Raw genomic sequence first — 45,018 nt, 5'->3', positions numbered from 1 at the left:
TTTTAAAATATTAGAAAAGAATTTAAATAAACTGACTGACATGAAGTTTATTTTCGAACAAGCAGATATTTTGCAAAAAAGAGAATTTGTTAATATAGTGTTCGACAGTAATTTATACTACGAAAATGGTTTTTATCGAACACCTACAATGATGGATTTATTTTCTGTTAACCATTTGAAAATGAAGGAAGAAAGCTTACTTATTTATACAAAAAAAGAGATTCTAAATAATAGAATCCCTTTCAGCGGAGAGTGAGGGATTATTTCATATTCCCTAGAAAAGAAAGTAATTCTAAGAAAACTCTAGATACTTCGCATCTATTATTTTTTGTTTTTCCTTTCAGTTTTATGAAAATGAAAGGAAAACAACTTCAGAAAAACAAAAAACCCAACAGATTACTCTATTGGGTTTTCTTAGCGGAGAGTGAGGGATTCGAACCCCCGGAGGTGTGACCCTCAACAGTTTTCAAGACTGCCGCATTCGACCACTCTGCCAACTCTCCAATAACGCAGTCTACTGCGGTATTGCGAGTGCAAATATAGAACGCTTTTTCGTTTTTCCAAATTCTAAAAACAATTATTTTTAAAATAATTTTTAACAAAATGATTCTCAATAGAATATTTTTATTGTTTTTTTTGAAAAGAGTCGTTTATATCTTTGTTGTAATTAATTTTAGTCATGATTAGAAGAATTGAAGAAGTAGATTTTCCGAGATTGAGAGATATTTGGGTAAGTTCGGTTAGTAACACACACCATTTTTTAGCAAAAGAAGATTTTGAATATTATAAAGAAAATTTACCTAATTATTTTCCGCATGTAGCCTTATTTGGTTACGAAATCGGAAATCAATTGGTAGGATTTGTAGGTGTTGCAGAGCAAAATCTTGAAATGTTATTTATTCACAATGATTTTCGAAGAAAGGGAGTAGGGAAGACTTTGTTGGATTTTTCTATTCAAGAATTGAATGTGAAATCGGTTGATGTGAATGAACAAAATCAGCAAGCGATTGATTTTTATTTAAGCCAAGGTTTTAAGGTTACTTCTCGTTCTGAAAAAGATAACGAGGGAAAAGCTTATCCTATTTTGCATTTGAGTTTATAATTTCAGGAGAGTAGCTTAACTTTGTCGCATATTTTTTAGCCATGCTTTCATCAACAGAATTATCATCAACTCAAAAAAATCGCATTCGATTCGCTGTTTCGCTCTTCTTTTTTTCGCAAGGTTTAGCTTTTTCGTCTTGGGCAAGTCGTATTCCGACGATTAAATCAGATTTAGGAATTTCTGAAGGACAATTGGGAACATTATTGTTGTTAATGCCGATTGGACAGTTGTGTACAATGGCGCTTTCAGGAAAATTAGTCGCGAAATATGGAAGTAAAAATGTCTTACGAATTGTCGTTTTAATTTATCCTTTAATTCTTTGTTGTATAGGTTTGGCTCAAAATTTTTATCAATTAGGTGCTGTTTTATTTTTCTTTGGAGTAATAGGAAACATGTGCAATATTTCGGTGAATACGCAAGGAGTTGAGGTAGAGAAAATATATGGAAAATCGATTATGTCCTCTTTTCATGGTGCGTGGAGTATCGCTGGTTTTACAGGTGCTTTGATTGGTTTATTGATGATGAATTTGCATGTGAATACATTTTATCATTTTGTGATTATTTATGGCTTAATTATTTTGAGCTGGTTCATTAATAAAAAATATTTAGTCGATTCTACACCAGCTCCAGCGAAGGAAAAGAAATCTATTTTTTCAAAACCAGATACTGTTTTGGTTCAACTAGGAATTATAGGTTTTTTGAGCATGGCAACAGAAGGTGCGATGTTCGATTGGAGTGGTGTTTATTTCCAAGATATTGTAAAAGCGCCACAGAATTTAGTTGTCGTTGGTTATGCTTCGTTTATGGTGATGATGGCAACAGGACGTTTCGTTGGTGATTATTTTATCAGTAAATATGGAAAAAAACGCGTGATGCAAATTAGTGGAATTTTGATGTTTTCTGGTTTGATGCTTTCAGTATTTTTTCCTCAATTTATTGTGTGTACAATTGCATTTATGATGGTTGGATTGGGTGTTGCGTGTAATGTGCCAACGGTTTATAGTGTAGCAGGAAAAAACAAAAATGTAAATCCAGGCGTTGCATTAGCAATGGTTTCAAGTATCTCTTTTTTAGGATTTTTGATGGGACCACCACTGATTGGTTATATTGCTGAAGCTTTTGATTTGAGATATTCTTATGCGTTATTTGCTTGTTTTGGATTGATTATGGTTATTATGGTTGGTAGAATGAAAATTTTTAAAACAGAGTAAAAAAATAATGAAAAACTTGTAAAAAGTAAACATAATTATAAATTTGTTTTTTATTAAATGAAGTAAAACTATGTTTCGATTTTTAGTCAATAACAAGTTTTTTAATGTAATCCTTTCAATATCGTACACATTAGCTATTATAGCATTATTGGTAATGTTTGGATTTGGATTTCCTGTTGAGTATAAACTTTATATAAACATTTTTTTTATCATTCTACTATCTGTCGGAATTTTAAGAACAATACTTAAATATGTTTATTTTAAAGAAAAAATTATTCCGCGAGTCATCATTTTTGATATAGTAAGTATACTATTTATTCTTTATTGTATTAAAATTCAAGTCACTGATTATAGTTGGTTTTTTGTTAGTAAATATTTGCAATTTGCGATTGTACTAAAATTAATTCGAGAAATTGCTACGCCTAATTTTACATTCAAACGATCAGTTATTACGCCGCCGCAACTATTTATTTTCAGTTTTTTCATTTTAGTTTTTGGCGGAGCGTGTTTATTGATGTTGCCAAAAGCAACTTATCATTCAATTTCTTTTTTAGATGCATTGTTTACGTCTACAAGCGCCGTTTGTGTAACGGGGTTAACGTCTGTTGATACCTATGTCACGTACACGCCTGTTGGTCATTTTATTTTAATGTTATTAATACAAGCAGGAGGTTTAGGTATTTTGACATTTGCTGGATATATTGCTTATTTTTTCAAAGGAAATAGTTCTTATGAGAATCAAATAGCATTAGGAAGTATTGCAAACAACGATTCTTTGAGTGAAGTTTTTTCTTTTGTAAAAAGGATTATCTATTTAACTTTTGGTATCGAATTCGTAGGAGCTGTATTAATTTATATTTCAATTGCACCTTATAATATTAGTATTGTTGACAAATTATTTTTTAGTATTTTTCATTCAGTTTCGGCTTTTTGTAATGCAGGTTTTTCTACATTGCCAAATGGATTAATGAACAAAGGTTTTGTTCACAATTATGGATTTCAATCTGTTCTAATCACATTGATATTCTTAGGAGGAATAGGTTTTCCTATCTTGATTAATATTCTACGTTATACAGATTATTTAATCAGAAAATTAATTTCAAAAATTCTCCATAATAAAAATAATCGTAAGAATTGGGTTTTTACATTAAGTTCTAAAGTTAATTTAATCACCTCATTAACAATACTAATTATTTCTACAATCATATTATTCTTCGAAGAATATTATTCTACATTAGGACAACATCAAGGTTTCGGAAAGTTTATTTCAGCTTTATTTATCGCCATAACGCCTCGTACAGCAGGTTTTAATAATATAGATTTTTCTCACTTACAATTCTCTTCCATACTTTTGGTTATTTTGTTAATGTGGATTGGTGCTTCACCAGCATCAACAGGAGGAGGAATTAAAACGAGTACTTTTGCAATTGCAATTCTTAATTTTATTAATATTGCACGCGGAAAAAATAAAATCGAAATTTACAAAAGAGAATTAAGCCCTATCAATGTACAAAAAGCTTTTGCTACAATGACCTTATCTTTTTTAGTCATTGGAATAGGAATATTTTTAATAACAAAATTTGATAATCATTTACATCTTATTGATGTTGCATTCGAAGCTTTTTCAGCTTATTCTACTGTTGGTTTATCATTAAATTTAACACCTACATTATCAGATCCAAGTAAAATTGTTGTCATTACAATGATGTTTATTGGTCGTGTTTCAATGATTACAATTTTGATGGCTTTTTTTAAGAAAACTGTTTCATCTAATTATCGTTATCCATCAGATGATATTTTAATTTAAAAGAAAATTATGAAAATAATAATTATAGGTTTAGGAAATTTCGGCGCGGCGCTTGGTAAGAAAATGGTAAAGCTTGGTCACGAAATTATCGGTGTTGACAATAATATTCAACGTGTTGAAGCTTTGAAAGATAAGTTATCCTATACCATTTGTTTAGATGCAACAGATGAATTATCAATTAATAAATTACCACTAAATAATACAGATATTGTAATTGTAAGTATTGGGGAAAATGAAGGTGCCAATATTATGGCTACTGCTATTTTTAAAAATAAAAATGTAAAACGTTTGATTAGTCGTTCTATCAATTCTTTACACGAAAATGTTTTGCAAGCAATTGGAGTTACAGAAATTATTCGACCCGAAGCTGAATCTGCAGAACGTTGGACAAAAAAACTAAATGTGAAAGGAGTTGTAGATTCTTTTGAATTAAACAAAGAGTTTAGCATTATAGAGGTTGTAACACCAAATGAATTGGTTGGAAAGACGTTTGATGAAATACAATTCAAAAAGCAACATAATATTTTGGTGATGACGATTATTAAAAATAAAGAAGAAGCAAGTTTCTTGGGACAATATAAAATTGTGCCAGAAGTACAAGGTTTTCCGTCATCTAATACGGTAATTACCAAAGATGATGTGTTGGTGATTTATGGTGCAAATCAAGAGATTTATAAGTTTTTGAAGAAATTTAATATTCAATAATCTTATGCTCATTTTTTAAGAGATAAGGCTTATGAATTTTTAAATAAAAAATAATTCCGATAAAATAGCAGACAACATCCAATATATCTGCTGTGTAATTTGAAGAAAATTTTGGCATAAGAAATTCTAACAAAAAACTGAGAACAAACGCCGTAATGACCAAATAACTTGTTGGATAAACGTACAATTGATTGTTGTATTTTACTTTCGAAATGATATAACTTCCCAAATGTGTCATTGCAGGAACGGCAAAAATATCTGTCAGATAATGATTGAGATACTCAATTTCTATGGAATAAATTCGTGTAAGTTTGATAAAAATCCAACTCAGAATATAGAAACTAAAATAAGTATCAAATAGTTTCATTTTTTAAACCACAACAAGAATTATTAACACACAAAAAGCTCCAAGAATCATCAAGAATAGGAAGAAAGCGTCGTCTATTAATTTTTGAGAGGTACTTCGTTTGTCTTTTTTTTCTTCCATTTTTTCATTCTTTCAAGCAAAAGTATTTAATTCATTTCGAATTGCATAAGACGAATGTCATTGTAAAGTTTTTAAAATTGGATAGATTGAATCTTTAAAATATTTTCATAACTTTAAAACAGTAAATGATTGATAATGAAAATACTTTTATTCTTTCTTTTTCCAATTGCTCTTTTTGCGCAAGAAGTTGCTCAGAATGATAATTTAAAAAATAAATTGTTGATGAATTTTGCTCAACAATCTGGCTATTTTGATTTTAAGTATTCGCAAGATTTATCGCTTGAAAAGAATAATGAATTGATGGAAGATTATTTTAAAAATTATTCAAATAAACAACAAGATGTTTCTCCTTTAAAGCCAGTTGAGAAAAGAATTCCTTATGAATATGATGATTCAAAAACATACGGACAAAACTTAATAAGAAGTGTTGTGCATGAGATATTTTTTAGTAAACCACTGAAATTAGGGAAATAAAAAAAGCCCAATCCTTGAATTGAGCTTTAAAATACTATAAAAATATATAAAAATTCTGAGCTTAGAATTTTATATCCTCTGTTGTTGCGATTAAATCTTGAATTGTTTCGCGACGACGAATTAAATAATCCTTATCGTCAATTAACAAGACTTCCGCAGGTTTGAAACGCGAATTGTAGTTCGAAGCCATCGAGAAACAATATGCTCCAGCATTGTGGAAACACAACACATCTCCTTCGCTAATTTCATTTATTTTACGATTCGATCCAAACGTATCTGTTTCACAAATGTATCCCACAACTGTGTAATAACGGCTACGACCTTCTGGATTCGAAATATTTTCAATTTCGTGATGAGCACTATAAAACATCGGACGAATTAAATGGTTGAAACCTGTATCAATTCCAGCAAAAACAGTAGAAGTTGTTTGTTTAACAACATTTACAGTCGCTAAGAAAGATCCTGCTTCCGAAACCATATATTTTCCTGGCTCGAACATTAATGTCAAAGGCTTTCCGTACGTTTTTTCAAACTCATTGAAACGAGCTGATAAACGCTCTCCTAAATATTCAATATCTGTTTCGTCTGCGCCTGGATAGTAAGGAACTTTAAATCCTGATCCAAAATCGATGTAAGATAAATTCTTGAATTCTGCTGCAACTTCAAATAAAATTTCAGCTCCTTGTAAGAAAACATCAATATCTAAAATATCAGAACCTGTATGCATGTGAACACCATCCAAATGTAAACCTGTATTTTCTACAACACGTTTGATATGTGGTAATTGGTGAATAGAAATTCCGAATTTTGAATCAATATGTCCAACCGAAATATTTGCATTTCCACCTGCCATAATATGTGGATTAATACGCACACAAACTGGATATTTAGGAAAATCTTGACCAAATGTTTCTAAAACAGAAAGGTTATCGATATTGATGCGAACACCTAAATCAATTGCTTTTTTAATTTCAGCATACGAAACACCATTTGGCGTATAAATGATTTCTTTAGGCTTGAAACCCGCCATTAATCCCAATTCTACTTCTTGAATAGAAACCGTATCCAATCCTGAACCAAGTGATTTGAAATACTTTAAAAGATTAAGATTTGTGTTCGCCTTACATGCATAATTTAACTTTAAACGTTTGACTGTAGAAAATGCATTTGTCATCTTTTCATATTGCGATCTAATTTTGTTCGCATCATATACATACAAGGGCGCACCATATTTTTGCACCAATTCCAATAGACGTTCTCTATTCAGTTCCATTTTGTTTATTTTTTTGTTTAAAGTTAAATTTCAGTTGCCAAAATTACGGAATACAAATGGTTTTCTGAAGATAATTCAGAATAAACTTATTATAAATCAATAATTTCGAATATTGTTTAAAGATTTAAAAAATATTTCGAATATTATTCGGGAATAAATGTTTTAATCCCTCCACCATTCTTTGAAGTTGAAGACAGAATCGTTCAAATTTAGTGGTTCACCAATCATAGGCGTCAAAATATCGAGCTTATTTTGCTTACCATTCTCTATAATTTTTTCCAAAGGTTCGTCCCAAGCATGTTTTGCCAAAGCAAATTTTGCAGCATGTACAGGAATAATATGTTTTGTTTTCAAATCGTTGATAATTACAGGCAAATCTGTTGGTAAAGCATGAATATATTTCCACGCATCATTATATTGACCATTTTCGAGAATTGCAAAATCAAACGGACCATATTTTTCTCCAATTTCTCTGAAATGCGTATCATAACCGCTGTCACCACCTAAAAATATTTTTTGCGTAGGTGTTTCCAATACATAAGAAGTCCAAAGTGTTGTATTTCGTTTAAATTTTCTACCAGAAAAATGACGAGCTGGTGTAAAAGTAATTTTTAAGTCATTTTTTAATAAAACGCTTGTGTTCCATTCTTCTTCGATTAATTGTTCTGGTAGATAATTCCACTTCTCGAAATGTGCGCCAACTCCAAGCGGAAGAATCACTTTCTCCACTTTTGGACGTAATTCTTTCACTGTTTCATAATCCAAGTGATCGTAATGATCGTGTGAAATAACCAAATAATCAATCTTTGGGAAATCTTTTGCGTGATACGTATTTGCTCCTTTAAATGCTTTATTGAAAATTGGTAAAGGCGAACCGTAATCACTAAAAACAGGATCGATTAGGAAATTAACACCATCCAATTGAATATAATAAGACGAATGTCCCAACCAAATAAATACATTTTCAGATTTATCAATAGATTTGATATCCGTCTGAATATGCGGAATAGAATCTTTCGGATTGAGTTTTGGATTTTTCGCACCAAAGAAAAAGTCCCACATTACTTTTTTAGTATCAAAACCTTCTGCAAATGCAGGTGTGTGATGAATATTTTGAAATTGTCCATTTTTATACAACTTCGATTGTTTCATTCGTTCCAATCGTTTTCCAGTTGCATCAGCACCAAAAGTATCCATTTGTAGAATAGCGAAAGTTGCAATTACAAGAATTACAATCAAACTTAATAGGAAGTAAAGCATTCGTTTAAAAACTTTTCGTTTATTGATTTTTTTCATTAATGATCAAATGTATAAAATTCTTGGATTGCTTTTGAAATAATATATCTTAAGTAAACTGTAACATTTGTAACTTTCATTTTAATTTTGATTTACCAACTTTGTACACGTTTTAGAAAAAATATAAAATGGAATTTATCTTACAACCTTGGCCATGGTATATTGGCGGACCAATAATCGCGATTGTAATGCTTTTATTGATTTATTTCGGAAAAAGTTTTGGATTTTCATCAAACTTCAGAACGATTTGTTCTGCTTTGGGAGGAGGAAAATCATGTGATTTTTTCTCGTTTGATTGGAAATCTCAAAAATGGAATTTATTATTCTTAGTTGGTGCAATAATAGGAGGTTTTGTTTCGGTACATTTTTTATCAGATAATCAAATTCCTGAAATTTCAGATGCTACAATTGCAAAATTGAATACAATGGGATTCGAAAGTGCAGGAAAAGCATATTCTCCAACCGAAATTTTCGAAACAATGTCTGTTAAAAATATTGCTTTATTATTTGTTGGTGGATTGTTAATTGGTTTTGGAACGCGCTACGCAGGAGGTTGTACATCTGGGCATGCGATTTTGGGTTTAAGTGATTTGCAGTTACCTTCATTAATTGCTGTTATCGGCTTTTTTATCGGTGGACTTTTGATGGTTCACGTTTTGTTTCCTTTAATTTTTTAATCTCATGAGAAGTTTAGTTTATATCATATTAGGTGTTATCTTTGGTGTAACCATGTACAAGGCAGAAACAGCCTCTTGGTTTCGTATTTTCGAAATGTTCAATTTTCAATCTTTCCACATGTACGGATTTATTGGTTCGGCTTTGGTTGTCGGTTTGATTGGAATACAATGGATGAAAAAGAAAGAAGCAAAAGATATTGATGGTGAAAAAATTGTGATTCAACCCAAAACAAAATCAATAGCTCGTTATTTGATCGGAGGAATTTTCTTCGGATTAGGTTGGGCATTGGTTGGTGCTTGTCCCGGACCAATATTTGTGTTATTAGGCGCAGGAGTTTATCCAATTTTAATTACAATTGTAGGTGCATTAATCGGTACTTTTCTTTACGGAAAAATTAGAAACAAAATCCCACATTAAACATGATAAAAGAGAAAATAGAAGCAACTTATCCATATCAATTTGAAGATGAATTATTGAATGAAATTGATGAATTAGGATCTTTGATCGAATTTAACGCAAATGATGTGATGATAGATTTGAACCAATTTATCAAAGGAATGCCAATTCTTTTGAGTGGTGCAATCAAGATTATGCGCGAAGATTTTGATGAAGGAGAACTGTTGTTGTATTTTCTTGAAAAAGGTGATACATGTGCGATGACGATGGCGTGTTGTTTGGGTGATAAACAAAGTAAAATACGCGCTGTAGCTGAAACTGATGGAGAATTGGTGATGATTCCGATTGTAAAAATGGACGAATGGTTGGCAAAATATCCATCGTGGAGACGTTTCATTTTTGATAGTTACAATAATAGAATGGAGGAAATGTTGGTAGCGATTGACAATTTAGCTTTTAATGATATGAACGAACGTTTGAAAAAATATCTGTTGGATGTCGCAAGTATCAACAAAGGTAAAGTTGTGGTAAAAACACATCAAGAAATTGCTTACGAGCTCAATACTTCTCGTGTTGTTATTTCTCGTTTGTTGAAAGCGTTAGAAAAAGAAGGTTTCCTTCAACTGAATAGAAACGAAATCACGATTAAGTAAGTAATTATTAAAAAATATAAAAGGAAGCGCATTGTTAAGCTTCCTTTTTTTTTGTTGAAACAATTTATAATAGAAAATTTTATAAAAATAATATCATTTGTAACAAATGTTACAATCTATTTTGATACGGTCAATTACTTTTGTTTTTGTATTTCATAAAACAGATGATTGCCCGTATAGTTTATTTTGGATTGTTGCTATTTACTTTTTTTCCTTTTGTAGAGTCGTCTGTGGCATTACTTTTAGGGATTGGTTATGGTTTAATTTTTCAGAATGAATTTGGGGAAATCTCAAAGAGATATTCAAAGAAATTATTGAATATAGCAATCATTGGTTTAGGATTAGGTTTGAATCTTCACGAGGCTATTTCGGTAAGTAAAGATGGATTTTTTCTCACTTTTATTTCTGTATTAAGTGTTTTTACATTAGGATTTGTATTCTACCGATTATTAAAAATCAACAAGAATACATCGCTGCTGATTACTTCGGGAACTGCTATTTGTGGAGGAAGTGCTATTGCTACAATTTCTTCGGTTTTACAACCAAAAGCGAATCAAATTACCATTGCCATGGCAGTTGTGTTTGTGTTGAATGCGATTGCGTTAATGGTTTTTCCATTTATTGGACATTATTTTCAGTTATCGCAATACCAATTTGGTTTGTGGTCGGCAATTGCAATTCACGATACAAGTTCTGTTGTCGGTGCTGCTAAACAATATGGTGAACAAGCTTTGGAAGTCGCAACAACTGTAAAATTGAGCCGAACATTATGGATTTTTCCATTGGCTTTATTAATTGGTTATTTCAACAAAAAAGAGAACTCTTCTTACAAATTTCCTTATTTTATAATTGGTTTTATAGCAACAATGCTTATCGCTACTTATTTTCCTCAAGGCGAAAAAGTTTATCATATTTTACAAGGAATTTCGAAACAATTAATGATTGTTGCTTTATTTATGATTGGCTCGTTGATTAACTTACAATCCATCAAACAAGCAGGTTTTAAAACCTTATCATACGGAATTTTACTTTGGATTTTTATCTCCATTTTATCTTTGGTTTTGGTTTTAAATTATTTTTAAAATCTTTATTCTCTCTATTTTAAGTCTGTAACATTGGTTACTGTCGATTGTTTTTTAGCAACTTAACTTTGCTTCAACAAATTAAAAAAGGTTAAACCATAAAAATATTATCATATGTTTTTTCAACACATTTTTGAAAAGTCATTGGCGCATTCAAGTTACCTTGTAGGTTGTCAAGCAAAAGGAGAAGCAATTGTAATCGATCCAAAAAGAGATATTGATACATACTTAAAAATAGCAGAAGAAAATAAGCTGAAAATTACGCATATTGCCGAAACACATATTCATGCTGATTATCTTTCTGGTAGCCAAGAGTTAGCTTATGTAACAGGTGCGAAGATGTATTTGTCTGATGAAGGCGGAGAAGATTGGCAATACGATTTTGAACATATCGGATTAAAAAATGGGGATAAAATAGAAGTTGGAAATCTAATTTTTGAGGTGATGCATACACCAGGTCACACGCCAGAAAGTATTAGTCTTTTGTTGACGGATAAACCTGCGACGAAAGAACCAGTTATGATTTTTACTGGAGATTTTGTTTTTGTAGGAGATATTGGTCGTCCAGATTTATTAGAAGAAGCTGCTGGATTAATTGGTACTAAAGAAGTAGGAGCAAAGCAGATGTTTAAATCGTTGAAAAAATTTCAAGCATTACCAGATTATCTACAAGTTTGGCCAGCACATGGAGCAGGTTCTGCTTGCGGAAAAGCTTTGGGAGCTGTAGCAAGTACGACGGTTGGTTATGAGAAAATCAGAAATTGGGCGTTGCAATTTGATTCGAATGAAAAAGCATTTGTTGATTATTTATTGGCAGATCAACCCGAAGCACCAGCTTATTTTACAATGATGAAAAAGTTGAATAAAACAAAACGTCCTTTGTTGATTGAAGTTCCGAAATGGGCTAAATTAACATATATCGAATTTGAAAAAGCGAAAGATTTTGGAATGAAAGTGATTGATGCGCGTATCAAAACAGATTTTTCTCAATTCCATTTACCAGGAACATTAAATATTCAAAACAATAAAACGTTCAATACATGGATGGGTTGGATGGTTAATTATCAAGAACCAATTGTGTTGATTGTAGAAGAGGATGAAGTAGAAGAAATGACGCGAAAATTGATGCGAATTGGTTTGGATAATGTCTATGGTTATATTACTCCAACAGATATGTTGAGTAATTTTAGTTACTTACAATCTTCTATTTTAATCGACGCAGAAACAATTGAAAATTACATTGGAAATGATGAGGTTCAGATTTTAGATGTTAGAGGAGAAGTAGAATTTAAAGAAGGTCATATTGAAGGAGCGAAGCATATTTTTGTCGGTTATTTACCAAAAAGATACAATGAATTAGATCCAACTAAAAAAATTGCTTTGCATTGTCAAGCTGGAGATCGAGCAACGATTGCACAAAGTTTTTTGGAATCGAAAGGTTTTGAAGTTGAAAATTATAGTGGAGGAATTGCTGACTGGAAATTGAATCAAAAACCATTCGTTAAATAATATGTTTTTCAAAAGGATTTTAAAAATGTTGACATCAAATTCGAATGTAGAGAACTATCTACAAGAAGGTGCTTTATTGTTGGATGTTCGTACAAAAGCGGAGTTTTTGGCGGGACATCATGCAGGTGCGGTGAATATTCCGTTGCAAGAATTAGAAGTAAGATTAAAGGAATTACCAAGCAAAAAAATTGTAACAGTTTGTAGAAGTGGAGCTCGTAGTGCGCAAGCAGCAACAATTTTAAATAAAAATGGATTTGAAGCAATAAACGGCGGTCCTTGGCAAACAATAAAATAAGTGTAATAATATCTAAATTTTAAAATGGATTTATTGGATAAAATACAAGGAAATAATTTTTATTTGATTGATTTTTATGCAAATTGGTGTGCTCCATGTCAGTTACAACTTCAGTTTTTAGAAAATTTGAAAGAAAAATTTTCTGATAATGTAGAAATTATAAAAATAGATGTAGATAAAGAGAAAGTAAGTACTATTCAATTTGATGCAATGTATCAAGTAAATGGTGTACCAACTTTGATGCTTTTTCATCAAGGAAAGCTACTTTGGAAACATTATGGAGTAAAGTTTGAAGATGATTTACAGGAAATTGTAAAACAATTTTTGATATAAAAAAAGACAGTAGCTGCTTAATGATTCTTCTTAGAATCAAGTGCAACTACTGTCAAATTATTTTCTTTCTCTTACTTTTTCTTCACGTATTTTTTTGGATTTTTTTTGAATTCAACTTTACAGCTTTTACTACAAAAACCATAAATTTTCTTTTGATAAATTGCGGTATCTGTTAAGAATTGTGCGGTATTCATTCCACAAATAGGATCTTTCTCGTTTACAACTTTTACTTTTAGTTTTTGTTGAGCAAAAATTGAAAAAGAGATGATGAAGAATGTTAATGTTAATATTTTTTTCATTGTTATTGATTTTTAGATTGAAATAAATTGTAATTAAAAAAGAAACCTATTCTGTTTTTTACTTCGATTTCTCCCGAATTTAAATCAGAAAGTATAGGTTGAAAATATTCTATACCAAAATTAAATTTTCGAGCAGCTGCTTCTAATCCTAATTTCGCAAATTGAGCTTTTCCTTTAGATTTTGGAAGCGTCTCCCCAAATTGTTCATTTTTATAATAAAGCTCGTTTTGAAAACCAACTTTTCCAAGTAATTTTAATTCATTGTTAATGAAAAGATGTTGTAATTGAATTAATTGATTCCATTGATCTCCAAATTTGTATTTCTTCTTATTCTCTCCTTTCAAGTTGTAGTCTGTTACTAATTGTAAAGTCGAATTCTTAAAAGCTAATTGGTAATTTATTGCAAACTGAGTATCCCAACTTCCTGTACCTAATTGAAAACTTGGATTGGTTGTTTCAGCATTTGCTTGATTAAATTTTGCGATTGGAATTTTTAAACCTATTGCAGCACTTAATCCATGTTTTAGCTCATTAGAACTTGTGTTTGATTTAATGACTTTAACTATTCCCATCATATTTAAATCTCCAATACCAGAAATAGAAGAAGAGTTTTTACCTTCTTTATTATGAAAATGGTAAGGAATACTAGCATTGATGTCAATTCTATTATTTATTGGAATTCTTGCCCATAATTGAATGGTATTGAACAGTTGCTTTTGTGTTCTTTTATTAGAAAAAGCATCTTCTTTAGCTTTATAAGATTGATGTAGATAACGAATACCAACGAAATTTGAATTTATAAGATTTTCAATTCCATTTGAGGTTGAAGTTGCAGAACAACCGCAAGCATCACAATCTAATTCTAAATCATATAAATGAGAGATTACAATAGAATCATTATCTGTATGTGCAAATAATGAAATGGGTGTAAATAATATAACGAAAAATAAATTGATATATAATTTCATTTTAATAGATTTAAAATTCTGCATAAACAGGGTTATTAATAAATGAGTAATCAGTTAATGTTTTTAGAAAAGAGATAATTGCCTTTTTTTCTTCTTCTGTCATAGGAATTCCAATTCGATTATTTTGTTTGAGTTGAGAATCCAAATTTTTATCATTTTGTACACCTTCTGAATAAAAATTCAAAACAGCTTCTAAACTATAGAATCGTCCATCGTGCATATAAGGTTTGGTCATTTCAATATTTCTTAAACTTGGAACTCTAAACTTCATAAAATCAGTCGAATCTAATGTGACACGATATAAACCTCCATCTTTGTATTGTTTATTATAATACATTCCTGTATTTCGAAAAGACTCATCTGTAAAAAGTGTTCCTTTATGACAACTTGAACATTTCTGTTGAAAAAGTTGTAAACCTTTTTTTTCGGTTTCGGTTAAATTTGTCTCTTTCCTTAAATATTGATCATATTTTGAATCTTTTGATACAACTGAAGCCATAAATTGTCCTAATGCGCTGAGAATACGATTTGCATCGATTTTATCATCTCCAAAAGCATTTTTAAACATTTTTCGATAAGAAGAATCTGATGATAATTTCTTAATGATTTCGGGAAAAGTAGTATCCATCTCTTCTTCAGCTGTAATAGGAGAAATTGGTTGTTGAGCTAAATCATGAATAACGCCATCCCACATAAATCGATTTAGAAATGCCAAATTTTGAATAGGAGGAGCATTTCGAATTCCTAATCGATCATCAATTCCATGACTAACAGGATGTCCGTGGTGAGTAAAGGCATTTTCTTGAATATGGCAAAAAGCACATGAAATAGTATTATTTCTAGATAATCGACCTTCATAAAATAGTTTTTTTCCTAACTCAACTCCATTTTTAGTTAACGGATATTTATCTGTATCAAATGTTATTTTAGGAAAATAAGAAGGAACTTCTAATTGATAAGGTTCATCAACGATTTGTCCATAATCAATATCATCATCGTTACAACTTAGCAAGATGAATAAACTGAAAATGATTGTTATTATTTTATTCATTGTTTGTAGAATTATGCGGTGTTTATAAAACACCGCTATAAACTTTATTGATTTTTTTCGTCGTTATGTACATGATCAACTCGAAACATATTTTGTATATTTTCTGTTACCAATTGTGCAAAGTTGGAAGATCCCATAATGTTATTGTTCGACTCATCTAATATCAATTTATGATCACCACTTAAATAAGTGTTCAAATTTGCCATAATATGAATAGATGGCTTAATCTTAGAAGTTACCCGTGCAGATGTAGGTAAATCTAATGTTACTTCTCTATATAAATCTTGAACATTATTTTTGTTAATATCTCCCATATTTCCAGTATGAGTTAAGAAGAAAGTGTCAGTAGTAGTTTTCCCATAAAAACCTTCTATTTTAAAGAAAACATAACCAGCAGCCCAAGACCAAGTCATTCCATTTTTCTTTGCTTTTTCCCAAAAAGTAGCTTGTCCAGTCTGGCCTAATAAATAAGCTTTCTGAGATACACCAAGTCCAAAACGTACTTTTGTATATTTATTTTGAGGAATATTATCCAAATTTAAATAAACGACATTAGCTATAGCAGAATCTTGATTAATAACAAAAGCGCCTTTGTCTGGATCGTTTTTATGATAATCAAATTCATTTCCTTTTTCGTCAATTAATGTGATGTTAGAAATGATATATTTTAATGTTGTTAATTTATGTTTTTGTCCGTTTGATGAGGTTTGTGTTGTTTGATCTAGAACAATTCCTCCCAAATTATCAAATCCATTTTCAAACTTTAATTGAATTTTACCTGTTTCGGTAGATTTAATTTCAGAGAAATCATCATCGTTGTTGCAGGAAGTAAATAAAGTAAGTAATGCGATAAATGATAAGTTTAAAAAATATTTGATTGTTTTCATTGTAATAATTGTTTAATTTTTTTGAATAAAAATGCTGTTGGAAAACAATAATTGTTCTCCAATACTGAATATTTGTTCTATTAATTAAACAATTGGAGGTTTTAGATATTTAAAAACCCAATCGATAGAATAGGATGATTGCCAAAAGAATCGATGTTTTATTTTTACAATAAAATCTTGAATAAATGGAATATCTAAACATTCGAAATGTATATAAATTTCTGCAAATCGAATATTCTTTACTAAAACCGAATCAGATTCTTGTTCCGTTTCTTTTAGTTGCTTCGATAAATAACATTTTCCATTACATTGCATTTCTGGTCGCTCTTTATTGATACAATATTCATCAATAATCTTCTCCTGAGTACTAATGAATACAGTAAAAGGAATTAATGATCGAAAACCAATTAAAAGCACGAACAATGCAATCAATAAACAATTGAAACTTTTGACAAATCTTATATGAAATGTCAACTTGATTAAATGTTAATGAGATAATAATTTGATAAACAAGAATTATTTATCAAATAGGAGGCTGAAGTTGTTGATCTAATTGATATTGAGTTTCGAAAGCTAACTCGATAGTCGAAATTTTTTCAATAGATTTTGTAAAGGTAGATGTGTTAATTTCGAAGGTAGGTTGATAAATAAAATAATCAATTGCACGCAAAGAAACTTGAATTTTATTATCATCATTTTGTTCATCATTAACAGTCTTGGAAATTTGTTCTTTCAGATAACAAACTCCATTACACAATAATTCTGGACGCTCTATATTAACACAATATTCTTTAGAAATCTTATCATAATTTACCAAATAGTCAATAACTGGTAGCAATGGTCTACAAGTTATTAGAACAACAGTTAGTATGAAAAGGTAAGATTTCAATTCCTTAAAATTTTTATAAAATTAGACAGTTTTTATTTATTTTGAAAATGAAGATTATCAGTTTTTTCAGAAATTGAATTCAAGTTCCTTTTTATTGAAATAATCTTAAAAGGTTTATATTTTTTAGATTGAGAAAGATATCGTAACTTTGAATTAATCATTTTAGGATTAATTTATGGCAAATTTTATCGACATCTATAGGAGAAACAACCAATCGTGGTTGTTTTTGTCGTTGGCATATTTGCATGATGATACTTTCTTAAGAAGCTCGAAAGAGTTTATCAACTAATCCCTGTTACGACTCGAGACAGGGAACCTTCTATTTTTTTTCAATTATCAATTATTTTCAATTTTCTGTAAGGAGATTTGTATCAAATTTTAGCGAATTTTATTTTCGGTCATTTGATATTTGAGTCTTAGAGAATCTTCTTCGAATGATTGAAAGTTTAACTAAGAATTTATCAAAATGACAACAAATATTATTTTAACAACAGGATTATACGATTTAATTAAAGACCATTTAAGAAGAAAAAAAGTAACAGCAGAACAAGAAAATATCTTGACAAAAGAATTGCGTCATGCAGAACAAATTTTGAGAAGAGATTTGGCAGATAATATTGTAACTGTAGGAAAAAAAGTAACAATAAAAGAATTAAATTCAAATCAAGAATATCAATTAAATTTTGTTAGTCCAGAAAAGGCAAAACCGAAAAAGAATCGCCATTCTATTTTAATGGACGAAGGTTTAGCAACAATTGGTTATAAAATTGGCGATGTAATTGAATGGCCAGCAAATGATGGTACAAAAAAATATGAAATTCTGAATGTAGAAGTAGTTTCATAATTTGTCCAAAAGCATAATAAAAAACCGAGCAGTTGCTCGGTTTTTTTATTTGTATTTTTCTGAAAAAATATTTTAAACATCTAAATGTGAAGCAGTAATTTTCTGACCATAAAAAATTGTCGTATTTGCTTCAAAACTTTTCGCATCATCTGTCGTATAAAATGTAAGATGTCCATTTTTTGAGCATTGTGTTTCTACTTCGGGATGGCGATGTAAATAGTCAGTTAATTTATTCGCGACCAATTCTCCTTGCGAAAGAATTGTTACATTTTCTGGTACATATTGCGAAATCACAGGAAGAAGAAGCGGATAATGTGTGCAAGCCAATACAATTGTATCGATTTCGGATGATTGATCAAATAAGCGTTGAATATCTTTTTCTACAATATCGTGCGCAGCTTTGCTATCAATTTCATTATTCTCAACCAAAGGAACCCAAAGTGGACAAGCTAATTGAAAAACATCAATTGTTGGATGAAATTTGTTCATCTCAATTTTATACGATTCGGACAAAACAGTTCCTTGCGTAGCTAAAATTCCGACTTTGTTATTCTTTGTGTATTCATTTATCGATTCTGTTGTTGGGCGAATAACACCCAAAACTCTTTTGCCTTCGGGTAAATCATTTTGCTGAATTGTTCGTAAAGCCTTTGCAGAAGCTGTATTGCAAGCAAGTATAACCAAGTTACATCCCAAATCAAACAATTTAAAAACGCATTCTTTGGTGTATTCATAAACTGTCTCAAACGAGCGAATTCCATAAGGGCAACGAGCATTATCACCTAAATAGATATAATCGTATTGCGGAAGTTTTTTCTGTATTTCTTTGAAAACGGTTAATCCTCCATAACCAGAGTCAAAAACACCAATTGGTCCTTGCATATTCGCTTATTTTTGAAGCACAAATTTACAAAATGTATTAAGATGTTAGCGTAATAATTTGGTTTGAAAATTTACATATAATTAATAGAAATAATAAATTTTATAATCTATTCAACAATTATTTGAATAAAATTATTTTCTTTTCTGCTTCCGTTTTTTATTTCGCCAAATTATAAAACCTGTAATAGGTAAACTTGCCACAATTATTGAAGAAGTAAAGGCTAATATTTTACCAAATAAACCTAATATTTGTCCTGTATGAATGTCGTACATTGAGTTTGCAAACTTTTTACCATTTGATAAATTCTCATTCATTAATTGAGAAACCTGAAATTGTTCCGAATCAAATTGATATTCGTCAACCGCATAATAACGCAAACTTTTATGATACGCTCTTATGGCCAAAGGATTTTTTTCGGGTACGGGTAAATAAATCCAATACATAGAAGCTGTTGGACTATTTTTTAAACTATAAGCATATGCAGAATCAACAATAGTGTAATTGTTTTCTAACATTTTTTTAGGTTGATAGACATATCCTTTTTCTTCATTTGGAAATGATTTTCCAAGATTAACGATTTGCATATATGAATTGCGAACAGGTTTGAAACTAAATGCAATACCTGATAAAGCGACAATAAATGCAATACTAAAAGCATAAAATCCCAGTACATTATGCAAATCATAATTGATACGTTTCCATTTTGCTTTGTATTTTATCGTTAACCCATTTTTAGCTTGTTTTCTCTTTTTGGGCCACCAAAGAATTAAACCGCTTATCATAATCATGATAAAAATAACAGTTGAAAAACCAATTATATTTTTTCCGATATCACCCAATAAAAGATTCATATGAATGTATTGTATCACCAAGAAAAAATCTTGTTTCATATTTTCTTGATGTAAAATTTTCCCTGAATATGGATTAATATACACAAAGTAAGATTCTTTTTTATCATCCATCGTCATCACAACCGTTGATCGATCTTTATCCATATACATCACTCGAAGCACAACATGTTTAGGATTTTTGTCTTGTACTTTATGGATAATTTTACTTGGTTTTATGAATGGTTGATGAACAATCTCGACTTTTCTATAATCAAAAAGAGTATCTTTTATTTCATCTTGAAAACAAAATATAGCTCCTGTTATTGCTACAATACAAACAATAATACCTGTAAATAACCCAAACCATTTGTGAAAGAAGAGAAAATATTTTTTCATTAATAAAGATTAATTTAGAATAAATAAAAATTATATTTGCAGCAAATATAATTTATTTAAAAACACACTATGAAAAAAAATATCATCTGTTTAACAATTTTATTGGGGAGTGCCTCGCTGTTATATGCCCAAACGAATGATAGTATATCCACAGATTTGAATGATGTTGTGGTAGTTGCTTCAAGAAAACCTACTAAAATATCTGATTTGGCAGGAACTGTTTGGGTGATCAATCAAGAACAAATTGCACAACAAGCTAAAAATGGTGTTCCATTAAAAGAAGCTTTAGCGATTATGATTCCAGGGATGGATGTTGGTTCGCAAGGAAGATCAAATTATGGTCAAAATATGCGTGGACGTTCAATGCTGGTGATGATAGATGGAGTTTCTTTAAACAGTATCCGTAACATAAGTCGTCAATTGGATGCAATAGATCCATTTAATATCGAAAGAGTTGAGGTTTTATCTGGTGCAAGCGCAATTTATGGCGGAAATGCGACAGGTGGTATTGTCAACATTGTGACGAAAAAAGCACTAAAAAATGGAATTAGTGGCGAAACAGAACTTGGTTTACGTACAGGTTTTTCAGGAAGTGATGATCATGATTGGCGCGTTGCTCAATCTATTGGTTACAAAAATGATAAATTTACGGGACGTTTGGCTGTTGCATTTCAACAAAATGGCGGAGCTTATGATGCAGATGGTGATCAAATATTTGCAGATATTTCGCAATTAGATTTACAATATAATCAATCTATTGATGTGTTGGCAACAGCAGGTTATAAATTCAATCCGAATCATCAAATCAATGGATCTGTGCAATATTATCGTTCCAAATATAGTGGAGATCGTAGTCTATATTTAGGTGAAAACATTAGTGTTTTAACCAAAGGAGATGCTTCTGTTTTGGAGATGCGTGATGGTTTTGATACGGATAAAAATCCAGGAACAGAGCGTATAATGGGAACATTGAGTTATAATGGAACTAATATTTTAGGAGGGCAAGATGTGTATGTTCAATTTGCTTCTCGTGTCGAGAAATTAGGATTTTATCCATTCCCAGGTAATTTAACGTTGCCTTCTGGGACAAGTCCTTATATGTCGGCTTCTCAACAGGATACGTATTATTCGGGTCTAAAAGCTGTTTTGGTCAAAGATTGGGGAAAATTGAAATTAACATACGGTGCAGATGTTGATTTTGAAAAGTTTGAAGGTCAACAAAATGTATTTGATTCTCAGAAGTCATTATCAAGTGGAGGAATGATTAATCACACTGTTTTAACGATTGATCGTTATCCAACTAATCATTCTACAAGTTTTGCTGGATATGCGCAAGCTGAGTATGATATTTTACCCCAATTGAAAGTTTCGGGAGGAATTCGTTACCAAGATATTTCAATTAAGTTGGATGATTTTATTGGTTCTACTCAACAATTGCAAATCGCTAATGGTTATGGAAACAGCGCCGATTATATTCCAGGCGGAAAAAGTAGCTATAATATGACGATGCTAAATGCTGGTTTGTTGTATAAAATTAATGAATTGAACCAAGTTTGGACAACTTATTCACAAGGAGTTTCGTTGGCTGATCCATCAAAATTTTATGGATATGGAAATTATAAATTTAATTCTGCAACCAATAATTGGGATTTAAGTTCGAGTGTCAATGTAAAAGATTCTCCTCTTTCTGGTGTGAAAACAGGACAATTTGAACTTGGTTATCGTTTCAGAACAAATAATGGATTTAAAGGACAAATCTCTGGATTTATCAGTAATTCCGATAAAAATATTGCTTTAAAACGTGATGGATTAAATCTTTGGGTAGAAGTGGTTGATCAGAAATTAAGAAATATGGGCGTAGAAGCAGAGGTTTCTTATACAAATGGAGGATTTTATGTTGGTGCAAATACATTGTTAATCAAATCTGAAGTGGAGAAAAATGGTGATTGGCAAAAACAAGATGTTTCTACTTCTGGACCTTCTAAATTTACAGCTTACGCAGGTTATGGATTTGATAATTGGAATTTTAGATTTCAAACTTTGCAAAGCTTTAAATACACAGATGGTTTGGAAAATGTGATTGATTCATACAATACATCAGATTTAATGATTGCTTACAAATTACCTTTTGGTAAAATTAATTTAGGTGTTCAGAATATTTTTAATACCGATTACCAAACAATTTGGAGCGCAAAATCACAAGTTTTGTATAGTGCATATAAAGTACCAGAATTGTTCTATTACGCTGGACGAGGAAGAACTTTTAATCTAAGTTTTACATACAATTTTTAATTTATAAAAAGCGAATCTTTTGATTCGCTTTTTTCTTGAAAATAATTTTTAGATAGGAAATATTGAAAACTGTACTAGAAAGTTTTGTGTATTTTATTTATAAAGAAAACTAAACAAGAAAATGTATTAAAACCTTTTCAAATATGGTTATTGGCTTAATGATTGCAATTGAATTTATAAATAAAGTTTCTCACAAAAAGAATGAATTATGAAGCAATTAAATAAAAAAATGATCTCAGGTTTAGCATTAGCAGGTTTGGGAGGATTGTCATACGCTTGGTTGAATTGTCGAAAAGTTAAAATCCCGGATTATGTTACAGCGGTCGAAAATTTTAATCCGCACCAATACATGGGAAAGTGGTATGAAGTTGCACGTTTAGATTTCAAATATGAAAAAAATATGAGTCATGTAACTGCGACTTATTTTTTGAATAAGAAAGGTATAATAGAAGTTCATAACAGAGGTTTTGATTATAAAGAAAATCAATGGAAAGAAGCTCATGGAAAAGCTAAGTTGAATGGAGAAGAAGGGAAAGGAGCTTTAAAAGTTAGTTTCTTTGGACCATTTTATTCAGGATATAATGTAGTGTTGATGAATCCCGATTATGAAACAGCTTTGGTTTTTGGTGAAAGTCATGATTATATGTGGATTTTATCACGACAAAAAACAATTTCGGAAGCAACAAAACAAAAGTTTCTTTTGTATGCAGAAGAAAAAGGATATGCGATAGAGGAACTTACTTGGACTGTACAAGAATAAGTTGATAAATATATTTTCATCTCAAAGGGCTAATTTCNNGAAATTAGCCCTTTGAGATGAATGATGAATAAATTATTCTGCTAATGGATTAATTTGATCTGCTGTCGGAAAATCTTGTCCTGTATTACCGATCGTTTTGTTTAAATCAAATTTTGCAGCATCAGACATATTAGCCCCACCCGCTAATTTTACTTTGTCTAATAAATCGAGTGCTAATTTTTCTTCTTCACGTTGTTCAGCAACCAACCATTGTAAGAAATTCGATGTTGCCCAATCTTCTTCCTCCATACTCATTTTTACAATTTTGTAGATGGATTCGGTATTTTCGATTTCTTGTTTTAAAACAGCTTGAAAACACTCTAATACATTTTTAGGTTCAGGTCCAGGTTTTTTAATTGCTTCAATTTTTACAATACCACCACGTTCTTGCACATATTCTATAATTTTAGCCATATGTACGCGTTCTTCCTGAGAGTGTTTCATCATAAAATTTTTGACTCCGTCCAATTGATTTTCATCTGCCCAACATGCAAGCATAAGATAAATTTGTGCAGAAAAAGCTTCTAATGTAATTTGATCATTTAGTGCTTTTTGTAATGTTTTAGAAATTCTTGTTGTATTCATTTTTAAGTAGAATTTATTTTGAAAATATTGAATGTAATTTTCGCGCCAAACCCTTTTTTTAATTGTTAATACTTTCTAAAATATTGATATTTAGATTTGTTTCAAATATTTTGATAACCTTAAACCTTACTTCTTATTATAAAAATCAATTTGTCGTTGAATTGTTTTTTCGGTTTGAATAATGTCTAATATTAGAATTTTGATGGTCTCTTTTTTGTTCTTTTCTGTTTCATAAAAGTTGGAGTATAAGAAATTCATGAAAAATTCTGTTTTGTTCTTCAATATTAGATAAAGAAGTGATTTTATCATAATTTATCAAGTCAATTTTGGAAGTAGAAACTGATTTCCAAGCGCTTGTTTTAATTTGAGGAATAAAAACACCTTTACATTTCATTGTGACATCCAAAATGTTAACACTTTCGTTATCAGCATAGTATTCCAGCGAATCGACATAAGAATTTTGCAATGGAATATTGTATTTTATTTCTTCTGTTGTTTCATTCAATTCACTTTTTATTGTTGAAAATACTTGATAAATATAAACTTTGTCTTTTCTATTTGTGTTCCAATTGTCAATAAACAGCGCAATCAAAATACCTACGGTAACAGGAATAATTTCTTTAATAAATTGAATAATTTTCTAATGCTTTCTTCATTAATTTTAGTTCTTGTTAATTTATATTGATGTGTTAAATCAAATAAATATCTCATATTCATCGGAATGCACTTTAACTATTTTCAAATTTTTTGATAAATAGTGGCGAAATTTAAAGGTTAACAGTTATGTTGATGTTTTTGAGATTTATATTAAGTTTAATTTGCTCTGTTTTGTTCCTCGAAATTCACTTTTTTGTTGTTTTCTTTCACTTTGTTATTTCCAAAATTGTATGTTAAACTAAGTTTAAAACCTCGGTAATCATTGTATTGATAAAACTCCGAACGATAATCGCTATTATACGAATACCCTTTGTTTTTAATCGTTTTGAATACATCATTTACCACAAAATTAGCTTGTAATTTTTTATCGAAAAACGAAGCTTTAATGCCTGGCGAAAATTCTAATTGATCTTGCAGTTTTATGTTGGCATAGGTGAATGAAAGCGAATGTCAGAAGTTCAGCATCAAATACCGCTTTTTATTATAATTTAGTGTAATAGTCTTGTAAAAGGTATATGACATCGAATAAACTTTCATTTTTTCCAATTCAGAAATTGTCGGTTTTGTGATTGTATAAGATGCATTTGCATTGATTGAGGTTTCCCAAATTTTGAAAATTGTGTTGTAATATACAATATTGAATCCCGTTCTGTTTTGGTCATAACTATTTTTATTACGTTGCTGTAAATTTCGTCCGAAAAACGTGTAATATTCGATGTGTTATTTTGGCTAAATTGATAGTATAGTCCAAATGTAAATTTTCCTTTGTAGATTAATTTAGTTCAATATTATCATTAAATGATGGTTGTAATTTAGGAATTCCTGTGTAATACATATACGGATTCGTGTACCAACGGAATGTATTTAAAGATTGAAAATTGGGACGATTTATTCTTTTGGAATAATCGATACTGAACGAATGATTTGTATTTGGTCTATAACTTATATAAGCTGTAGGAAAGAATTTTCCGTAGATCTTTTTCAGACTGCTGTTTTCGTCATTTGGTGTAAAACCTTCTAGCGAAGTGTATTCGTATCGTAAACCAGGTTTTGCTGACCATTTTTGATTGAAATCTTTTTGAAAACTCACATAAGCCGCGTAATTATTTTCTTTGTACTGAAAAACATTGCTGTTAGTAGGAATCAAAATAAAATCTACTCCATCAAATTCATAATATCCCACATTCGATTTGTTGTCGAGCAAAGTATATTTTAACCCCGTTTCTATATTCAACCATTTGTAAGGTAAAGTAAAATCAACTTGCATCGAAAAGATCGAATACTTCATTTTTCTATTGTTTTGGATTAAAGTTTCGTTATTATTCAACTCATTTTGTGTATTAAAATCATTGAATTTTTTGGGTGAATTATTTAGAAAATTCGCGGTAAAATTTAGCTTTTTTCCAATGCTATCTAATTTTGTCATAATAGGCATTCAAGGTATGTGTATGTGTTGACCAATGTTCTTTTTGATTGGTATACAAAGTAGAATCGATAATAGAATGTGTTTGATATCGGCTGATTCCTTTTGTATCCATATCATAATTCAACTTGCTATAACTGTAAATAAATCCTGTATTTTGATTTTTATTGATTTTGACATCTAAGTTATAATTAACGCTAAAAATCTTCGGGTTATCATGCCTTTCTTCGTTTGTATAAATTGCAGTTTCTTTCCCAATCAGGTTTCGACTATTGTGTAATTTATAATTAATATCACCTTGATTTATTTTTAATGAACTACTTATTTTATTCGATTGATAATTAAGCGTTCCGCCTGTTCTGAAACCATTGTATGAATTTCGTTGATATGAAGAATTTATACTCCCGCTCCAGCCAAGATTGGGATTTTTCTTTAAAATAATATTAATAATTCCGCTATTTCCTTGCGCTTCATATTTTGAAGGAGGAGTTGTAATGATTTCAATTTTCGCAATATCATCGGAGCGCAGCGATTGTAGATAATTAGTAAGTTCGCTTCCTGATAAATTAAGCATTCTATCATTTACCATTACAGCAACATTTCCTTTTCCGACAATAGAAATATTATCATTCAGTACACTCACCATCGGTGTGTTTCGTAAAGCGTCCAAAGCAGACATTCCTTGCGAAGCAATAGAATTTTCGATATTGTAAACAAGTCGATCAACTTTCTGTTCAATCAATTTCTTTTTTGCTGTAATCGTTTTGCCTTCTAAAGTTGTAGCATCTTGAATTTTGACAAGCCCTAAGTCTTTATCTTGCTTGATTTCTATTTCTTGAGAATAAAATTCTACGCCAAATTGTTCTATTTTAGGTAAATAAGTTCCAGCATCTATTTTCATAGAAAATAATCCCAGACTATCTGTATACGCTTGGTTGATAAGTAAACTATCATTTTCGAAAAGAAGAATATCAGCAAATTCAAGTGCTTTATCATGTTGATTGATCACTTTTCCTTTTATTGTGAATTGTTGCCCAAATGCTGATGAACAAAAGCTAAAGGCAATCAAATAGCAGCTAATCAAAATAAGATTTTTCATATGTTATATTAATTTATAACAAAGAAAAAGTATCGAAGAAAGATAAAATTGAAAAAATCGTGCAGCTTAATGTTGCGCATAAATCCAAGCCAATTGTTCTTGTTGAATGCTTGTTTTATTTCTTAATTGATTGGGCGATTGTCCCGTAATTTCTTTAAAATCGCGGATAAAATGAGATTGATCTGTATAATTATTTTGGTAAGCGATATGCGTAAGTTTTTCTTTTTCGAAATGAAGAACAGAATCTAGCGCTTTTCTAAATCGAACTGTTTTCAAAAAAGATTTCGGACTTTGCCCAATCTGATTCATAAACAAGCGATATAAAGTCGATTCGTTCATCGAAAGTTGTTTGGCTAAAGGACCAACTTTTAATTCATTCGTTTGTTGAATGAGATATAAGATTTCTTTGGTTTTAGTAGTTAAATAATCTTGATTCAAGCTTTTCAATAGTATATTTTCGAGCATTGAAATTCTTTTCAAAGAGTTCTTTTCCTCAAATAATTGTTCTGTAAAATCTGTTGCAAATTTTGGAAAAATCATTTCGAAAACTTCATCACTTTTAATTAATTCATCGTACGAAATATTTGTAAATAAACGTAACGCAGCTGGATGAAAAATAATACAAACTTCATCTAAAGTAGCATTAATGCTTACATTAAGATTAGATTCATGAAATCCTGATAAATAACTTTTGTATGTAGCATTTCCTTTTAGGGTAAAAAGATGTTTGCTGGTTTTATTTTGTTCGAGAACGATTTTATTCTGCTTGTAAATGGAAAGACAAAGATTAGTATTAGGAAAAGTTGAATAGTCAATCTTTTCATCCTTTTCAGATTTGAAAAGGATGAAATATTGAACAATATTTTTTAATTCAGGATGATGAGGTTGTATAATTTCGGTTTTCATAAACGTACATGTAATATAATCAATTTGCGCGAATAACACGTTGATAACGTGTTCTATTCTATAGACGTTTTTGTTTGATATATGTTACCTGTAAGTTTGAATTATTTTTAATCTTCCTCCACAAATTTAGGTTGAGAAGCTTTTATTCCAAAAAATGTTAGGATCATCATGCAGAACATTAAAAAGTATAATGAATAGCTCCAAGTAGAATCGATATCATATAATTTTCCGAAAATAGGAGGTCCAAATGCCGCAATTAAATAACCAACAGATTGTGCCATTCCCGAAATTTTGATGGTTCCAACCATTGTTTTTGTTCTCAATGAGAAGAATAAAATAGAAAGACTAAAGGCAAATCCTCCTGCAATTCCAATTAAAATAGCACTCAAATAGCTGAATTTCGCTTTGAAAATTAACAATGTTATGATTCCAATAAAATATAAAGCAGAAGTTATGTAAATCATAATTTTTGGATTTTTCATGCGCGAAGCTAAAACTGGACTAACTAACATGGCGGGTAACATGGCAAGTTGTAAAACCGAAAATACCCAACCTGCATTGGTTTTTGTCATGCCAAAATCGATTAATAATGTAGGTAATAATGCAACCAAACAATAATAAATCAACGATTGTAATCCCATAAAAATACTAATGTTCCATGCTTGTTTCGATTTGAAAATATTGAATTTTACATCCTCTGATTGAACAGTTTTTTGTTGAGTCACTGATTTATTTTTTAAGGAATCAATACAGACAATTATAAGCGCAGCTATAGCCGCTACAATCCAAACTCCAAGAGAACCTTTCCAACCTAAATTTGTCCAATTTCCAATTGAAATACTCAATCCAGAAGCTAATGCGGCGATTAAACTCATCGAAACCGAAAAAATACCTGTCATAATTCCAATTTTTGTTGGAAACGTATTTTTTATATACGCTGGTGTCAAAACATTTCCAATACAAATTCCCAATCCAATTAGTAACGAACCGATATATAACATCGAAATATTGCCGTAAATACGAACGTAAATCCCGATAGTTAGAATGATTAAGGAATAAATTAATCCATGTCGAATATTAATTTTTGCAGTGGCTTTACTCACCAAAATTGAACAAAATGCAAATACGAAAAGTGGAATAGAAGTCAATAAACTTGCTTGAAAATTATCTATTTTTAAGACAGATTTCATTTCATCTAAAATTGGACTAACAGCTGTAATTGGAGCTCTTAGGTTAGTTGAAACTAAAATGACAACTGCAATTCCAATCCAAATATTTTTATTTTTTTCCATTGACTTGATATTTCTAATTCGGTTACAAAATTAATCATGTCGTTTTTATTAATTTTGCCATATATTATATTTAAAACGACAAATAAAATTAACATTTTGTATATCTTGAATTAAAATTCGTCAGTTCGAGTGATTTTTAGAAATGAAATGAATAAAAATTGTATCGAGAATTAAGATGAATTTTATCTTCTAAAACCTTATTCTCGATATAAAATTCTTCCAGAATTTCACTCGAACTGACGGTTTTATTGCTATAATTAGCTAAATGTACAAAAGGAAAAATTAATTCATTTATGAAACAAATTATTGGAGAATATTCGGATCATATGACGACCAATACTTATGTTTGGTACGAGAAGAATCGCAAAAATGCGGATGAGGTTCATTCGCATGATTATTTCCAATTGAATTATGTTGAAGAAGGTTACCAATATTTTTATATCGAACAAAAGATTTATTTAGTTCCTCAAAATCAAGTGATTTGGATTCCTGCAAATAAGCTACATCGTACAACTTCCGAGGCGAAAACGGTCAATCCAATGTTGATTTTATTTAAAGAAGTTTTTAAGGAAGATTTTTACAACGATATCCATGTTTTTGTTGCACCGCCGATTCTAAAGGAAATGATGTTATACGCTTCAAAATGGAATAAATTTTTGGTTGAAGAGGAGGAGCAAAAGATTTTCTTAAATTCGATGTTGTATAGTTTGCCTCATTTTTGCGATGAAAACCATAATCTAGAATTGCCAGTTCTTGTTGATAGACGTTTAATTCCTGTAAGTGAATATATTCATTCTCATTATACACAAATTTTAATCTAAATGAATTAGCAGATAAAGCGAATATGTCTGCTCGAAATTTGCAACGAATTTTCAAACAAGAAACAGGAATTACACTTCAAAAATATATGCAACTTGTCCGAATTCTAAGAAGTATTGAATTAATAGATACCAATAATTTTACATTGAGCGAAATCGCTTATAAAGTCGGTTACAAAAGTTTGTCTGCTTTTACAGCGTCTTATTTTGCTGTTACGAAAACAAAACCTAAACGAAAATAATTCGTTTTAATTTCGTTCAATTTTTACTTTCCTTAATTTAATTCTTTAACAATTAAATTGATTAATAATGTTTTAACATCTCATTCTTTTATCAGAATTAGAAGACGAAGCTCGATTTTTATCACTATTCAATAAATTAATTTAGAATAAATAAAAATAAATTAAAAAATTCGTTTACATTTGTCTTATTAATTATTAGACTAATTCTAAATAATAAAATTAAGGACAAATGAAGAGGCGCTTTTTTCTACTAAGCTTACTTACAACACTAATTCTACAGGCTCAAGAAATTAATTCGTTTCCAAAAGATTCGACGATTAATTTGGAACAAACCGTGATTTCTGGGCAATATAATGCGCAATCGGTCAAGAAATCTATTTACGAAGTAAAAGTGATTTCGCAAGAAATGATCGAGAGACAAGCAGGAAACACATTGGCAGATGTTTTAAATCAAACATTGAATATGAATATTATTCCGAGTTCTTCTACAGGAAAATCGACGGTGCAAATGTTTGGTTTGGATGCACAATATTTCAAAATTTTGGTGGACAATATTCCATTAGTTAACGACGAAGGTTTAGGGAATAATACCGATTTAACGCAGATTAACTTAGATGATATTCAACAAATAGAAATCGTAGAAGGTGCGATGGGAGTGGAATATGGAGCAAATTCTATTGCGGGAGTAATCAATATTATTACTAAAAAAGGAGGGAAGAATAAATTTGATATTTCTGCGACTTTGCAAGAGGAAACAATTGGAGATGAATACAATTGGAAAAATAAAGGAAGACATATACAATCCTTGAAAATCGGGCATAAATTTTCAGACAAAATCTACGCTAATTTAAGTTTTTCACGTAATGATTTTCAAGGATTTTTTGATGATAAAAAAGGAAAGAATTATCCTAATAATGACGGATTGAGAGGATACGAATGGTTGCCAAAAGAACAAAATGCAGCAAAGGCATTTGTTCAATATAAAAAAGACAATTATCGTTTGTTTTATAAATTCGAATATTTCAACGAAGAAACTAAGTATTACGATCCCAATCCAACTCTTGCACCGAATGCGCCAACTGCGACGGTAGATTATTTTGGAAAAGATAGAGTGTACACAACAGATCGTATTTACAATCACTTAAATGCTTCAGGACGATTTAGAAAAGCAATTAATTATGATGTTTCGTTTTCGTATCAAGAACAAAAAAGAAAATTGAAATCGTATAATTATGAAATTCTTGAAGGTGTTGAACATGATGTAAACAAATTCGAATATGAAAGTCGAAAAGTGTATTATTCGAAAGGGATGTTCAGCAATTTTATCAATAAAAATGATTATTTCGATTTTCAATTTGGTTATGAAATCGATCAAACAAAAGGTTTTGCTTCAACTTCGGCAGGAGAATTTTTCCAAAAACCTATAGAAAGAAAATTAGGAACGTATGATTTTTTTGCTTCTTCTGAAATTAATCTAAATGATAAACTTTCGTTTCGTCCAGGCGCTCGCGTGATGTTTTCGGAGCAATTTGATAAGCAGTATGTGATGAGTTTGAGTGCGAAATATCTATTTGGAAAACAATGGGAATTGCGCGCGATTGTTGGTACTTCACCACGTTTGCCAAATTATGAGGAAATGTATTCGTATTTCGTAGACGTCAATCATAATGTGCAAGGAAACGAAAATCTGAATCCAGAAAAAGGAGTTTCTGCTTTTGTTCACTTAAAAAAGAATTGGTATATCGGAGAAAATAATTCATTAGAGCAAAAAGTATCGTTGTGGAAAATTAATCTGAAAGATAAGATTGATTTGATTGTTGTCGAAGAATCTCCATTGAAATATCAATATCGTAATATTGATAATTACGATGTACAAGGTATTACGTATTTGAATCAATTCAAAGTCCATCAATTTTCGGGAGGAGTTGGTTTTACGTTGACAGGCATCAAGCAAGATATTGATGAAGCAGTTGCTGTAAATTCAGTTAAAAATAAATATTTCTATTCAACGCAAATCAATGCAAATGTTTCGTACACTTTGCCAAAAACCAATACAATTTTCTCACTTTTCTATAAATACAATGGAGCTCAAGAGCAATTTGTCTTGAAAAATAATCCGTCAAATACAAGTGAACAAATTTTAGTAAAAGGTAAACAAGAAGCTTTTAACTGGATAGATGCGTCAATAAGACAAAGTTTTTGGAACAAAAAACTTAGTTTAACAATTGGTGCAAGAAATCTTTTTGATGTAAAGTATTTGAACAGTTCATCTGGAAATGATGGTGCGCATAGCCAAGGTTCTACAAGTATTTTGTATGGATATGGACGTTCGTATTTTGCTAAACTTACCTTCAATTTAGGAATTAATTAATCAAAAAATCATGAAAAAAATATTTATATATATCCTATTGTTTAGTCTTTCTTTTTTGTGGTCATGTAATGATGAAAACAATCCAATTGGACAAGATTTTGTTGTTGCTTTTAAGGATGCAAGCATCGATTTTAGTAAGATTGATAATGAGAAAACAATAAATCTAATTTATTCTAAAGTTGCAGAACAAGATGGACAAATTCATATTAAAATAACCGAAGATAAAGCTACTTATAATGTTGATTATTCAACTTCTGTTGCAGTTACAAATCAAGAAATTATTATACCAATCAAAAAAGGTGAAACGTCAACAAGTTTTACGTTTAAGAATTTGATTTATCCATTTGATCGTTCTGATAAAACGATTCAGTTTGAAATTACAAAAATTGATTATCCATCAGCGATTATTCAAGGATATTCGTCAACAAAAATCTCTTTCGAAAATTCGATTGGAGGAACAATGGATGTGGAAATTGGCGGACCAAATGAGCAATATCAAGTTTATGTAGACTTAAGTAAAGGAACGCAAACAAAGGTAAAAAGAGATTCTTGGGATTTAGGGTTTTATAATGGAACAAATTTCCGCGTGATGTTAAATACTTCTATTTATATGGCGGTAAAAGCGTTGGACGAAACCGATTTGTCGAAAGTAACAAAAGCATCGGTTGGGAAATTAATCAACGAAGTTGCGGTAGGTACATTTACAGATTCGAACAAAGAATATGTTGACGATCCTGCTGGAGATATTTTGAAAACAGCGATTGGGGAAATTAAAGAGTCGGATAATCCAGTTTATTTACTGAATTTGGGTTACGAAGTGGGAACTTCAACGCCTGCGGTTGGTTCGGCAGCTGTTGCTGGAAATTCGCGCGGTTGGAAAAAAGTGAAATTCATCAAAAAAGACGAGCAATATGTGATGCAATATGCAGATTTGGATGATACGACTTACAAAGAAAAAGTAATTGCAAAAACGACAACGCACAATTTTGTTCACTTCAGTTTTACGACGAATGATCTTGTAAATGTTGAACCTTCAAAATTAGAATTGGATTTAAACTTTACAGTTTTTACTAATCTTATTACAGGAAATGGTTCGTATGGATATTCGGATTATGTGGTCAATAATTTGAAAGCGGGTGCAAAAGCCTATCGTGTAGATGTAACCAATGAAATTACCTACGAAAAATTTAATGAAACGATGATTGATGAAACAAAATTTTTAGACGATCAGCGTGCAATTGGTGATTCTTGGCGACAAGTTACTGCACCTCAAAAATTATTTTCGGATCGATTTTATATCATCAAAGATGCAGAAAATAATTATTACAAAATTAAAATGTTAGCTTTTCTGAATGCTTCTGGTGTGAGAGGTTATCCAAAATTTGAATATAAACTTATCAAATAAATTTATCATAAACATACTCATTATTAGTGGTTAGAATGCGTCAATCCGAGTCATACGGGTCAGAGTGTAATCTCTCGGATTGACTGTTCTAATTCTGATTAACAATTAAAAAATTATTATATCATGAAAAACAAATTTACACTTTTAGCATTAATCATTCTAACATCTGTTGTAATAAATGCTCAAACCATAAAAGGCGAAGTTACTATGGGTGCTGGTTATACAAATGATGTTTATTACGGATTGGCAGATCAATCGACGAATTCTGTAAATAGAAACGATTGGGATATTTCATTTTATAGAAAATCGAATATGTCTACAGGAATTAGAGTAAACGATGGCGCAGGGATAGAAGTTTACGAAGCGTCGAATGATGTCTCAAAATGGAATAGTATTGATGTTGCTAATTTATCTACGTGGACAGCTTTGTATAATTCGGACACAGATTGGCAAGAAGGTGCTTTCAATAATGGTTCTGCGACATACGGTTGGGGAGAATATAGTATTGCAAATCATTATGTAAATGGTTCGATCATTTTTGTCTTGAAATATGCAACAGGAGAATATGTGAAATTGAAAATAGATAATTTTGCAGCTCTGTTAGGCGAATATAATTTTACGTATTCTAAATTGGTAAATGGAACGTGGTCTGCTGATACAAAAGTTACATTAGCTCATAAGACAAATCCAAACAATTTGTTTAATTACTATAGTTTATTGACTGATAAAGCGGTTACACCAGAGCCAGACCAAAGTAAATGGGATTTGAAATTTACAAAATATGTTACACCACTTACAACGAATGAAGGTGATGTTGTGATGTATACGGTAACGGGAGTTTTGCAAAGTGATTTGATCAAAGTGGCGAAAACAGAATCTGGAAATCCTACTGATGATACGGCTTATGTAGCAGATATAAATGCGATTGGATATAATTGGAAAACCTTATCGGGTTGGTCTTATGTAGTGAATCCTACGAATCATTTTGTCAAAAATACATCTACAAATCAGATTTATAAATTGGTTTTCAAAACGTTTGAAGGAACTTCTACAGGAAAAATAACATTCGATTACGAAAATATAACAACTAATTTAGGAACAACAGAATTAGCCAAAACGAAGTTTGAAATTTATACCACTTCTCAACCTAAAACAATTGGTTTGGTGTACAATTCGCAAGAAGCGAAATCGTCTCCATTAAATATTCAGATTTATTCGATAAATGGACAATTGGTGCATCAAGAAAGCTATCAACCAACTTCATCATTTACAAATAAAACAATACAATTAAATAAACTTTCGGCTGGAGTTTACATCGTAAAAGTACAATCTGGCGATAAAGTTGAAACGAAAAAAATAGTTTTGAAATAAAGTTTTGAGTACTTTATTTGTCTCTTTGTGTGAGGTCGTCTGGAAAGATGACCTTTTTTATTAGAGTTGGATGTATATAACTTCGTAGGCATTCTTCCAAAGTAAGTCTGTTTATCCTTACCCGAGTCCTCGGTTTATTACAAACATAGTTGTTTTACTTTACCTGAGTCCTCGGTTTATTATAAACATAGTTGTTTTACCTTACCTGAGTCCTCGGTTTATTATAAACATAGTTGTTTTACTTTACCTGAGTCCTCGGTTTATTATAAACATAGTTGTTTTACCTTACCTGAGTCCTCGGTTTATTACAAACAGGTCTGTTTATCCTTACCCGAGTCCTCGGTTTATTATAAACATAGTTGTTTTATCTTACCCGAGTCCTTGGTTTATTATAAACAAGTCTGTTTTTAATTGTTTGTACATTGATAATTATAAAATCAACCTTTACTTTTTACTTTGTGGATATCTTATGATAGATACGCTACTATTTATACAAAGCATATCTATATAGAAAAAGGAAAATAATAAAAAACCCGATTAACATTTTCTATTAATCGGGTAAAATTTAGTGTGAAATATAAGATTTGGTTAGATTCTTCTTAATTCAATTCAGCAACAATTTCGCGCCATTGCTCCAATTCAGGAATACCTGGTTTTCTTTTCCCAAAGAATTGAACAATAATTTCTCCTTTATCGTTAAATACCTCAATCGCTGTTACGATACCGTCTTCAGTAGGTTTTCTAACAATCCAAGTCGAGGCAATTTTTGACATATCCAAGTGCATATTAAAATCTGGATCCAAAATATTGAACCAGTTTTCGTGCCACATCGTACGTTTAATTTCACCTGTATGAATCTGAATATTTCCTTTGTTTCCTGTGAAAACCATGATTGGTGTTTGCAATTCGGCAGATTTTTCTAAGAATTGAACAATTGCTTCATTTGAAATTTGTTTTGCATGATAATCTGTCGGAGCCAAACGCAACGCTTGTGTACGTGTAACGCCGAATTTGCGCAACATCATAAAGAAATTATGCGTGTCTTTCAACTCTACCCAAGCTTGTTGAAAACCTTCAACATCAATTTCGTTATCAGGCTTTTCTGTAACTTTATTTTCGATGATTTCTGTTGTAGGAATTGTTTGTTGGTCTTCGTTTTTGTATTTCTCAACCAATGCATCAAACGCTTCTTTATTACTTTGCGGAACTAAATATATTTTGTGAATAGCCTCACCATCTTTCCCGAAAAATTGTAAACTTTTGCGTTCTCCATGTTCAGATTTTTCTACAACTGCAAAAGCGGTTTTCCAATCATTCAAGAAAATTCGCATATCAATATCTTCCCCAACAAAAAGTTGTGCGTGAGGTGAAGAAAAATCAGGATTTAGGTAAATACCTTTGCGTTCGTGTACACATTCGTTGTTGCGCGTCAAAGCCATCACTTTTCCAAGTGATTCTATTTCTTGTAAAATCGCAGCAAATTCAGGTTTTAATTTTGTGACATTATCGCCTAATTGTGTTGCTAAAAGTTCCATTTCGCTAACGCTAAGTTCTTTCGCTGCGTTACGTATTCTAATTTTAGGTTGATTTGCTTTCAAATCTTTCCATTGTTGTTTTAAATCTGTAAGTGTGTTCATTGTAATTGTTTTTTTACCGAATAAAATAAGTGGTTTTTGGTCGATTGGATTTTTACAAATGGTACAAGGAAATCTATAAATTTTGGAAATGATTTCTGGTTGGAAAACCTTTTCTGGACTATCTTGATAAACAATTTTTCCTTTGTTCATTAAGATCACTTCATCAGCAAACTGAGAAGCCAAATTAAGGTCGTGCATCACCAAAATTACTAGGTTTCCTTTTTGTTTAAAATCATTTAGAATTTCTAACAAATTAAATTGATGAGAAACGTCCAAATTATTCAAAGGTTCGTCTAATAATAGTAGTTTTTGATTGACTTCATTTTCCAATTGCACAAAAACGCGCGCCAAATGTACACGCTGTTTTTCGCCACCAGAAAGATGAATGTAATCCCTGTCTTTTAAATGATTGATATCGGTTTTGGTCATCCAATAATCAACTGAATTGATGTCTTGTTGTTGAGGTGAATTTTGGAAATATGGATAACGTCCCATCAATACAACTTCCTTCACTGTAAGCGGAATATCAGTTGGTTGATGTTGCGAAAACTTTGCTTTATGTTGCGGTAAATCTTCTTTTTTCCAATTTTTTAAGGCAACGTCTTTTAGTCGAATTAGATTAGCATTTGGTTCAATTTCATTCGCGATATAGCTCAATAAAGAAGATTTTCCTGCACCATTTGGCCCAACGATTGCAATCATTTTTCCTGCTTTTGCATCAAACGAAATCGTATCTAAAATCTTGAATGATTTGTGTTGATAATTAATATTTTCTACCGCTAACATTACAATGATTTTTTATAATTCATTAAAATTGAAATAAAAACTGGCGCGCCCATTAACGAAGTTAAAATACCGATTGGAATTTCGGATGGAGCAACCAATGTTCGACTGATTGTATCTGCAACAATGACTAAAATTGCACCTAAAAATGCAGATAAAGGAAGAATGATAACATAATTCGATTTGAAGATTAAACGTAAAATATACGGAACGATTAATCCTACAAATCCGATTGTTCCTGTAAAAGAAACAATTGTACCAACCAATAAAGCTGAAAAAACGATGATTTGTTTTTTTGTTTTCTCGACATTAATTCCCAAATGTTCAGCATCTTTTTCGCCCAACATCATCGCGTTTAATATTTTTCCTTTTCCAATTAAAAAGTAAAAACTGATGCTAATAACAATTCCTAAAATTAAGATTTTGTCCCAGTTAGCACTCGCAATACTACCTAATGTCCAAAATGTTAGGTTGCGTAATTCTTCTTCTGATGATAGATAGGTTAACAATCCGGTTGCAGATCCGCATAAGGTAGAAATAGCAACTCCGGCTAACAGTAAAATGGTGATATTTGTTTTTTGATGATGTGAAGAAATTTTATAGACAAAAACTGTGGAACACATAGCACCGACAAATGCCATCAAACTAAGCAATGAGTAATGAATAATTTCTGGAACAAAATCTTTGATATATCCTCCCAAAACAATCGTAATTGCAGCAAATAAAATACTTCCTGATGTAATCCCAATCAAGTCTGGAGATGCCAATGGATTTTTGAAAATACCTTGTAGACAAGTTCCCGCAACCGCCAAACCTGAGCCAACTAAAATAGACATAATAATACGTGGTAATCGTAAATCGAAAAGCACATAATAATCGCTGTCGTTGATGGCAGTTCTATTGGTAATCGCTTTATTGATGATGGATAGGATGGATTCGTTAAATTGATAAACACCCAGAAATAATGCAAGAATTGCAAGACCAAAGATGCCTAAACTTAACAAAGAAAGATGTATTCTGATTTGCGGATACATATTGTTTTAGACTTTTTTATTTTTGAAGTAATTGATTTAATTGCGCTGCTGCTTGTCCAACACGTGGTCCAAATCCAGAAACCAATTGACCATCCATCGCGATGATTTTTTTGTTTTTTCCTGCATTTGTAGAAGCTACACCTTCTAATTTTAGTACGCCGTCAACGCCACCAATACTTTCTAAGCCTTTGTCAAACATCAAAATATAATCAGGATTTGATTTTACAACTGCTTCTGGCGTTAATGGTTTGAAATCTTCAAATTCTGTAATGGCATTTTGTCCACCAGCAATTCCAATAATTTTTTCCATTGGTGTGTTTGTTCCAGCAACCATCAAGTTTCCTGCTCCACGAGCGTAAATGAACAATACTTTTGGTTTTGTAGCTAAAGCTTTTACAGCTTTTAAATCTGTATCAATTTTAGTGTTAATAGCATCAAAATCTTGTTTGTTTAGCGAAGTTGCAACTGTTTTTACTAACTCTTTCGTTCCTTCAACTGAATAATCTTGTTTGATAATTTCAGTTTGAATTCCAGCATTTTTTAGTTGTGCAATTTGTTCTGGATTCAAGTCTTTATCTGTCGCATATACTTTTGTTGGTTTCAAAGCCAATAAAGCCTCGATTGACAAAGAGCGAGTATGTCCCAAATCTGTCGCTTTTTCCTTTACAGAAGAAGGGTAGGTACTTGTTACATCAACACCAACAAGGTTATTTTCTTCTCCTAAATCAGCTAAAATTTCAGTAATTGCTCCATTTAAAGAAACAATTTTTTCGTTCGAAATTGTGTTCTCTGTTTTTACCTCTTCAGTCGATTCATTTTTTGCATCTTTATTCGTGCAGCTTGCTAATAAAGCTAATATTGCAGTGGAAATAAATAGTTTCTTCATTATTATTTGTATTAAGTCTAAATTAAAATACAAATATTAGGAAAAAGATTTAGTTAGGCAATATTTATTTAGAATAATTTAAAATAAATGTATGCAATTAAAATTAATTGATCTGTAAATATTGTTTTAGAGATAAAAGTAATTTGATAATAATCATAGAATTGGAGAGAATAATTGTTTTTTAGTTTGTAATAAAAAATCTAAATTAGTTTTTTTAATGTGGGAAGAAATGATGAAGATTGCAATTATTAGTGACATTCATGGAAATTTATTGGCTTTGAATGAAGTTTTAAAGGATATTAAGGATAAGAATATCAATCAAATTTATTGTTTAGGAGATTTAGTTGATTTTGCACCTTGGAGTAATGAAGTTATTTCTTTTTTTATCAAGAATAAAATTCCATGTTTATTAGGAAATCACGATGAGCGAATTGCGTTAGATTTACCTTTATTTCCGCTTTTACATCATGACGATATTGAAACTAAAAATAGATTTGAAGCGATTAATCATAGTAAAAGAACCATCAGTTTAGAACATAAAGAATGGTTAGGCAATTTACCTTATCAACTTGAATTGGTATTTAAAACTGGGAATTCGTTTAAGAAAATATTACTTGTTCATGCAAGTTTAGAGACCAATGACCAATATGTTTACGAAACCGATGATAAGCAAAAGATGTATTCTTATTTGAAAGATAAAAATATAGATGCTTTGGTGATGGGGCATACGCATCAATCTTATATTCAGCAGGTTTCGAATATTTTATTCATAAATAGTGGTTCTGTAGGCAGAAGCAAGGAAGATGATAGGAAAGCAACTTATACAATTCTAACTTTGGATGAGCAGAAGATTGAAGCTGAAATTATCAAGGTTGATTATCCAATAGATGAAGTTGCATCTGCTATTTATTCGAGCGATATTCCTGATTTTTATGGTGATTTTTTATTAAAGAAATAATCTTGGTTTTGATGCAATCAAGAATTTATAGAAGTGTCTTTTTTAAGAGGAATAATTAATTTGAAAATGAATATGATAATTCCAATGATTTGAATAATGGAAGCTAAAAATAACATCAAATTGGCAGAAATAATAAAGTAAAAATGTGTGATTTTACACATAATGCCAATAATAAATAGAATTGAACCAAGAAGGAAAACAATTAATGGAAATGCAAATTTCATACTTTTCTAAACTTTTAAAATTCCTCTAAAACCACGAGCTGCATAATACGATTGTGCGCCGTTGTGATAAATAAAAACAGTTCTGTAACGATAATCGCCAAATATAGCACCGCCTAATTCTTTAATTTTTTCAGGTGTTTTTAGCCAACTTGACGTTTTTTGATCGACAATTTCTACAGCTTGCAACAAACGATATTCTTCTTCGGTCAATAATTCAATTTTCATATTTTTTGCGACATCAATCGCATTATTTTTTGGTTGATGTTCTTTACGAGACGTCTGTCCTTCGTAATCATACGCCAAACTTCTACGCTCTTTCGGACTTTCAGCCGAACAATCTACAATATAATACTCATCTGTTTTATCCTCATAAAAAATAATATCAGGTTCACCACCAGTAATTTCCATTTGATGTAATGACCAAATCTTTTCCGGTTGATTAATGATTTTTTCTTCTATTTTTTGCCAATCTAAATTTAGATGTCAATGCATATTTTTCTCAAAAAGCTCTTTCAAAATTTGAATGCAGTTTTGTTGCTCTGCTGGAATTAGTCCGTTTTTTGTCATAGAATTTATTGTTTTGAGAAATTATTTTCTAACCAAATATATTTAAAAAACAGATGATTTTGGTAATTCATTTATCAAGAATAAGTTAATGATAAATGATTAATCTGAAAATTATATACATCATCTTCCAAATTGTATAATCTTTTGAAATGAAGTTGTACGAAATTTGTAACATAAGATTTTGTAAATTTAAGTGAATTAAATCGCTCAATTTCGAAGAATATATTATGGAAAATACAAGTAAATTATTTATAAAAAATATGGTTTGTCATCGCTGTAAAGTAGTGGTTGGACGAATTTTGAAGATGAATAACATCGAAACAAATCATATCGAATTGGGAGAAGTTGAATTGAAAAATCCGATAAATTCTGATCAATTAGAATTGGTTCGAAATGAATTGGAAGAGGTTGGTTTTGAATTAATCGATGATAAACGTAGCAAGTTGATTGAACAAATCAAAACATTGATTATTCAAGTTGTTCATCAAGAAAATAACGAACTGAAAGTCAATTTATCTGATTATTTGAGCGAACAAACGAAGTTAGATTATAAATATATTTCGAATCTTTTTTCGGAAATGGAAGGGCAAACAATTGAGAAATATTTTATTCAACAAAAGATCGAAAAAGTGAAAGAATTAATGATTTATGATGAATTATCATTGAGTGAAATTGCTTTTCAATTGAATTATTCGAGTGTGGCACATCTTAGTGCACAATTCAAAAAAGTAACTGGTTTGACGCCGTCTGTTTTCAAACAATTGAGCAAACATACGCGTCGACCAATTGATAAAATCTAAATTAAAAATCATGAAAAAATATAGTTTTTTAATCATCGGAAGTTTTCTTGCTTTTGCAGCAAATGCACAATTTAAAAATCAAGAAACCAAACAATTTCAAGTGCAAGGAAATTGTGCAAATGCAAAAGAATTAATTGAAAAAGCTGGTAATCAACCTCGAATTTCGAAAGTAGATTTTAATGCAACTACTCAAACGGCTTCGATTTCATATAATAAAGCAAAAACAAAATCGAACGAAATCTTGAAAAATATTGCGCTAGCAGGTTTTGATAACTCAGAGTATATGGCGCCTGATGAAGCTTATGCAAAATTGGAAAAAGATTGTCAATATTCTCGGGATAAAAAAATGTTGATGAACCTTCAAGAAATGGATCATTCTCATCATAATCAAACTGAAAATTCTCAACAAAAAAATCAATTATCACAAGTTTTTGATGCTTACTTTTCGTTGAAAGATGCCTTTGTAAAAGCAAATGAAAGTGAAATTTCAAAACAAATTACAGTATTTTCTCAATCACTTTCTACTGTAGAAATGGGTAAACTTTCGCATGAATCGCATATGGTTTGGATGGAAGTTTTGAATGATTTAGAAGCAACTTCGAAACAATTAGTTCAAGAAAAAAATATTGATAAACAACGTTCAAATTTTGCAAAATTATCACAATCAATGTACAAATTAGCTCAAAAAGCAAATCTTGGTTACACGGTTTATTATCAAAATTGTCCAATGTTTAATGGAGGTTCGAATTGGTTGAGTAAAGATTCGGATATTAAAAATCCATTTTACGGAAATATGATGTTGACATGTGGAAGCACAGTTGATAAATTGTAAACCAATTTAAAAAAAACATTTAAATGGAAAATCATCAAATGCACAAAAAATCGCCAGGTTATGCTTGTCCAATGCATCCAGAAGTGATCGGTAATCAAGGAGATAAATGCTCGAAATGCGGGATGTTTTTGGTAGAAATATCCGAAAATGCAACTACCGAAACCTTATCTAACGAGTCTAAATCAATTTCGGATTCGTGTTCACACAAAAAAGCGGAAATTGTTGTAGACGAATATTATTGTCCGATGCATTGCGAAGGTGATAAAACTTACGACAAACCTGGAGATTGTCCGGTTTGTGGAATGCATTTGATGAAAAAGGAAAATTTAGAAATTAATTCGACTGTCGATGAGGCTTCTTGTTCACATAAAAAACAAGAAGTAACAGAAACAATAAAGCACGATCACGCGAATTGCTCACATGCCCAACACAATACAAATGAAGTTACATCTGCAATAGCTCCTAAAAAAGCAAATTCTGGCGACGAATATTATTGTCCGATGCATTGCGAAGGTGATAAAACTTACGACAAACCTGGTAATTGTCCGGTTTGTGGAATGCATTTGATAAAAGAAGAAAAGTTGAACTTATCAAACGAATATACCTGTCCGATGCACCCCGAAATCATCAAAGATCAACCTGGTTTTTGTCCGATTTGTGGAATGGATCTAATTCCTATGGTACAAACTGATTCGACTGATGATGCCTATCATCATACCCGAAAAATGTTTTGGATTTCTATGGTGCTAACCGTTCCTATTTTCATTTTAGCAATGGGCGAAATGCTACCAGGTAACCCAATTGGCAAAATTGTGAGTCCTCAAATATCAGCTTATATTCAGTTTGCACTGTGTTTACCCATCATTTTTTATACATGTTGGTCATTTTTCCAACGAGCTTGGGTTTCTTTCAAAACATGGAATCTCAATATGTTCAGTTTAATCGGTTTGGGTGCTGGTGCTGGATTTTTGTATTCGGTAGTGGGCTTATTTTTTCCACATTTATTCCCTTCGGAGTTCAAAACGCATCACGGTCAAGTAGCGTTATATTTTGAGTCGGTAGCAGTGATTTTAACATTGGTAATGTTGGGACAAATGTTGGAGGCAAAAGCACATTCTAAAACCAATTCAGCCTTAAAAGAGTTGATTAAATTATCACCGAATGAAGCCTTTAGAATTGTTAATGGAAAAGAAGAAAAGGTAAGTATTGATCAAATTCAATTAGATGATATTCTGCGTGTAAAACCAGGGGATAAAGTTCCTGTTGATGGAATTATAACCGAAGGTTTTGCAGATATTGATGAAAGTATGATTTCGGGTGAACCAACTCCTGTTTCAAAAACGGTTGACGATGAAGTGGTTGCGGGAACAATAAATGGAAGTAAAACCTTTTTGATGAAAGCAACCAAAGTAGGTGGAGAAACTTTATTGGCCCAAATCATTGATATGGTGAATCAAGCAAGTAGAAGTCAAGCTCCGATTCAAAAAGTCGTTGATAAAATCTCCAAAATATTTGTACCTACTGTTATGGTTATTGCTTTAGTAACCTTCTTTGCATGGTGGATTTTTGGCAATGAAAATCGTGTGGCATTTGCCATTGCTAATGCTTTAGCGGTGTTGATAGTGGCTTGTCCATGCGCCCTTGGTTTGGCTACGCCAATGTCGGTGATGGTTGCAGTTGGTAAAGGTG

The 45,018-nt window shown here is 31.0% G+C and carries 46 protein-coding genes, 1 tRNA gene and 2 pseudogenes (1 of these 49 cut by a window edge); 25 read left to right on the top strand and 24 right to left on the bottom strand.

Annotated features, from left to right (window positions below; genetic code table 11):
* The coding region (locus B3J26_RS02690; RefSeq protein ID WP_291073106.1) for a hypothetical protein at positions 1-256 on the top strand (256 nt) is incomplete at its 5' end.
* A 162-nt stretch (positions 257-418) separates the two neighbouring features.
* Here B3J26_RS02690 and B3J26_RS02685 read toward each other — a convergent pair.
* Positions 419-503: transfer RNA gene (locus tag B3J26_RS02685), tRNA-Ser, on the bottom strand.
* A 176-nt stretch (positions 504-679) separates the two neighbouring features.
* On the opposite strand from B3J26_RS02685, the gene B3J26_RS02680 reads away from it, so the two are divergent.
* The 4 genes from B3J26_RS02680 to B3J26_RS02665 all read left to right on the top strand — a co-directional run bounded on the left by B3J26_RS02680 (position 680) and on the right by B3J26_RS02665 (position 4,825).
* Positions 680-1,102: a GNAT family N-acetyltransferase gene (locus B3J26_RS02680; RefSeq protein WP_125350171.1), complete on the top strand. Its 423-nt coding sequence runs from the start codon at positions 680-682 to the stop codon at positions 1,100-1,102.
* Between the two features lie 41 nt (positions 1,103-1,143).
* A complete protein-coding gene (locus B3J26_RS02675; protein WP_291073105.1) occupies positions 1,144-2,313 on the top strand; it encodes an MFS transporter in 1,170 nt (389 codons plus the stop codon).
* A gap of 376 nt (positions 2,314-2,689) precedes the next feature.
* Positions 2,690-4,120 (top strand): TrkH family potassium uptake protein, encoded by a 1,431-nt coding sequence (locus B3J26_RS02670; RefSeq protein WP_291073104.1) that lies wholly within the window; start codon positions 2,690-2,692, stop codon positions 4,118-4,120.
* A gap of 9 nt (positions 4,121-4,129) precedes the next feature.
* Positions 4,130-4,825 carry a potassium channel family protein gene (locus B3J26_RS02665; RefSeq protein ID WP_291073103.1) on the top strand — a complete coding sequence of 232 codons (696 nt, stop codon included), beginning with the start codon at positions 4,130-4,132 and terminating at the stop codon, positions 4,823-4,825.
* Here the strand turns inward: B3J26_RS02665 and B3J26_RS02660 are convergent.
* A complete protein-coding gene (locus B3J26_RS02660; RefSeq protein WP_291073102.1) occupies positions 4,812-5,192 on the bottom strand; it encodes a hypothetical protein in 381 nt (126 codons plus the stop codon). The two genes, B3J26_RS02665 and B3J26_RS02660, sit on opposite strands and share 14 nt — an antisense overlap.
* A 255-nt stretch (positions 5,193-5,447) precedes the next feature.
* Here B3J26_RS02660 and B3J26_RS02655 point away from each other — a divergent pair, with 255 nt between their 5' ends.
* Positions 5,448-5,786 carry a hypothetical protein gene (locus B3J26_RS02655; protein WP_291062817.1) on the top strand — a complete coding sequence of 113 codons (339 nt, stop codon included), beginning with the start codon at positions 5,448-5,450 and terminating at the stop codon, positions 5,784-5,786.
* Positions 5,787-5,847: 61 nt separating this feature from the next.
* On the opposite strand, the gene lysA is transcribed toward B3J26_RS02655, so the two are convergent.
* On the bottom strand, positions 5,848-7,059 hold the full coding sequence (gene lysA / locus B3J26_RS02650; RefSeq protein ID WP_291071371.1) for a diaminopimelate decarboxylase: 1,212 nt from the start codon (positions 7,057-7,059) through the stop codon (positions 5,848-5,850).
* Positions 7,060-7,221: 162 nt separating this feature from the next.
* Complete coding sequence (locus B3J26_RS02645) at positions 7,222-8,355, bottom strand: MBL fold metallo-hydrolase (RefSeq protein ID WP_280046161.1); 1,134 nt, start codon at positions 8,353-8,355, stop codon at positions 7,222-7,224.
* A 128-nt stretch (positions 8,356-8,483) separates the two neighbouring features.
* On the opposite strand from B3J26_RS02645, the gene B3J26_RS02640 reads away from it, so the two are divergent.
* From B3J26_RS02640 to B3J26_RS02610, 7 genes are all read left to right on the top strand, one after another.
* Positions 8,484-9,032, top strand: coding sequence for a YeeE/YedE family protein (locus B3J26_RS02640; protein ID WP_291073101.1), 549 nt, complete (start codon positions 8,484-8,486; stop codon positions 9,030-9,032).
* Positions 9,033-9,036: 4 nt separating this feature from the next.
* The gene (locus B3J26_RS02635) at positions 9,037-9,450 is read left to right on the top strand and encodes a YeeE/YedE family protein (protein WP_135836085.1); all 414 of its coding nucleotides are present in this window, start codon (positions 9,037-9,039) and stop codon (positions 9,448-9,450) included.
* Between the two features lie 2 nt (positions 9,451-9,452).
* Positions 9,453-10,082, top strand: coding sequence for a Crp/Fnr family transcriptional regulator (locus B3J26_RS02630; RefSeq protein WP_286479353.1), 630 nt, complete (start codon positions 9,453-9,455; stop codon positions 10,080-10,082).
* Positions 10,083-10,246: 164 nt separating this feature from the next.
* Positions 10,247-11,164 (top strand): YeiH family protein, encoded by a 918-nt coding sequence (locus B3J26_RS02625; RefSeq protein ID WP_291073100.1) that lies wholly within the window; start codon positions 10,247-10,249, stop codon positions 11,162-11,164.
* Positions 11,165-11,278: 114 nt separating this feature from the next.
* Positions 11,279-12,673: an MBL fold metallo-hydrolase gene (locus B3J26_RS02620; protein WP_291073099.1), complete on the top strand. Its 1,395-nt coding sequence runs from the start codon at positions 11,279-11,281 to the stop codon at positions 12,671-12,673.
* A 25-nt stretch (positions 12,674-12,698) separates the two neighbouring features.
* Positions 12,699-12,968 carry a rhodanese-like domain-containing protein gene (locus B3J26_RS02615; protein WP_280062497.1) on the top strand — a complete coding sequence of 90 codons (270 nt, stop codon included), beginning with the start codon at positions 12,699-12,701 and terminating at the stop codon, positions 12,966-12,968.
* 24 nt (positions 12,969-12,992) lie between these two features.
* On the top strand, positions 12,993-13,301 hold the full coding sequence (locus B3J26_RS02610; RefSeq protein WP_291069845.1) for a thioredoxin family protein: 309 nt from the start codon (positions 12,993-12,995) through the stop codon (positions 13,299-13,301).
* 71 nt (positions 13,302-13,372) lie between these two features.
* On the opposite strand, the gene B3J26_RS02605 is transcribed toward B3J26_RS02610, so the two are convergent.
* The 6 genes from B3J26_RS02605 to B3J26_RS02580 all read right to left on the bottom strand — a co-directional run bounded on the left by B3J26_RS02605 (position 13,373) and on the right by B3J26_RS02580 (position 17,344).
* The gene (locus B3J26_RS02605) at positions 13,373-13,600 is read right to left on the bottom strand and encodes a YHS domain-containing protein (protein ID WP_038334051.1); all 228 of its coding nucleotides are present in this window, start codon (positions 13,598-13,600) and stop codon (positions 13,373-13,375) included.
* A gap of 2 nt (positions 13,601-13,602) precedes the next feature.
* On the bottom strand, positions 13,603-14,568 hold the full coding sequence (locus B3J26_RS02600; protein WP_291073098.1) for a hypothetical protein: 966 nt from the start codon (positions 14,566-14,568) through the stop codon (positions 13,603-13,605).
* Positions 14,569-14,578: 10 nt separating this feature from the next.
* A complete protein-coding gene (locus B3J26_RS02595) occupies positions 14,579-15,619 on the bottom strand; it encodes a cytochrome-c peroxidase (RefSeq protein WP_038334056.1) in 1,041 nt (346 codons plus the stop codon).
* Positions 15,620-15,663: 44 nt separating this feature from the next.
* Positions 15,664-16,506 (bottom strand): MbnP family protein, encoded by an 843-nt coding sequence (locus B3J26_RS02590; protein WP_280046164.1) that lies wholly within the window; start codon positions 16,504-16,506, stop codon positions 15,664-15,666.
* A gap of 84 nt (positions 16,507-16,590) precedes the next feature.
* Positions 16,591-16,980 (bottom strand): hypothetical protein, encoded by a 390-nt coding sequence (locus tag B3J26_RS02585; RefSeq protein WP_152606126.1) that lies wholly within the window; start codon positions 16,978-16,980, stop codon positions 16,591-16,593.
* A gap of 49 nt (positions 16,981-17,029) precedes the next feature.
* On the bottom strand, positions 17,030-17,344 hold the full coding sequence (locus B3J26_RS02580; RefSeq protein WP_114999329.1) for a hypothetical protein: 315 nt from the start codon (positions 17,342-17,344) through the stop codon (positions 17,030-17,032).
* 517 nt (positions 17,345-17,861) lie between these two features.
* Here B3J26_RS02580 and B3J26_RS02575 point away from each other — a divergent pair.
* Complete coding sequence (locus B3J26_RS02575; protein ID WP_291062798.1) at positions 17,862-18,239, top strand: GreA/GreB family elongation factor; 378 nt, start codon at positions 17,862-17,864, stop codon at positions 18,237-18,239.
* Between the two features lie 72 nt (positions 18,240-18,311).
* On the opposite strand, the gene murI is transcribed toward B3J26_RS02575, so the two are convergent.
* Both murI and B3J26_RS02565 read right to left on the bottom strand, forming a co-directional pair.
* Entirely contained in the window at positions 18,312-19,121 is an 810-nt protein-coding gene (gene murI, locus B3J26_RS02570) for a glutamate racemase (RefSeq protein WP_221856312.1), read from the bottom strand.
* Positions 19,122-19,253: 132 nt separating this feature from the next.
* Positions 19,254-20,348 carry a PepSY-associated TM helix domain-containing protein gene (locus B3J26_RS02565; protein WP_219034533.1) on the bottom strand — a complete coding sequence of 365 codons (1,095 nt, stop codon included), beginning with the start codon at positions 20,346-20,348 and terminating at the stop codon, positions 19,254-19,256.
* Between the two features lie 69 nt (positions 20,349-20,417).
* Here B3J26_RS02565 and B3J26_RS02560 point away from each other — a divergent pair, with 69 nt between their 5' ends.
* Entirely contained in the window at positions 20,418-22,640 is a 2,223-nt protein-coding gene (locus tag B3J26_RS02560) for a TonB-dependent receptor (RefSeq protein ID WP_291073096.1), read from the top strand.
* Between the two features lie 208 nt (positions 22,641-22,848).
* Positions 22,849-23,400 (top strand): lipocalin family protein, encoded by a 552-nt coding sequence (locus B3J26_RS02555; protein WP_291073094.1) that lies wholly within the window; start codon positions 22,849-22,851, stop codon positions 23,398-23,400.
* A gap of 72 nt (positions 23,401-23,472) precedes the next feature.
* Here B3J26_RS02555 and B3J26_RS02550 read toward each other — a convergent pair whose 3' ends face one another.
* The 7 genes from B3J26_RS02550 to B3J26_RS02520 form a co-directional block, all read right to left on the bottom strand.
* Complete coding sequence (locus tag B3J26_RS02550; protein WP_291063810.1) at positions 23,473-24,024, bottom strand: ferritin; 552 nt, start codon at positions 24,022-24,024, stop codon at positions 23,473-23,475.
* Positions 24,025-24,253: 229 nt separating this feature from the next.
* Positions 24,254-24,529 carry a hypothetical protein gene (locus B3J26_RS02545; RefSeq protein WP_291073092.1) on the bottom strand — a complete coding sequence of 92 codons (276 nt, stop codon included), beginning with the start codon at positions 24,527-24,529 and terminating at the stop codon, positions 24,254-24,256.
* A gap of 308 nt (positions 24,530-24,837) precedes the next feature.
* Entirely contained in the window at positions 24,838-25,104 is a 267-nt protein-coding gene (locus B3J26_RS02540) for an outer membrane beta-barrel protein (RefSeq protein WP_291073109.1), read from the bottom strand.
* A gap of 349 nt (positions 25,105-25,453) precedes the next feature.
* The gene (locus B3J26_RS02535; RefSeq protein ID WP_291073089.1) at positions 25,454-26,107 is read right to left on the bottom strand and encodes an outer membrane beta-barrel family protein; all 654 of its coding nucleotides are present in this window, start codon (positions 26,105-26,107) and stop codon (positions 25,454-25,456) included.
* Positions 26,091-27,203, bottom strand: a complete 1,113-nt coding sequence (locus B3J26_RS02530; protein ID WP_291073087.1) for a TonB-dependent receptor — start codon at positions 27,201-27,203, stop codon at positions 26,091-26,093. The genes B3J26_RS02535 and B3J26_RS02530 overlap by 17 nt, the downstream gene beginning before the upstream one ends.
* A 66-nt stretch (positions 27,204-27,269) precedes the next feature.
* Complete coding sequence (locus B3J26_RS02525) at positions 27,270-28,109, bottom strand: AraC family transcriptional regulator (protein WP_291073085.1); 840 nt, start codon at positions 28,107-28,109, stop codon at positions 27,270-27,272.
* A gap of 107 nt (positions 28,110-28,216) precedes the next feature.
* Complete coding sequence (locus B3J26_RS02520) at positions 28,217-29,401, bottom strand: CynX/NimT family MFS transporter (protein WP_291073083.1); 1,185 nt, start codon at positions 29,399-29,401, stop codon at positions 28,217-28,219.
* A 293-nt stretch (positions 29,402-29,694) separates the two neighbouring features.
* Here B3J26_RS02520 and B3J26_RS02515 point away from each other — a divergent pair, with 293 nt between their 5' ends.
* From B3J26_RS02515 to B3J26_RS02495, 5 genes are all read left to right on the top strand, one after another.
* The gene (locus B3J26_RS02515) at positions 29,695-30,222 is read left to right on the top strand and encodes an AraC family ligand binding domain-containing protein (protein WP_291073081.1); all 528 of its coding nucleotides are present in this window, start codon (positions 29,695-29,697) and stop codon (positions 30,220-30,222) included.
* Between the two features lie 23 nt (positions 30,223-30,245).
* Positions 30,246-30,461: a helix-turn-helix domain-containing protein gene (locus B3J26_RS02510; protein ID WP_286496083.1), complete on the top strand. Its 216-nt coding sequence runs from the start codon at positions 30,246-30,248 to the stop codon at positions 30,459-30,461.
* Between the two features lie 229 nt (positions 30,462-30,690).
* Positions 30,691-32,832, top strand: a complete 2,142-nt coding sequence (locus B3J26_RS02505; protein WP_219034425.1) for a TonB-dependent receptor plug domain-containing protein — start codon at positions 30,691-30,693, stop codon at positions 32,830-32,832.
* Between the two features lie 10 nt (positions 32,833-32,842).
* Positions 32,843-34,237, top strand: coding sequence for an HmuY family protein (locus B3J26_RS02500; protein ID WP_291073079.1), 1,395 nt, complete (start codon positions 32,843-32,845; stop codon positions 34,235-34,237).
* Positions 34,238-34,360: 123 nt separating this feature from the next.
* Positions 34,361-35,608 carry a T9SS type A sorting domain-containing protein gene (locus tag B3J26_RS02495; RefSeq protein ID WP_291073078.1) on the top strand — a complete coding sequence of 416 codons (1,248 nt, stop codon included), beginning with the start codon at positions 34,361-34,363 and terminating at the stop codon, positions 35,606-35,608.
* A gap of 599 nt (positions 35,609-36,207) precedes the next feature.
* Here B3J26_RS02495 and B3J26_RS02490 read toward each other — a convergent pair.
* From B3J26_RS02490 to B3J26_RS02475, 4 genes and pseudogenes are all read right to left on the bottom strand, one after another.
* Positions 36,208-37,245, bottom strand: a complete 1,038-nt coding sequence (locus B3J26_RS02490; protein ID WP_291073108.1) for a hemin-degrading factor — start codon at positions 37,243-37,245, stop codon at positions 36,208-36,210.
* 81 nt (positions 37,246-37,326) lie between these two features.
* Positions 37,327-38,031, bottom strand: a pseudogene (locus tag B3J26_RS02485) (heme ABC transporter ATP-binding protein); the annotation flags it as partial.
* Positions 38,031-39,062 carry a FecCD family ABC transporter permease gene (locus B3J26_RS02480; protein ID WP_291073076.1) on the bottom strand — a complete coding sequence of 344 codons (1,032 nt, stop codon included), beginning with the start codon at positions 39,060-39,062 and terminating at the stop codon, positions 38,031-38,033. The gene B3J26_RS02480 and the pseudogene B3J26_RS02485, both read right to left, overlap by 1 nt.
* Positions 39,063-39,078: 16 nt before the next feature.
* Positions 39,079-39,948 carry a heme/hemin ABC transporter substrate-binding protein gene (locus tag B3J26_RS02475; protein WP_291073075.1) on the bottom strand — a complete coding sequence of 290 codons (870 nt, stop codon included), beginning with the start codon at positions 39,946-39,948 and terminating at the stop codon, positions 39,079-39,081.
* 229 nt (positions 39,949-40,177) lie between these two features.
* Between B3J26_RS02475 and B3J26_RS02470 the strand changes: the two genes are divergently transcribed.
* Entirely contained in the window at positions 40,178-40,906 is a 729-nt protein-coding gene (locus B3J26_RS02470; protein WP_291073072.1) for a metallophosphoesterase family protein, read from the top strand.
* A gap of 230 nt (positions 40,907-41,136) precedes the next feature.
* On the opposite strand, the pseudogene B3J26_RS02465 reads toward B3J26_RS02470, so the two are convergent.
* Positions 41,137-41,601: pseudogene (locus tag B3J26_RS02465) on the bottom strand (DUF4256 domain-containing protein); the annotation flags it as partial.
* 323 nt (positions 41,602-41,924) lie between these two features.
* Here B3J26_RS02465 and B3J26_RS02460 point away from each other — a divergent pair.
* The 3 genes in view from B3J26_RS02460 to B3J26_RS02450 are tightly spaced (at most 23 nt apart) and all read left to right on the top strand, a layout consistent with a single transcriptional unit that may run on beyond the window.
* Positions 41,925-42,497, top strand: a complete 573-nt coding sequence (locus tag B3J26_RS02460; RefSeq protein ID WP_291073070.1) for a helix-turn-helix domain-containing protein — start codon at positions 41,925-41,927, stop codon at positions 42,495-42,497.
* Between the two features lie 10 nt (positions 42,498-42,507).
* Positions 42,508-43,329, top strand: a complete 822-nt coding sequence (locus B3J26_RS02455; RefSeq protein WP_291073069.1) for a DUF3347 domain-containing protein — start codon at positions 42,508-42,510, stop codon at positions 43,327-43,329.
* Positions 43,330-43,352: 23 nt separating this feature from the next.
* Positions 43,353-45,018: the 5' portion of a copper-transporting P-type ATPase gene (locus B3J26_RS02450; protein ID WP_280051323.1), read on the top strand. The gene runs 986 nt beyond the window's last position; the window shows 1,666 of its 2,652 coding nt (coding positions 1-1,666); its start codon is at positions 43,353-43,355; its stop codon lies off the right edge, out of view.

Origin of the sequence: Empedobacter sp. UBA5987, assembly GCF_002429865.1 — a bacterium.
Lineage (GTDB): Bacteria > Bacteroidota > Bacteroidia > Flavobacteriales > Weeksellaceae > Empedobacter > Empedobacter falsenii_B.
Note: the sequence above shows the minus strand (reverse complement) of the source record. Positions and strands in the feature narration are given on the sequence as shown.

Coding starts and splice junctions, on each gene's coding strand:
- B3J26_RS02505 (WP_219034425.1), top strand. CDS start 30,691: ATGAAGAGGCGCTTTTTTCTACTAAGCTTACTTACAACACTAATTCTA.
- B3J26_RS02645 (WP_280046161.1), bottom strand. CDS start 8,355: ATGAAAAAAATCAATAAACGAAAAGTTTTTAAACGAATGCTTTACTTC.
- B3J26_RS02520 (WP_291073083.1), bottom strand. CDS start 29,401: ATGGAAAAAAATAAAAATATTTGGATTGGAATTGCAGTTGTCATTTTA.
- B3J26_RS02480 (WP_291073076.1), bottom strand. CDS start 39,062: ATGTATCCGCAAATCAGAATACATCTTTCTTTGTTAAGTTTAGGCATC.
- B3J26_RS02575 (WP_291062798.1), top strand. CDS start 17,862: ATGACAACAAATATTATTTTAACAACAGGATTATACGATTTAATTAAA.
- B3J26_RS02530 (WP_291073087.1), bottom strand. CDS start 27,203: ATGAAAAATCTTATTTTGATTAGCTGCTATTTGATTGCCTTTAGCTTT.
- B3J26_RS02680 (WP_125350171.1), top strand. CDS start 680: ATGATTAGAAGAATTGAAGAAGTAGATTTTCCGAGATTGAGAGATATT.
- B3J26_RS02535 (WP_291073089.1), bottom strand. CDS start 26,107: ATGACAAAATTAGATAGCATTGGAAAAAAGCTAAATTTTACCGCGAAT.
- B3J26_RS02675 (WP_291073105.1), top strand. CDS start 1,144: ATGCTTTCATCAACAGAATTATCATCAACTCAAAAAAATCGCATTCGA.
- B3J26_RS02615 (WP_280062497.1), top strand. CDS start 12,699: ATGTTGACATCAAATTCGAATGTAGAGAACTATCTACAAGAAGGTGCT.
- B3J26_RS02610 (WP_291069845.1), top strand. CDS start 12,993: ATGGATTTATTGGATAAAATACAAGGAAATAATTTTTATTTGATTGAT.
- lysA (WP_291071371.1), bottom strand. CDS start 7,059: ATGGAACTGAATAGAGAACGTCTATTGGAATTGGTGCAAAAATATGGT.
- B3J26_RS02525 (WP_291073085.1), bottom strand. CDS start 28,109: ATGAAAACCGAAATTATACAACCTCATCATCCTGAATTAAAAAATATT.
- B3J26_RS02550 (WP_291063810.1), bottom strand. CDS start 24,024: ATGAATACAACAAGAATTTCTAAAACATTACAAAAAGCACTAAATGAT.
- B3J26_RS02565 (WP_219034533.1), bottom strand. CDS start 20,348: ATGAAAAAATATTTTCTCTTCTTTCACAAATGGTTTGGGTTATTTACA.
- B3J26_RS02660 (WP_291073102.1), bottom strand. CDS start 5,192: ATGAAACTATTTGATACTTATTTTAGTTTCTATATTCTGAGTTGGATT.
- B3J26_RS02470 (WP_291073072.1), top strand. CDS start 40,178: ATGATGAAGATTGCAATTATTAGTGACATTCATGGAAATTTATTGGCT.
- B3J26_RS02635 (WP_135836085.1), top strand. CDS start 9,037: ATGAGAAGTTTAGTTTATATCATATTAGGTGTTATCTTTGGTGTAACC.
- B3J26_RS02655 (WP_291062817.1), top strand. CDS start 5,448: ATGAAAATACTTTTATTCTTTCTTTTTCCAATTGCTCTTTTTGCGCAA.
- B3J26_RS02495 (WP_291073078.1), top strand. CDS start 34,361: ATGAAAAACAAATTTACACTTTTAGCATTAATCATTCTAACATCTGTT.
- B3J26_RS02590 (WP_280046164.1), bottom strand. CDS start 16,506: ATGAAAACAATCAAATATTTTTTAAACTTATCATTTATCGCATTACTT.
- B3J26_RS02510 (WP_286496083.1), top strand. CDS start 30,246: ATGTCTGCTCGAAATTTGCAACGAATTTTCAAACAAGAAACAGGAATT.
- B3J26_RS02460 (WP_291073070.1), top strand. CDS start 41,925: ATGGAAAATACAAGTAAATTATTTATAAAAAATATGGTTTGTCATCGC.
- B3J26_RS02515 (WP_291073081.1), top strand. CDS start 29,695: ATGAAACAAATTATTGGAGAATATTCGGATCATATGACGACCAATACT.
- B3J26_RS02555 (WP_291073094.1), top strand. CDS start 22,849: ATGAAGCAATTAAATAAAAAAATGATCTCAGGTTTAGCATTAGCAGGT.
- B3J26_RS02475 (WP_291073075.1), bottom strand. CDS start 39,948: ATGAAGAAACTATTTATTTCCACTGCAATATTAGCTTTATTAGCAAGC.
- B3J26_RS02620 (WP_291073099.1), top strand. CDS start 11,279: ATGTTTTTTCAACACATTTTTGAAAAGTCATTGGCGCATTCAAGTTAC.
- B3J26_RS02630 (WP_286479353.1), top strand. CDS start 9,453: ATGATAAAAGAGAAAATAGAAGCAACTTATCCATATCAATTTGAAGAT.
- B3J26_RS02605 (WP_038334051.1), bottom strand. CDS start 13,600: ATGAAAAAAATATTAACATTAACATTCTTCATCATCTCTTTTTCAATT.
- murI (WP_221856312.1), bottom strand. CDS start 19,121: ATGCAAGGACCAATTGGTGTTTTTGACTCTGGTTATGGAGGATTAACC.
- B3J26_RS02625 (WP_291073100.1), top strand. CDS start 10,247: ATGATTGCCCGTATAGTTTATTTTGGATTGTTGCTATTTACTTTTTTT.
- B3J26_RS02640 (WP_291073101.1), top strand. CDS start 8,484: ATGGAATTTATCTTACAACCTTGGCCATGGTATATTGGCGGACCAATA.
- B3J26_RS02665 (WP_291073103.1), top strand. CDS start 4,130: ATGAAAATAATAATTATAGGTTTAGGAAATTTCGGCGCGGCGCTTGGT.
- B3J26_RS02600 (WP_291073098.1), bottom strand. CDS start 14,568: ATGAAATTATATATCAATTTATTTTTCGTTATATTATTTACACCCATT.
- B3J26_RS02490 (WP_291073108.1), bottom strand. CDS start 37,245: ATGAACACACTTACAGATTTAAAACAACAATGGAAAGATTTGAAAGCA.
- B3J26_RS02595 (WP_038334056.1), bottom strand. CDS start 15,619: ATGAATAAAATAATAACAATCATTTTCAGTTTATTCATCTTGCTAAGT.
- B3J26_RS02455 (WP_291073069.1), top strand. CDS start 42,508: ATGAAAAAATATAGTTTTTTAATCATCGGAAGTTTTCTTGCTTTTGCA.
- B3J26_RS02560 (WP_291073096.1), top strand. CDS start 20,418: ATGAAAAAAAATATCATCTGTTTAACAATTTTATTGGGGAGTGCCTCG.
- B3J26_RS02500 (WP_291073079.1), top strand. CDS start 32,843: ATGAAAAAAATATTTATATATATCCTATTGTTTAGTCTTTCTTTTTTG.